We start from the raw sequence: 57671 nt of genomic DNA on the forward strand, positions 1-57671 counted from the left end.
CCAGTAAAATGGCAAATACAAAACTTGGTACAGCATATCCCACCACAAGAACTAACGAGGTGGACCGATCAAACCACGAACCTTGTTGTCTTGCCTTTTTAATTCCCAGCGGAATAGAAATTAAATAAATTAGAAAAGTGCTTACCAATCCAAGTGAAATCGAAACAGGTATTTTTTCCCATAACAATTGCACGACTGGCTTATCTTTAAAAAAACTTTGTCCAAAATCTAAAGTTAAATAGCCTTTTAACATTAGAAAAAACCGTTCAGGGGCAGAACGATCAAAGCCGTACTGAGCCTTAATTTGTTCAACCATTTCGGGGCTTAAACCTTGAGCACCTTGATAATATGTTTCTGCACTTAATGCACGACCAATTCCCAAATCGCTTTGTGCCTGATGTATTGCTTGCTCAACTGGTCCACCCGGTGCAATTTGCACAACCACAAAGTTAATCAATAAAATGACAAACAATGTGGGAATCATTAAAAGAAGCCGCTTGAGAATATATGAACCCATATAACAGGATTTCCTTTATGGCAGGTGCTTTTTATTGTTGATGTAAATATTTAGCAACTGTTTTGGCTTTGTTTGCATCACTCCACCAATATTCTATCCCAGAAGAAAGTGCTGGTTTAACTTTAGGTTGTTGATACATATTCCAATAAGCATACCAGTTTTCACCTTTACCATAGGTCGGAATTTGATAATAACCAGCTCTCAGCAATCGATCGAGAATGCGAGTATAAATAATCTGTTGTTCACGGCTTTTACTTGCAACGAGTTTTAAAATCACTTGATCAATTATTGGGTTGCGAATCCCTGCATAGTTGTAATTCCCATCCTGCGTTGCGGCGATACTTCCCCAAAACTGTGTTTGTTCATTGCCCGGGTTTAGAGATTGCGGCAGATTCATTGTGGTCATATCAAAATCGTAACGACGAGTCCTTTCTAAATATTGCGGAGCATCGACCTGACGCAAATTAACTGCAATGCCTAACTTTTTTAGGTTACGAATAAAAGGTAAGAGTGTTCGCTGTTTCCCATCTTGCTGAATTAAAAATTCAAGCTGAACTTTATTTCCTTCTGGCGTAAATAATTGCCCATATTTAACTTTATAACCAGCCTGTATAAGTAATTGCCGTGCAGTTAATAAATTCTGACGGTTGAACCCACTCGCATCCGACACTGGATATTTCCAGTCGGCTAAAACACCTTGCTGCATGAGTGGAGATAACTTAGGCAATAACGGTTTTAACAACTCTAATTCAGTTTTTGAAGGTTGTCCCTTTGCTGCTAATTCACTATTTTCAAAATAACTTTGAAGACGTTGATATTGTCCATAAAACAAAGCTTTATTTTGCCATTCAAAGTCATAGGCATAGGTTAAGGCTTGTCTAAAACGAATATCATTTAAAGGTTTTCGTCTGGTGTTAAAAACATAACTTTCAGTGGCGATAGGATTGTGGTGACGAAATTTATATTGAGTAACAAGTCCCGCTTTTACGGCTGGAAAACGATAATCTGTTACCCATTTTTTAGGATTAGTTTCTTCATGCAAAGTGTATTGCCCAGATTTAAATCCTTCAAAAGCAATATCCCAATTTCGATAATAGACATATTTTAATCGGTCAAAATTGTAACGCCCCTTATTAATAGGCAAATCTTTTGCCCAATAATTTGGGTTTCTTTTATAACTAATACTTCTACCTGCATCAACTCGTTCAACTACATAAGGCCCCGAACCAATAATCGGCTGTAGGGTAATTCGGCTAAAATCTCTTTTTTGCCAATCTGCTTTTGAATAAATCGGTAAGGTTGCCAAAATGAATGGCATTTTAGGATTATGGGTAGACTTAAAACTAAACTTTACTTGATAGGCATTGATTACTTCTGTTTTTGCCAAATCAGCAAGGTACATCTGTAAACCTAAATTGGACTTCGTCTGATAGCCATCAAAACTAAATTTAACATCTGCCGCAGTGACTGGCTGTCCATTACTAAAACGAGCTTTAGGGTTTAAATAGAAAGTAACAGACTGCGTTTTTTCTGGGTCATAAGTAACTTTCTCGGCTAAAAGAGGATACAAAACCCCGACCTCATCTAGCGATTGGGTCATTAAGGTATCAAAAAGATAATTAACGCCTTCTGTCGCATTCCCCTTACCATTCATACTATTGAGGTTATCAAAAGTTCCTTGAGCTGCCTGACTTAACAGGCCACCTTTAGGGGCATTCGGGTTTGCATAAGGCATAGCCATCATTCCTAAATATTTAGGCTTGGAATGAATCGCTATATATGAGGTGGTTTGCTGCGCTGAAAAAACAACATGAGAAACGACACTGAGCCCGACTAGCAGGCTCAGTTGAAAATATAATTTATGCATAAGTTGCTAATTATTTTATAAATTAGGCACTTTAATAACATCACCAATGCGAAGCTGAGTAGAAGGTGTCAAATTATTCAGCTCAGCCAAGAAATTGGTTTCTAAACCATATTTGCTGGCAAGGCCAATTAATGTATCACCACGCTTCACTTTGTATTCCACAACAGTTTTTGGAATTACAATATTTTGGCCACGCTGTAAGTTAGCACTCGCTTTTAATGCATTCATTTCAGCAAGTTCACGCACTGAAATGCCTGCACGGCTTGCAATACTATTTAAAGACTCACCAGATTTCACAGTATATCTTTCAGTGTTTTTACCCGCTGCAACTGTTTTAGTTGAAGACTTGGTATCTACTTTAGCTGTTTCTACTGTAGGTACATCACCTGTAAGCTTTAAACGTTGCCCTACACGAACGCTACTAGTACGTGAAAGACCATTTAATGAAGCAAGGTAGTCCAATTGTAAGTGGTAACGGTTAGCAATATTACCTAAGCTATCACCAGATTTGACTGTATAAGTTTCTGGTGTTTCTTCTTTAGTATTTTTAGAAGGCTTAGTTGGTGCTTCTTCTTCAACTGTACCTGTGAGTTTTAAACGTTGGCCAGCACGCAACCCTGCACTACGAGACAGACCATTTAAGTCAGCCAAATAACCTGTTTGCAAGTTATATTTACTCGCAATCGCATTTAAGCTATCACCTGACTTTACAACGTATTGTTCAGGAACACTTAAGCCAGCTGGTACTTTTATAGTTTGACCAAGCTGCACATGACTATTTACTTTTAAGTTATTTAACTCGGCTAACTCAGCTAGGCTAATTTTTGATTTCGTTGCAATACTCGATAAAGTATCACCGCGCTGTACTTTATAGCCTTCTGTTTTATAAGAAATACTAGCAGCAGCCTTCTCAGATTTACTAGAAGTTTTAGTTTCAGCGACTTCATCTACAGAAATATCTTGTGTAGGCACATTAATTTTCTGGCCAGCCATCAAGTTACTGCCCGCAGATAAACCTGGCGTTAATTCAGCAAGTTCTTGATTAGAGAGCGCATAACGATCTGCAATCAATTTAAGGTATTCACCGCGCTTCACAGTATAACTTTTAGTTGCTATACGTTTTGCATTTGCTTGAACTGCTTTCGGCTCAGCTTTAGCACTTAAGCGACTATTCTTCGGCTCTTTTAACTGTAGCTTTTGCCCAACAAACAAGCCATCGGTCACTGATAAATCGTTATATTCAGCCAATTGTTTTACTGACAAATTAAACTGATTAGCAACACCGCTTAAACTGTCGTTAGCTTCAACGACATATACATCTGGTTTAGCTGTACTTTTCGAAGTAGTTTGAGTTTCTTGTGGTTTAGCATCATAAAGATAAAGCGTTGACCCTACATATAACGTCTTTTCAGGGTCAATCTGGTTCCACTTAGCAACATCGCGCCAGTTCACGCCGTTTTTCATTGCAATAACGGCTAACGTATCACCCGGTAAAACAGTATAGGTACTACGCTTGCCTTTAGGCTGTACAACCACTACATCGGTATCAGTCTTGATGTAAGGTTTATCTTTATTGCGCTGTCCATCTTCAGAGTTAGCTACACTTACATCTTCGGCTAAAGTTTTTGGATAAGCAAAACCTCTACTGACCTCTTTACCTTGTTGTTCTGCAACTGACTGGCTCGTCTGAATTGCAGTTAACCTAATTTTGCCATCATACGGATCGACAATTTCAGTTCCTTTAGGCGCGATTGCTTTTAATTCAGCAACGACTTGATCTTTTTCAGCTTGAGTTGCTTGCGGTTGTAAAGCTTGATCTACTGTCTCTTTTTCACCTTCAGCGCGAACTGCCGCTAAAATCTTTTCACGTTCAGAAGCCGAAATTGGTGGCTCCATCTTAACAGGCTTCGTAATGTTAGCTGCATTGGTCACAGCTACAGGAATACGCGGCGCACTTGGTACATCCGCTGATGCTGCAAAGGCAGCTAACGCATCAGAACCACGTGGTGTAGATTTTGAAGAAGCTGAACTTGCCTTCACTGGTGAAGATGGTTTAACTGGCTGAACTTGCGTTGTAGGCGTTGTTCTTGTTGTCACTGTAGTAGAAGGACTAACAGTTGTCGGTGTAGACGGTGAAGTTACATTTGCCCACCAACCTGAGCTACCACCCGACTTTTTCCCTTTTAATTTATTATCAATTGAAGGACTTAAATCTGCTGGAATCAAAATACGCATTGGACTCGCAGGGTCTACTGCTTCACCACGATATCCCGGGTTCAATGCATAAAGTTCTGCACGGCTTAATCCTGCTGTAGAAGCAATTTCATTTAAAGTTAAAGGTGCAGATAAAGTTATTTCACGGAAATGGGGTCTATTTGCAATAGGCGGTAGTTCTACGCCATAAGCCTTTGGATTTTTAATAATTTGAGCAACAGCTAAGAAACGTGGAACATAGTTCATTGTTTCTTGAGGTAATTTTAATGACCAATAGTCAGTTGGTAAACCAGCAGCTTGGTTACGGTTAATCGCCTGTTGAATACGTCCCGGACCAGCATTATAGGCCGCCAAAGCAAGTTCCCAAGAACCGAATTGATTATAAAGACTTCCTAAAAATTCATACGCTGCGCGAGTCGACTCAACAACATCTCGGCGCCCATCATACATACCAGTTTGCTTTAAGCCATAAATACGACCCGTGCTTGGAATAAACTGCCATAGCCCTGCTGCTGCTGCGCTACTTGTTGCAGCTGGGTCATAAGAACTTTCAATTACAGGTAATAACGCAAGTTCTGTCGGCAGTCCACGGCGTTCAGCCTCTTTAACTGTATGATACAAATAACGACTGGCACGAGCACTTAAGCGATCAAGGTAAGGCTGACGAGAAATAAACCAACTACGCTGAGCTTCAATACGGGAATCCCAATGATTCAAATCCATTTTGAAACCAACGGACATACGCTTCCAGACATCACCATGCTTTAAAATAAGCAGACGATCACCTTCTACAGCACGCATATCGGTTGCTGAAAGTAAGTCTTCCAAAGAGTCAAGACTACTTGCATCCAAATAACCTGCACCACTGACCTGTTTCGATTTTGAGGTTTTTGCAGTTTGCGGAGTCGATGAACAGCCTGTTGTAATACCCAACGCAGCTAAAGCAGAGCTAAGTACGGTAATTTTGAACAATGATGCCGCAGATGGCTGCCACACAAATGTGGTTGGTTTATACATAAAAACTTCCAAACAACTCGCGTAATATTTTTTGAGGTCTGCTCACAAACCCTAGGTCTTCGATGCCATTGTAGTAAAGCGTGCAAGATAGACAAGGCAATAATTTGATGTCATTTGCATGGAAATGTTACAAGAAATTAAAAAAACCTTGCTTTGTTACGATGGAACCGAACTTTTTGCGTATACAATACACCATATTCAGTTCTTTTTCTTTTAGTTTAGGTTTCGATTTATGTCTCAAACAATCACACTGTATGTTGATGGTGCATGTCGCGGCAATCCAGGTTTAGGTGGTTGGGGCGCATATGTCATTACCGAGCAGGGTGAACATAAATTATTTGGCGGTGAACCGGATACAACCAATAACCGCATGGAGCTCACTGCTGCGATTGAAGGCGTTTCATTTTGCCCAACCGATGCGCACTTAATTATCTGGACAGATTCAAATTATGTGAAGCAAGGGATTACTGAATGGATTCATGGCTGGAAAAAGAAAAACTGGAAGGATGTAAAAAATCCTGACCTTTGGCAAAAATTAGATGCGGTCTGTGCAGGTCGAAATATTGAGTGGCATTGGATTAAGGGCCATGCTGGACATGCAGGTAACGAAATGGCCGATGAGCTTGCAAATATTGGGGCCGATCAAACTGCACTGCAAAAAAAAACAGTTCAAGCGACTGCACTGCAAGATATAAAAAAGCCTGAACAGGATTGGTTACTTGATGACCCTTTTGGGTTTGATATGGCAGAAGTAACCGAAGAAGATAATATTGATCTTGAACAGCCTGAAGAAGTTGAGATGATTATTGTGGACGAAGAAGTTATTGAAGTTGTTGAGCCAGAAAGTAAGCAACCCGTTAATAACATTCACCCTCAAGTTGTTGTGACCGAAGCCAAACTACAATTACAAGGGCCTCGACAATTGATTCTTGATACAGAAACCACTGGTTTCTATTTCCAAGATGGTGACCGAATTATTGAAGTGGGTGCCATTGAAATGATTAACCGGAAACTCACCGGTAGCTCAATTCATATTTATATTAACCCGCAAAAACCAGTGGGTGACTCAGAAAATATCCATGGTATCAGTGATAATTTCTTAAAAGATAAACCGCTCTATGCAGACATTGCCGATACGCTCTTTGATTATTTAAAAGGCGCAGAGATTATTGCCCACAACGCAACCTTCGATATGAACTTCCTTGATATGGAGTTTAGACGCGCAGGCCTTCCCCCGCTTTCCGAAGTATGTGAGGTAACAGATACTTTAGCTTTAGCGAAAAGCAAACATCCCGGACAAAAAAACTCGCTTGACGCCCTTGTAAGACGTTATGAAATTCCAGCACGTGACCGTACTTTCCACGGTGCATTACTCGATGCTGAAATTCTTTCAGATGTTTACCTAGCAATGACAGGTGGACAGGTTTCTTTTGATATAGATGCCTTATCTCAAAGTGAAAACAGCCTGAACACAGCAAATAAAACTAGGGTTCAAATTGATCTACCCGTTATTCGTCCTTCCGAAGAAGAGCTCAATACACATGAGACTTGGGTCAAAGAATTTGAGAAAAAACACGGAGAACCTTGCCTTTTTGCAAAATAAATTTTTGATTCTTTAGCGTTTTTAGCTTTTCCCCTTTGTAAGTTAAGTTATATTAGTCACATAGATTTTTAGCTCAAATTACCGAGCACTACGAATATAACAATTGATTTTTTTGCAAAGGGGAACGTTTATGTCTGAGCATACTTCGATTCATTTCGATCCAACAGCTTTACTCATCATTAAACATGAAATTGATCGCTCAATAAAACTGGTTGAAGGCGCAGTAAGTACTTTAATTGAAGAACAAACACTCCCTTTTGGTATTGATGATGCATTAGAACAATTTAAGCAATGCACTCAAGTCCTACGTTTAATTGATATCCCCTATCTTGCAAAAATCACTCAATATTCAACTGAGCTGATGCAAAAAATTATTGCAAAGCCAACTCAAATTAACACGAACGATGTCGTTGCACTGAGTGAAGGCACGACAATGGTAAAACGGTATATTGAGTTTATCTGTTTACGTGAATTACAAGTACCTCAGTTTCTTCTTAATACCTTAAACAATTTAGAATTAGCTTTAAATAGACCACTGACATCTTCTGGACAAGCGATTGCTCCTTTACTTGCAAATACTTCGCTAGAACTCCCATCCCCAGAAGTATTCATTAATGAAAAAACTCAGTTTATCCATCAACTCTATAAACTATCTCTGCATCAATTTTTAAACAAGACGGAAGCTGCTCATAATTTTCAAGCTTTTAAACTGATTGGTACCTATTTGGTCAGCATGGCAAACCATCAGCCAAGCCAACAATATTGGCAACTCGTAAATTATGCTTTCGACCATATAGACAATCTGCTTTTAAATGATTCACGCCTACGTGTACTCATTAATATTGAAAGTTATATTGGTCAGTTCTTAGCAACCCCGGAAACTTTTAAGCCCGATTTAGCAGCACTTGCAGATATTTTAAGTATAGTTATCGCTCAAGAAGATGAGGTTGCTCACCATATTCGCAACCAACTCCATATAGGCGATGAAACACCAACAGACATGCAACTTCTTGTTTTAAGCCGCCATCTTTTTGGTCCTGACTTCGACACCATGCATGCAGTCAGCCAATTAATCTTGAGCGAAATGAACAAAGTGCGTAACGATATTGAATATAATTATCAAAATATGTCGACTGAAAAAGCACAACAATTACAAACGAGCCTTTTACAACTGGCATATACATTTAAGCTACTTAATCTTGATGAAGCATCATCTCAGCTTTCTCAACAAGCTAGCAGTTTAAGTCAGCTCAATATATTAAGTAATGAAAACTATGCTCAGCAGCTTATGGATAGCATTTTGTCTGCCATGAACTCAATTGGTATTTTGGTACGCCAATATACGTCTAGTCGCTTACAACTGAATGTGAATAATACGAATATTTCTTTAGATCGCCTTGATGAAGCACATCAAGCCTTACTCATCGAGACAAAAAATTTAATTGATTTCATTTGTCAGAGTCTTACCTTGTATGCAAATGATCAAACGCAAAATATTGAAGCAATTGCTGGTTCATTAAAAGAGCTAGCGGGTGCAGCCGAATTTCTAGGAAGTACGATTCAACAAGAGGCTTTACTTCAAACTGCTCAATTTGTTCAACAGCAACTTGAACAAAACCAGCCTTTTAATACAGACCAAATTCACTGTATTTTTGACGTATTAGCGGGCCTTGACATGTTGGTTGACAATTTAAAAAATAAACAACCTGTTCTACAATCCATGTTTAATGTAGCATTGTCGAGTAGTCAACAACTTCAAAAAAAGGCAGCTTAATGTCTGAATTATCACTTGCTTATATTTTCCATCATCAACAATTACTGGTTGACCAAAACCTTCAACTACCAAAAGTCGAAAAGTTAGCAAGTGATTTACTTTTCACTCATGATGAGCAGGTCATTGCACGTGACTTGCTTGCTGAGGAAACTATCCCGGAAGGCTTACAACTTGTTCCAATTCGCCAACTGATTACAAGTTGGTCGAAAGAACAGTTTTTGCAAGCGAGCCGTGCTGTACAGTTACTTGAATGGCGACGCAATCATAAGTTTTGTAGTCACTGCGGACACCCGACAGAAGTTCACCCAACTGAATATGCAATGGTGTGCCCATCTTGTCGCTATCACCAATATCCTCGTGTAAACCCGTGCATTATTACCGTCATTACTCGAGGTGATGATGAAATCTTGCTGGCGAAGTCAGCCCACAATAAAACCAATATGTATGGTTTAATTGCAGGTTTTGTTGAGGTTGGTGAAACTCTTGAAGAAGCAGTACAACGCGAAGCTTTTGAAGAAGTAGGTCTAAGACTCAAAAATGTTCAATATATGTCAAGTCAACCTTGGCCTTTCCCAAGTAACCTTATGGTTGCGTTTAGAGCAGAATATGAGTCTGGTGAAATTAAGCTACAAGAAGAAGAAATTGCAGATGCACAATTCTTCAAAATTGATCAATTACCTGAAATTCCATTTAAAGGTAGTATTGCTCATTCAATGATTATGCAGATTACCCAAGCTGGGTAATCTGTTGTGTTTTAAGCGATACTCTCGTTTAAAACACTTCTTCAAGAAAATGCAAAATAGTTCTTTTAGTCCTGAAATAATGACTAATAAAACTAGAGAGACTGGCCAAAATTGTAATATGTCCAGTTTTAGGAATCACGGCGATATGGCTGTGATTCCCCTTCTCCCTAAGTGCTTGATCCATATCTAAAGTATTGTGTTTTTTTACAATCTGATCATTTTCAGCCATCAAAAGATAATGTTTAATATTATTTTGATTTACAAAATAATATGGCATGACTTCTTTATAAGAGGTGCTTTGATCAAAAGCATCTTCGGCCAGTGGGTCACCTTGATAGTCAAAATGATAGGGTCCAGCTAAACCGATTATTGCCTTAATTTTCCCTAGACACTCAATTTTAGTTGAGTCAGGGTGATAAACAGCAGACATGACATTAAAGGCACCTGCCGAATGCCCCATCAGCACAATATTTTCTGTAGAGATTTCTAGTTTCCCCTGGTTTTGATGCAAATAATTCAATGCCTGAGTCAGGTCATCAACAAAACTTGGGAAAATATTTTTAGGTGCTAACTGGTAATTAATAACAGCAACGTCATAGCCTTCTTTGGCAAATGTCTCACCAATAAAAAGATAATCTCGTTTATTACCATGTTGCCAAGCCCCACCATGCACAAAAACAATAAGGGGCTGATGAGTTAGCTTTTTAACAGATCGGTAAACATCCAAACGGTGGCGAGGCTTTAGGCCATAACGGACATTTGGAACCTGCTCAAAACCATCTTTTGGCGTAAAACGATTTAAAGCAAAACTCCCCAAATCATACAGGCGGAAATCTTTATAGAGAGTTCGCGCCTGTTCAATTTTGCTTTGTAGTTGTTCAATCAGATTCATATATTACTGTGCAGTCGAAGCAGGATCTGTTTGGTCAGGATCAATTGCAACAGGGGTTTGAACTGTTGGCTGAGCAATGACGTTATTAATAATTGGCGTAGTCGTTGTACTACCAGAACTTGCTGCTGGAGCAGGCACCAAATCAATATTATCAATTAAAGTGACAATTTTGGTGACGTTACCGACGTTTTGTAAAACACTGTTTAAATCATTAATTTCAGCAGTATTTAAACGCCCCATTACATAAAGCACACCATCTTCGGTATGTACAAGAACCTTACTATCAGAAACCACAGGTGCTTTCATTAAAAGAGCACGTGTATTTGCTGTTACACCCGCATCTTGCATGATGGTGTTATAGCTAACTTTGTTACCCACCGTAATATAGTTATGTACGGCTTTCACATCACTCATGGCTTTAAGATTGTCTTCTGCCAATTGTTTCAAGTACGGGTCTGGTACTTGGCCAGTTAATAAAACTGTACTGTGGAAGCTTTCGATATTAATACGTGACTGCTTGAAACGTTGATCAAGTTTGTAAATGTTGATATTTGCTGTACGTTTAATTGAAGAGTCAATGAATACTTGGCCTAGACTGCGGACACCACTATCTGTGCCCACTGGAGCTGTGCCTGTTCCACCAGAAATAAAACTTGCGCAACCTGATAAACTTGCGACACAAAGCATTGTTACAGCAATACGTTTTAACACTCCACCAGACTCCTATCAATTTCTTGGCTTGATCATAAAGCATCAGACTTAAATTTGCTCAAAAGAGTAATGAACTCTTAATCCAAAGTAAATGCATTTTCGATCCATTGCAGATCATAATGGAATTTTGAAAAGTCATGCTGTACTGTTTTTGCAATTTTCTGTGGAAAATCAAAACAAATCACATCAAAACGACAATAAAAATCCTGATAAGATGGATAGCGCTGTAAAAAACGCATCGCAGTTTTGATAATTTTCTTCTGTTTTGTCCACGTTACCATTTCACAAGCCTGCCCATAATTTCCTATAGTGCGTGCTTTTACTTCAACAAAAACTAACTCTTGCCCTCTTTTGACAATTAAATCCACTTCGCCACGGCGTGAATGGTAATTACTTGTGACCCATACATAGTTTTGTGCTTGTAAAAGATTTAACGCAGTTTGCTCTGCCCATTTTCCCAACTGCTGCGCTAATAACATTTTTATTTTCCCCAATTAAAAGCATCTGTAGATGTTTTTATGCGTAAGTTATTTTCTTAAATTCATCTGTCGCATCAACTCTAAATCGAACAAATGAAAATCAGATCATTTTCGAAAAGCTCAAGCTAGCAGACATTGTTCACGCCCAAATCATAATTTCGGGTAAACTACCCGATTAAAATTGTTTATCTGTACGGAGTAAAACCAAATGAGTGCTCAGTTATTTGTTGTAGCCACCCCAATCGGGCACTTAGATGATATGACTTTCCGTGCAATTGATATTTTAAAATCAGTTTCTATTGTTGCTGCCGAAGATACACGTCAATCAGCACAATTATTTAAGCACTATAATATATCGACTCAACTTACTGCATGTCATGACCACAATGAAAGCAATAAAATTGAGCAGTTAGTTCAAAAATTACTTGCTGGCGATAGTGTTGCTTTAATTAGTGACGCAGGTACACCGCTCATCAGTGACCCAGGCTTTAAATTAGTCCGTGCTGCTCAAGAACATGGTATTAGAGTCGTTCCTGTGCCAGGTGCGTGTGCTGCTATTGCTGCCTTAAGTGCGGTAGGTTTGCCGAGTGACCGTTTTAGCTTTGAAGGCTTTCTGCCATCGAGAGCGTCACAACGTATTTCTCAATTAGAAAAACTTAAAAACGAAACTCAAACCTTAATTTTCTATGAAGCCCCTCATCGTATTTTAGAGTCTATTAAAGATATGGCTCAAGTATTTGGTGAAGACCGTCCTGTAGGGTTTGCACGTGAAATTACTAAAACATTTGAAACCATCAAAAAAATGACCTTAAAAGATTTGGTCAGCTTCATTGAAAATGACCACAACCAAGAAAAAGGTGAAATTGTAGTGGTTGTGGGTGGTGCAGCTGCAAAAACAGATCTGGAACAAGAAAAACTAGATGAACTTTTAAAGCGTTTACTTCAAGATTTATCTGTTAAAGCAGCATCTCAACTTGCTGCCGATTTGACAGGAATTAAGAAGAAAGTCGCTTATCAACGTGCGCTCGAGTTAACTCAATCTTAATTTTTAATTAGATATGGGTGATGACACAGACTATTTGACATCACCCTCTGTTAATTTTGAATAATAAAATATAAGAATAAGAGTACTAATATGACTGAACAAATGGGCAAACTTGGCCCTCATGAAGGACAAGAACTAGAATTATTAATTTCAGGCAAAAAACCTATCGCTCTATTTTACGATCTATTACCTGTCAGTTTTTTAAAGCATCTCGAACGAGGTACTTTATCAATGCTGAGTAAAGATATTGAAACCTCTCTACCTTTACCCTTTTCAATTATGCTGATTTATAAAGATGCAGCTTTAGCAGATTTAAATGAACTCATGATGTGTATTGAAACTTTATTCAAAGAAACTAATTTTGAAAAATGCATAGGGCTTGAACGAAGAGTTGGACAACTTTTAGGTTACTCAGCACAAGATATAGAGTTTTATATTCAGCATATTTCCAATCGCCATTTAAAAAGAAACCTCTAAAACTATCTCAATATGTGTTTTGCTGACTTCACAATAGTCTCTGTCAGGGCATCTAACTGTTTAGACTGCCTTTTCCAATGGTGCCAATATAACGGAATGTCGAGCTCAGCCTCAGGTATAACATCCACTAAAGTTCCATTATTTAGTAAAGATTGAACCTGAAGCTCGGGCACCATGCCATATCCCAAACCTAATTGGATTGCTTTCACAAAGGCATCTGTGGCAGGAATAAAACTATAAGGATAGCTCTGCAAAGGTAAACCATAATATTTAAGCAAAACCTCTGAATGCATCAGGTCTTTATGGTTAAAAATTACAGCAGGTGCATTTCTTAAAGTTTCTCGGTTTACGCCATGTTTAAACCAGTCAGCTGCAAATTCAGCAGAAGCCAACATTTTATAACGCATTTTCCCAAGTGGTTGAGCTAAACAGCCTGACATGACTTGCTCTTCTGCCGAGATACATGCATTGACTTGCCCTGTTTCTAATAAAGTATGCGTATGCGATTGGTCATCAATTTTTAGTTCTAAGACTATTTTTTCATTAAAAAGCGTTTGCTGAATGCTCGGTAAAAGCCAAGTCGCTAGCGAATCTGCATTGGAAGCTAGAGCAATTTTGTAGAATTCCGATTCAGATGACTTGCCCATCAAACCTTGTAATAAGTTTTGCTCCATTATTCTCGTATGACGTAAATGTTGTAATAACGTTTGCCCAGCTTGTGTGAGTACACATGGGCGCCCACGGATAATTAAAATTTGGCCTAAATACTTTTCTAAAGCTTGCACACGTAAGGACACTGCCGACGGCGTAATATATAAATGCTCACCTGCCGCATCAAAACTTCCCACTTCTGCGACTGCAAGAAAGGCTTCACACTGTTTGCTATCTAACATATCAAACCTAAATTTTTTTTAGCCAAACCTAAATATTCTTAATTTTACTTATTTTTTAAGAAAAAGTCAGATAATTCCCACATCTGATTTTTCCACCTTATTGTTATGTTCTCTCTTAGTATATTTTTTAAAGGCTTCGGTATTGGTAGCGGGCTTATTGTAGCAATTGGAGCGCAAAATGCTTTTGTTCTAAAACAGGGGCTTAAACAGCAATATGTATTTTGGCTATGTTTAATTTGTGCGCTGTCCGACTCAATTCTAATCGCTTTTGGTGTATTAGGTTTTGCCGAAATCATGACAGCATCACCCATCTTAATTAGTGTCGCTAAATATTTAGGTGCAACATTCTTATTCGTCTACGGTGCGAAAGCATTCTATGCTGCCTTAAAAACCACCCAAAGCATGGAGCTTGATAGCAGCCAGAAACAGACTTTAACCCAAGCACTAGTGACCTGTCTTGCCTTTACTTGGCTTAACCCACATGTCTATTTAGATACTATTGTTCTGATTGGTTCAGTTGCAACTCAGCTAGAAGATAAAATTAGTTTTGCTTTGGGCAGCATTGTTGCCTCTTGGATTTTCTTTTTCAGCTTAGGTTATGGCGCAAGGTTATTAAAACCATTGTTTATCAATCCTAAAGCATGGAAAGTCTTAGATTTCATTATTGGTTGCGTTATGTGGAGTATTGCAATATCGCTTCTCATCTAATCATTCAAACACTAAAAAGTACCATGTCTGAATGGTACTTTTATGCGCTCAAAATTATGCTTGAGAACCCAACACCAGCTTTGACTGTTTTCTTTCTTGCTGTGACTGTTTTATAACAGCATAACCAGAGGACACACCTAAGTAAGCAATGATAAAGGCAACAAATAAATCTGGAAATACACTACCTGTTCCAAATACGCCAACCGCCGCTAAAATCACAGCAATATTAGCAATAGAATCATTTCTGCTGCATAACCAGACAGAACGCATATTGGCATCTCCATCACGGTATGCATAAAGCATAAGCGCAACTGAAACGTTAGCAATTAAAGCCATCACGCCAATTGCTCCCATCACCATAGGCTCGGGCGGAACACCATGAAAATACGACCAGACCACTTTCGCAATAACAAAAACACCGAAAGCTGTCATCGTTATTCCTTTAAGTAATGCAGCTGTTGCCCGCCAATACAAACTCATCGAAAGCACAACTAAAGATAATGCATAATTTGCTGCATCTCCGGCAAAATCTAATGCATCGGCCCATAGTGAAACAGATTGGGCTTTATAACCACCCAAAATTTCTACCACAAACATCAAAGCATTGATCACAAGTGCAATCCATAACGCTTTTCTAAACCGTGGACTCACCTTTTTTGAAGGAGAACATGTTGAAGCACAACCACATCCAGCCATTTTATTTCCTCAAGAACTCTTTTATAGTGATTAAAAACCCTTGAGTAGCTCCAGAGTCAAGTCTTATGAATCTTTCTATTGGTCAATTGTCAAAAAAAGCGGATGTTCCAATTGATACGATCCGTTATTACGAAAAAGTAGGTGTGTTGGACCGTATTCAACGTTCAGAAAATAATTATCGTGTTTATACTGAGCAGACACTCAACGATCTATTGTTTATTAAACATTGCCGAGAATTAGATATTTCACTCAGTGATATTAAAACGCTAAAAGAAATGAAATCTCAGCCCAAACAGGCATGTACAAAAATTGATAACCTAGTAGATAAATATTTAATTGAAGTATCTGAAAAAATTGAACGATTATTACTTTTAAAAGAATCTTTAATTGATTTAAAACAGCACTGCTCTACCAATCGAACAGTAGATGAATGTGGGATTTTAAAAGAATTACAAAGCTCTCCTTAAACCTATTTTAGTAAATTCATACAAAAAAAAGCACCACTCATGTGATGCTTTTTTAGATTAATGGTCGCTATGTTCATCAGGAGGAACTTCGGTAATTCTCCCACCTCGAGCTAAAAATGCGGCGATTTCATCTTCCAGCGCTTGGCGCTGTTTCTGTTTAGCAGTTACAGTCAGCGTTTCTGCCTCAGCAAGATCAGTATCACTCATACCGCCTACTTCTTCATCAGCTGCACCGCTTTCGGCTGCTTTCGCTTCATCTTCATCTACAGCAGAATCTTCTGCATCTTCATAATCATTGATATCTGACATTTCACACTCCCCACAATGATTTTTATTGCATCATCGCTATGGTCCCAAGACCTCAGAAATTTAGCAATCTCTTTGCGTTTAGCAAAGAGCCAATTTGGTCAATTCCGTATCTTTTATGACCAAATTGGTAATGATATATAAATGATTGTTCAAAAAATATCTACTGGCATTGAATTCGCTTAGTAGAGTATAGGCCCAGTGAATATTTTAATGCTTATAGCGGGTACTTTGTAAAGCCCCAAAACCATTTGCTTGTTGCATAAATCGGTCTTTTAAAACCGGAGTCAGCTCAACTTGCTTAAGCCCCATATTGCGAGCCCATACGACTGGAAATAGCTCACTACTTTCAAGCCAACCAATTGCCGACATGCTATGCATCATTGCATCATTCTGACCTTTACGGCGATGTTCATAGCGCATTAAAGTTTGCTCATGTGCCCATACACCACGTTTTAAATCATGAAGCAACACATCACACAGCACTGCCGCATCAAGACAGCCAATATTCACCCCTTGTCCAGCAAGTGGATGAATCACATGTGCTGCATCACCAATCAAAGCCAATCCTGCTTTTACATATTGTTTTGCAGCGCGAGCTTTGAGCGGAAATTGTGCTCTTGAACGAACCTCTAACACCTCACCCAACATGTGTTGGCTTTCTTGAGTTAAAAGCTGCATAAATGCAGTATCGTTTAAAGCTGAATATTCATCGGCATAATCATCTGGTAGTGTCCAGACAATGGATTGCCAGTATCCGTTTTCAGTTTCTTCAAGACTTGCCATTGGTAAAAATGCCAAAGGTCCTGTAGGTAAAAAAGTTTGACGGGCAACATAATGATGGGGCTTTGCTGTTCTAATTGCACAGCTAATGGCTGCTTGTTTGTAATCTAGTACATCGAGGTCAATAAAAGCCTGTTCACGTACAAATGAATTTGCACCATCTGCACCGATAAGTAGTTTAGTTTTAAGTGTCGTGCCATCTGCTAATTGAATATGCCAACATCCAATACCCTGCTCAATACGCGTAACACGAACTTGAGTACGGTAATCTGTAAGCTGCTGCAACATTTTTTGCTGAATAGCAACGTTCAGTACACTTGGCTCCACCATAGAACCCAGGGCTTGCTCAGCTAAAGGCTGACGTGCAGAGTCTTGGCCAAAATTAATTTCACCATAGCCATTCAGGTTCCAGACCTGCATGCCTGTATAAGGCATTTGACGGGCAAGATCATCCCAAACATTTACCGTTTTAAGCAAATGAATGGTCGCTTGGCTAAGGGCTAAAACACGTGGATTCATCACGCTTAATGTTTTCTCAACATCAAGCACAGGAGCCGCATCAAGCACTGTGGGTTGCACCCCACCTTGCGCAAGTAATAAAGCAGTTAAACCACCAACCAATCCACCACCAACAATGACGACATCCAACACTTCACTCATGCTTTTAACCCCATTGCATAGTTAGCCACCAATGGTTTTATACCCGGAATGACATCAAATGCAATTAATCCTGTATTACGAATTAATTTTAATAATGGGTTTTGGTTACTAAAACCACGAACTACAGTGTCACAGAACTTAATCACGCGCTGCTGATCTGATAAACGAGCTTGTTCATAGGCAAGTAAGTTATCTGGGTTACCCAAATCATCAGAAGTGCTTAACTGGTTCACTAAATAACGCACTAAAACATCGGCATCACGTAGACATAAATTAAAGCCCTGTCCTGCAACAGGATGAATTGTATGTGCGGCATTACCCATTAGAATAACGCGACCAACAGCTTGTTTATGCGCAAGCACTTGCGAAAGCGGATAGCTAAAACGTTTACCCGTTTTCTCAAATTTACCTGCTCGGTCACCATAAGTTTGTTGCAAGGCACTTAAAAAGTGCTGGTCATTTTCATCGCCTAGCCATTCATTTTCGGTGCCTTTTTTAACAGGCCATACCACTGAGCGGCGGTACTCACCCGGTAAAGGTAATAAAGCTAAAGGACCCAATGCACTGAAACGCTCAAAACCTACATGCTCATGTGGCTTGGATGTCTGAACCGTAGTCACAATCGCAACCTGATCATAATCATGAACATCCACACCCACGCCAATTGCCTGACGACAAAAAGAATCGCGTCCATCAGCCGCAATTAATAGTTTTGACTCAAGTTTTAAAGTTTCCTCACCACGCTGAGCTTCAATATGTACTTGTTCAGCATCTTGAGTTAAAGCCGTAACCTGTACGCCATCAATCAACTCAATCAAAGGTTGTTGACGCACTTGAGTTAACAGAACACGACCAAGCCAAGCATTTTCAATCACTTGCCCAAAGCTTTCGACTTTTTCTTGTTCTGCGATTAAACGTGCTTTACCAAAACTGCCTTGCTCAGTAATGTGGACTTGTAAAATTGGAGTAGCATGTTGCTGTAATGCATCCCACAACCCTAGCTTTTGATAAATTTGCACACTACGACGTGATAAAGCCGTATTACGTGCATCAAAACTCGAATGATAAGGGGCAACATTTTGATCATCATAGTTTGGGTATTTCACAGCTTCTAATAGCTTTACTGCAATATTAGCCTTCGCGAGCATGAGTGAAAGGCTCAAACCAACCATACCCCCACCTACAATAATCACTTGTTGTTGCATCGAGTTTTGCTCCTTTGGCGAATACGTTTAATTATGCTTTAGCTTGCGCCATTAAATGTTCAATATCTGCAATATCTTTAACCACATTAGCAGTTAAAACTCGTGGCCCTTTCGACGTTGCGACCACATCATCTTCAATACGAATACCAATACCACGCCATTTTTCATCTACAGTTTCATCATCTGGCGCAATGTATAAACCAGGTTCAACTGTAACAACCATACCCTCTTCATATTGACGCCAGTCTTCACCTTTTTTATAAGATCCAACATCATGTACATCCATACCTAGCCAATGACCTGTGCCATGCATATAAAACTGACGGTATGCTTCGGTTTTGATGAGTTCGTTAACATCACCTTTGAGCAAACCTAAATTAACTAAGCCTTCAGTTAAAATTTTGACTGCAACTTCATGAGGTTCACGGTAAGAATTGCCAATACGAACTGCGTCAATGGCTGCATATTGAGAAGCCAGTACAACTTCATATAAGGCTTTTTGTTCAGCACTAAATTTGCCATTTACTGGGAAAGTACGGGTAATATCCGATGCATAAAACTCATATTCACAAGCTGCATCAATCAAGACTAAATCGCCATCTTTAAGTGGTTGGTTATTTTCAACATAGTGCAAAATACAAGCATTAGCACCACCACCAACAATACTGTTATAAGAAGGCACACAACCGTTTTGCCCAAATATATAATTCAGCTCAGCTTCAAGAGCATATTCCATCATGCCCGGACGTACCATTTGCATCGCACGCGTATGCGCTTCAGCACTAATATTTGCAGCAATTTGCATCAGCTCAAGTTCTTGTGGTGACTTGACTAAACGCATTTCATCGACAATACGGTCGAGCTGTACCAATTGAGCTGGAGCGCTCTCATGTCGGTGCTCGGCATCTGCTTGTTTAATCCACTGGCTAACTCGCGCATCAAACGCAGCATTGTGCCCAATCCGATAATAAAGACGCTCTTTATTTAATAACTTTTCAATAATCTCTTCATCAAGCAAATCAATTGCATATGCTTCATCTGCGTCATAATCTTCAATTGCACCATCAATGCCTGCACGGTAACCATTCCAGATTTCCATCTCACGATTACGTTCACGGCAAAAAAGACTATAGCTATAGTCATCGTCCTCGAAGGTTTCAATGACAGCAACTGCCTCAGGCTCAGCAAAGCCAGTCAAATAGAAAAAACTACTATCGGCACGGAATTTATAATCCGCATCACGATTACGGTACATTTCCTCACGCGTTGCAATAATTGCAATACTGTTTGGACCCATTTTTTCTGCCAGACGGTCTCTACGATGTCGAAAATCAGCTTGAGGCAATTTCATAATGATCTACTTGATTTAGAATTTTAAAGTCAAAAAATAAAATACAACCAATAACACATCGCCTCAATTAGCTTGGGCGATGTGGAGTAAACATTTCTACAATAGTTTGTTCTGTGTCTACAGCAGCAGATTTAATTTTTGCATGAAAGTTTTTCAATAAAGAACTGTCAGCTACAGTGATTTTTTTTCTACCAATAGACAAGCTTACAGGGATTAAGCGTACAAATTCATACAATTCTTCGTAACTGCTTTCACCTTCCTCATCATTGTCAGAGTCTTCAAATTCGACCGCTGCAATATCTTGAAGGTTCTCAATCAACTCACGTTCATCATCACGAATATGACCCGATGCCAACCCAAAACCTAATACAACGCCCGCACACCAATCTGATAATGCTTGTACACGCTCTTGAAGCGTATGTTCATCATCAGGAAGCATTGGTAAATAATCTAATTCATCATCAGATATAGCGTGAACGACATCTTCTGCTTCATCAGTTAAAAGTGCTAAAGCATCTTCACTTAACTCTGGCACATTAAGGGTTGTTAAAATTTGTGACCATTCTTCACGCGTTGGCGCTTCTGTCACACAAACAATACCTGTTAACAGACCATGTAACTCACTAGGGCTTGAAATTTCTTCAATTCCTTCAAAATGAGCGTTCCAATCTGTCCAGCCTGAAATATCGTCTTGCATTCGTTTATCCAATCTCTATACTTTGTATATATTACCTTTGATTGCAATTCTGTGCGACCTCGTTATGTTAGAACAATTACAGCGGCTACAAGCGCATATTAGCGTATTAAAAACACGCTTACATCATTTAGAGAGTGAACATGCGGCACTCTCAGAAGCTAATGAACTGGCTGAAACAGAGCATCACGCACAAGTTGTGCAAAAAAATAGTATTATCACTAAAAAACAAGAGGAAATTGAGTCGGTAACTGAGCAACTATCTCAGTTAAAAGGTCAATTTCAACAATTGAATCAGGATGCTAACACACTTGCTGAACGTTATAGTCGATTAGAAAAAAGTACAACTGATTTAAAAAATCGTTTTCAAGAAATTCTTGCCGAACGCAATGAATTACGTGTTGCAAAAGAAAAGTTACAAGCCCACCAGCGTCAAACTCAGCAAGAGCTTCATGATTTACAACAAGATCGTGATCGTTTGTTACAAAAAAATGAGCTTGCTAAATCAAAAGTTGAAGCCATTATTCAGCGTTTAGGAATTTTAGGCACTGCCCAAGATCAGCATGCTCAAGAAATTCAGCAGCTTGCCCATCCTAATGCTGAAACTGGTGAGGAGACCCAATCATGAGTGAACAAGTCATGGTAGAGCTTAGGCTGATTGAGCAGACCTTTAGACTCGCGACTACGTTAGATAAAAAAGACGAACTTGAACGTGCAGCAGAACTTCTCAATGAGAAATTTAATGAGATGCGTCGTAGTGCTCCACGTGTTGAGCACAATAAACTGGTCATTATGGTTGCTCTACAATTGACTCAAGAAGTACTGAGCCTTAATAAATCTTTGCAAGAATACACTCACTGTGAACGTTTACTGCAAACGATATTGGATGATGTTGAACAAATTGTTTAATAAATCATCCATACAAAAACGCCTTGCTCTATGAAGAATAGATGCAAGGCATTTTTTATTGAGGCTATTAAGCGCAATTGAAAATGATTTTATGCATATTAGTGTACAAAGCTTCATCAAACGCAAACTAAGTTTACAGTTCCTGAGGATTTGAGGATTGCCAACATGGTCAGATCGGTTATACTTAAATTGTCTCTGGGGTGTTCGCCAGCGGGTCTATTCCCCTGCCGATACTTAAACTTATGGATGTGTTCTGTATATTTAGAGTGTATGCCTACCTTCGTGTAGGAAACCCAGCAAGTATACGTCGCGTCCACCTTGAACTCATCGGGTTCAGGGTAACGACACATGCAGCGGCATCTTCGGAGCATTTAGTTTTAACTTATAAGAAAAATTCAAAACATTTATTTTAATTTAGCTTTTTATACAGACCTTTCAGTCTAAAATTTTCTTTTGAAAACATTAAATTGCAGCTTAGCTGATTAATCTAATCAGCCCTCTTTAATATTATTTTTTATTTTTATTAAGACACTCTTCATACCAGCCTGTTTGAAAATCTTCTATTGCCTTTCTTTTAAAGAAACTGGTTCTAAATACTTTGGCAGAGTAAGCCGAATTAATTAAATCTTGATAAAGTTGTTTGGCTTTTTGGTCTTCGAGGCCATTCGCTATCTGTTGCAAGTCTTCAGATGGAACTTTTTGTTGACGTGCCTCCATGACAGTATAAGCAACTTTTTTTACCACATTACAAATCTCAGGATCACTTACGTTTTCGTCTGCATAACAACTTAAAGCAAAAAAACTAAGCAGAAATAATCTAAACTTCATGACCCTACCTTATTTTTATAGTTTAAAACTAATGACAGAATTTAATTATTAAAAAAGAAATAGAAAATTTCTTACTATTTCTTTTTTAAAGATCACGCTGGATTAATTACATAAAAATATAGAATAAGGCCAGCCAAAATGGTTGAAGCAATCGTTAAATATGTACCGACAGTATTAAAACTCTGTAAGAATTTCAAGATTTCCATATCTAGAACCCCCTAAATTAGCAACTATAAAGACAGAATGAAATTTATCACAATTCAATAATGCCAATCAATTCACACTTATCGGATTTTTTGAGAGTTAAAACATAAATTGACTTATTGGTTACAGCTAATCGCTAAAGCATCCTTGTAGTAGTCAGTGGCACTCTTCAAATCTGACAACATTTTTTCTTCGGTATAAGGTTTAGGTGAAATTTTGATTAATGCAGGCATATATTGGGTCTTATAGACCTCAGGATAATCATGACACAAGATTTTTACTTTAACCTCTTGTGATATCTTCGGATTATCTAATTGATCTAAAAACTCTCCAATTTTACGGTCAGACTCTTCAAATTGAGCTTTATAGTCAACTTCAGCTGCTTCAGGTTCCGTTTGTTTTGTGCACCCACCAAGTATCAACACGGTGCTTATTGTAATGGTTAAAATTTTTAACTTCATAGGCTTAACAATTTCACATTCATCTTTTTAAATATTCTTATCTGATTAAATGTAAATAAATACTGGTAATACGTAAAGAAATAGAATTTTTTATCGCTAAAGAAGATACCTCACATCAAGTAAATTTAAAGTTATTTCTTAATTACTCCTCTATTTCCATAAATCTTAAGAAAAATAGGTATAATTTTGCTCGACTGATCTCAAATCTTTGTTAGATTTACACATGACTGAACTTAGTTTTATTAGAAAAAATTTAAGATCTAAAAGACGCTCTTTAAGCCCATTGGAGCAAAAACAAGCTCAGCTTAATGTTCTCCATCATTTAAACAGTCTTGCTATTTTTCATTCATCAAAAAAAATTGGTTTATATTTACATGCCTTCGGAGAAGTTCATACAGATCTGATCATAAAATTATGTTTTCAAAAAAATAAACAGGTTTATTTACCTATGATTTGTTCTATGAATCAACGTTTAGTTTGGGTAAAAATATCTAGAAACCAATATTTAAATCGACGTTTTTCACATCATCCGTTGGGTATGAAAGAACCCATGGCAACAAGAGGAAAACATGTATCAAAACTTGATTTACTGTTGATGCCACTTTTAGCTTGTGATCACTACGGAACACGTATTGGTATGGGAGGCGGCTATTATGACCGAACACTAGCAAGTGCAAAACATAAGCCTTATCGTTTGGGAATGGCTCATCAATTTCAATTTATTGAGCATACTTTAAAACGTCAAAGTTGGGATCAACCATTAGATGCTTTACTCACCCCTCAACATGTTTATTATTTTAAAAGATGATTTTTATATAAAAATTTATAAAACTTAAAATATATACTTTTACTTTTTAGTCCCTTAAAACGAAAAAGTAACCACCCTAGGGATGATTACTTTGCCGTGACAGACCGTTTTACCAACTTATATTAACATGCCTATTTAATGTTCAATATCGAATAAGCTTTGCATTATTGTTAACAATACATTGTGTATAAATGGCATAAGAAAATGGTTATTTACTATCCAAACGATTTTTTTATCATATGAATATTTCATAATTATTAAGCTAAATTACTTACCCTTTCTACAAAATTTTATTCTTCTTAAGAATTAATTCGTTGATTCATAATATTTTAATAAAAAAGTTGACTAAATTAGTCATTTTTTCCGCATTTTCTATAAATAGGCCCTTGTAATTTTTGAAATACACATCACTATAAAAAACATGGCAACCTCGTTGTCACTCATTAGGAGTGCCCATGTCTGAACTTATTATGAATGAAAAAACTGACTTAGAGCCTCAGGTTCCAAGTGTATTACCACTTTTAGCGTTACGTGATGTAGTGGTCTACCCACACATGCAAATTGCGTTATTCGTGGGTCGTGAACAATCGATCAATGCAGTTGATGTGGCTCGTAACAGTGACAATTTAGTATTTGTAGTTGCGCAAAAAGATTCGCTTACAGAAGATATTGATCACGATAACCTTTATCAGTACGGAACGGTTGCTAAGATTGTTCAGGTCGTAAATCATGAGAATGATGAAAACTGTATCAAAGTACTTATTGAAGGGTTACAGCGCTCTAAACTTGAAAAAATTATCGATGAAGATAGCTATTTGACGGCTGAACATAGCTTAAGTCCAATGACAATTAACGTAGATAAAGCTACTCAAGAAACTCGTTTACAAGAGTTACGTACTTTATTTGCTCAATACGCTGAAGCAAAATTACGTAATGCACGTGAACTGGTTGCAGCTGCTAATAAAATTGAAGACTTACTACAGCTTATGTTCTTCGTGGCAACACGTGTGCCTCTAAATATTGAAATTAAACAGAAGTTTTTAGAGCACGATGAGTTTGAAGCACATTTGCAAGAACTTATGAGCTACTTGGTAAATCAATCTGCTGAACAGCAAATTGAACAAACTTTGCATGACAGCGTAAAACGCCAAATGGAAAAAAACCAACGTGAATACTTTCTAAATGAAAAAATGAAAGTCATTCAACGTGAACTTTCTGACATGAATGGCGGCGCTGAAGATGACGTTGCTGAAATAGAAAAACGTCTTGCTGAAGCTGATTTACCTGAACACGTACGTAAAAAAGCAGAAGCTGAGTTCCGTAAGCTTAAAGCAATGCAACCAGCGTCTAGTGAAGCAGCTGTTGTACGTAACTATCTAGAAGTAATTTTAGATACGCCGTGGAATAAGGCGAGCAAAGTCAGCATTAACCTTGCGAAAGCTCAAGAGATTCTTGATACAGATCACTACGGCTTAGATGACGTTAAAGATCGTATTGTTGAATATTTAGCTGTTCAGTCACGTGTTAAAAAACTCAAAGGTCCGATTCTATGTTTAGTAGGTCCTCCTGGTGTAGGTAAAACTTCACTTGGTGAGTCAGTTGCGAAAGCAACAGGTCGTGAGTTTGTTCGTATGGCACTTGGTGGCGTACGTGACGAAGCTGAGATTCGTGGTCACCGTCGTACTTATATTGGTGCGATGCCAGGTAAAATCGTGCAGTCTTTAACAAAAGTTGGCGTGAAGAACCCTCTGTTCTTACTCGACGAAATTGACAAGATGGCACAAGACTACCGTGGCGATCCTGCTTCTGCATTGCTTGAAGTATTAGATCCATCACAAAACAGTAAGTTCAACGATCACTATTTAGATCTTGATCTTGACCTCTCTGAAGTGATGTTTATCTGTACTGCAAACAGCATGAATATTCCTGAGGCATTACTTGACCGTATGGAAGTTATTCGTCTACCGGGTTATACCGAAGATGAAAAAGTTAATATTGCTGAACGTTACCTTGTTCCAAAAGCGATTAAGAACAACGGTCTACGTGCTAAAGAGTTAACAATTCATGAAGAAGCGATTCGTGATATTGTTCAGCGCTATACACGTGAAGCTGGTGTACGTAGTTTAGAACGTGAAGTGTCTAAAATTGCGCGTAAAGTGGTAAAAGAAGCAGTAAGTAAAAAGTCTAAAAACTTACAACTTGATGTGACTTCTGCCAATCTTCCAGAATACTTAGGTCCACATAAGTTTGACTTCGGTATTGCAGAAGAAGAAGCGCAAGTAGGTCGCGTAAACGGTCTAGCTTGGACATCTGTAGGTGGTGAGTTACTTACCATTGAAGTTGCAGCGGTAAAAGGTAAAGGCAAATTCATTACGACCGGTTCACTTGGTGATGTAATGAAAGAATCTATTACTACAGCAATGACTTTAGTACGTACACGTGCCGATGAGCTAGGTATTGAAGCTTCTCGTTTTGAAGAAACTGATGTACACGTTCACTTACCAGAAGGTGCAACACCAAAAGATGGCCCATCTGCTGGTTTAGCATTAACAACTGCCCTTGTATCAGCATTTACAGGTATTGCGATTCGTCCGGATATTGCAATGACTGGTGAAACAAGTTTAGGTGGTCGTGCAATGCGTATTGGTGGCTTAAAAGAAAAACTTCTTGCGGCACACCGTGGTGGAATTAAACTTGTATTTATTCCACAAGATAACGTACGTGATTTGGCAGAAATTCCAGCCAATGTTAAAGAAGGTTTAGAAATCAAAGCTGTGAAAAGTATTGATGACATCTTGCCTCTAGCATTAGTTTCTATGCCAAAGCCTTTACCTAAAACGCCGATTGTAAAACCGGTGGAAGGTTCAAAAGCAGCACGTCACTAATTAAAATACGAAAAAAGAGAGCTTCGGCTCTCTTTTTTTTGTTACACAATTTGATTGAAAAATATCCAACCATCCTCATAATAGGTATTAAGAGTATTTAATTAAATTAAGTATTCTTCGTTATCTATTATTTTATAGATAGCCTTGTTTTTATTCTCTATGATCATCTGAACTCCAGACAGGTGATCATTTGATCGCAGTCCAACACAGTTTTTTGGACTGCGTTTTTTATGCCTATTTTACTACCACGAACTTATCTCTTCCTCAGGTATAATGCGCCAGCTGTTTTGAATGAATAGATAATATGAAAATTCGTATTCTGACCATTGGTCAAAAAATGCCTGCTTGGGTTCTCACTGGTTTTGAAGATTATTTCAAACGCATCCAACCTTTCGTGCAAACTCAAGTCATTGAACTGCCTATGGCCAAACGTGGTAAGAATGATTCAGAAGCAGATATTTTAAAATATTGCCAAATTGAAGGCGAAAGTATTTTAAATGCTTTAAAGCCGAATGAAACTTTAATTGCCCTAGAAGTCGGTGGGCGAGAACTCAGCACAGAAAAGCTGGCTGACACCATGAAACAATGGATGCTTGAAGGCAATGATGTAGTACTTGCGATTGGTGGCCCAGATGGCCTGTCGGATCAAGTACGTAAAGCTGCTGCATGGCATTGGTCACTCTCAAAACTCACAATGCCCCATCCTTTGGTACGCGTGTTATTAATTGAGCAACTATATCGGGCAATGACTATTAATCATAATCATCCCTATCACCGTGCATAAAAACAACAACCGTTTCATTTTAGGAACAATCCGTTGAAATCAGGATACTTTTAACATGCCCTGATTTTGGCATAATGACTATTATTCTGCTTTTCAACTCAGGTGCAATGCAATGGAACTACAAACCCTTCCTGGACTGTTTATTTCACATGGTTCACCCATGCTTGCACTTGATCCAGAACAAGTAGGACCTGCTCTACATCGTTTAGGTGCAAATCTTCCCACACCAAAGGCAATCATTGTGATGTCTGCCCATTGGGAAAGTAAAGCACTTGAAGTGTGTATTTCGACACGTCCAGAAACATGGCATGACTTCCGCGGCTTTCCTAAAGAGTTATATGAAATTCGCTACAGCGCACCTGGACAACCAGAACTCGCTGAAGAAATTTTAAAATTACTGGCAGATGCCCATCTTGTGGCACATGCGAATAGTACGCGCCCTCGTGACCATGGCGTATGGATGCCTCTATTGCATATGTATCCTGATGCTGACATTCCTGTGGTCGAGATTTCTTTGCCAACCAATTTAAGCGCACAAGAAATTTACCGTATAGGACAGACGCTCGCACCTTTACGGGACAAACAAATTTTATTGATTGGTTCAGGCAGTATTACCCATAATCTTGCAGAGTTATCTTGGCAAGGAGACAATTCCAAAGTTCCTGAATGGGCTTCGACTTTTAGAAATGCTGTTGTGAATAAACTTACACATCAAGATTATGATGGCGTACTGGACTGGCAATCATTGCCCTATGTAAAACGTAATCATCCTACCCTTGAACATTTTGCCCCTTTGTTTTTTGCTATGGGCACAGGCAATCGCTTTACGATTGTTCACAGTAGCTTCACAATGGGCTCACTAGGCATGGATATCTATCGTTTTGATTAATTATTAACAAATACCCCGTTTTTCGGGGTATACCATTATTTTTGTTGAAAATTAGAATAACTTACAAACTTATACATTTTAAAAACCGAAACAATCAAATGTTTACATTTTCTTTTTTTAAGAATGTTTTAAGCTTATTGCTGTTGTTTTTTTACTTGAAGTTTTTTAAATGAAAATTAAATATTTAATTCTTGCGTTATTACCTTTTTCTTTGATGGCATGTCAAACAGTTACGAATACTCCAGCTCCAATTGTATCTGAGCAACAACAAAACCTTGCGGCCACTTTAGGTGAATATGCTTGGACTTATCAAAATGTAAAAGCTTCTAAACCACTTATCCTTAACTTTAATGCAGATAGCAAATTAGCAATCAATACAGGTTGTAATAGTCAAGGCGGTACTTGGAAAGTTGAAGGCAACCAACTTGTTACTTCTAACCTTGTTTCAACCATGATGGCTTGCCAAGATGACCTAATGAAACAAGAACAACTTTCTAATAGCATCTTTAATGACGCGAAATTACCAATCGAAATTAGTAACAATAATGGTCAGGTGATTTTAAGCGTGACAGATAAAACTGGTCAAAAACATATTTTCCAAGGTCAAAAAGCAGTTAATACTCAAGCTTTAACAGACTACTCTTGGTCTTATCAGCCTGAAAATACAAAAAAACCTATCGTTCTTAACTTTACCAATGACCGTTTATCGATCGCAACGGGTTGTAATCGCCAAGGAACAACTTGGAAAGTTGAAAACAACACCATCGTAACTGCTGATGTAATGTCAACAATGATGGCGTGTGAACCTGCTTTAATGAAACAGGAACAGTTTTCTAGCAGCCTTTTCCAAAAACGTGCGATTCCATTTGAACTCAATACCACAAACGTTGATCAACCAACTCTAACGGTATCTGATGCTCAAGGTCAAAAATATACCTTTACTGGTAAAATGACACCTGAAGCAAAATATCAATCTGAAGGAAAAACTGTTTTCCTAGAAGTTGCTCCACAAACTAAATCATGTACTGGTGTAGCACCACAAACTTGTATGCAAGTTCGTGAAATTAAATATGATGACAAAGGCGTTAAAACTTACGCTGACAAAAACTGGTCATTATATTATGGCCAAATTGAAGGTTTTGAACACAATCCAGATCAACGCGTAATTTTACGTGTAAAACGTTTTGAAGTGAAAAACCCAGCAGCAGACCAATCTAGTCAAGCTGATGTATTAGATATGGTTGTTGAACAAGAACTAGTTAAAAAACCTAAAAAATAAGTTTTTAGACTAAAAAAAATCCGATGCTTTTGCATCGGATTTTTTATTTCTATTTTTAGAAAATACCTTGAGCAAGCATTGCATCAGCTACTTTTACAAAACCTGCAATATTGGCACCATCAACATAGTTAACAGTACCATCTTCTTTAGTACCGTATCTTACACAATTGGCATGAATGTCTTTCATGATTGCATGTAAGCGTTCATCAACCTCAGCATGTGTCCAGCTTAAACGAATTGCATTTTGAGACATTTCTAAACCAGACGTTGCAACACCACCAGCATTAGATGCTTTTCCTGGCGCATACAAAATTTTAGCTTCGATGAAGTGTTCAACTGCCTCAAGTGTAGATGGCATATTAGCGCCTTCAGCCACACAAATTACACCATTTGCAATAAGCGTTTTAGCATCTTCACCTGTTAATTCATTTTGCGTAGCACATGGTAAAGCAATATCGACAGGAATATGCCAAGGCGTTTTTCCTTCAAAATATTCAAAACCATGTTTAGAAGCAAACTCGGAAATACGACCACGCTTAACGTTTTTAAGATTCATGACTTCAACAAGCAACTCATCTGTAAAACCATTTTTTACATAAACTGTGCCGTTAGAGTCAGATAAAGTAACAACTTTTGCCCCTAGGAACATGGCCTTCTCTGCTGCATATTGTGCAACGTTACCAGAGCCAGATACTGAAACAGTTTTACCAGCAAAAGATTGCCCACGTGCTTTAAGCATTTCTTCTGCAAAATAAACCGTACCATAACCAGTAGCTTCAGGGCGCATTAAGCTACCACCAAATGAAATTCCCTTACCGGTAAAGACACAAGCGGTGTCATTACTCAGCTTTTTCATCATACCTGCCATATAACCGACTTCACGCGCACCCACGCCAATATCACCCGCAGGAATATCAGTATTCGGTCCCAAATGACGATATAGCTCAATCATGAGTGCCTGACAGAATCGCATAATTTCAGCATCAGATTTACCTTTAGGATCGAAATCTGAACCACCTTTCCCGCCACCCATGGGTAAAGTAGTAAGTGAGTTTTTAAAAGTCTGCTCAAAACCTAAAAATTTTAAAATTGATAGATTGACCGATGGATGGAAACGCATTCCCCCTTTGAATGGACCAATTGCTGAATTGTATTGAACACGGAAAGCTCGGTTAACTTGAGTCTGACCTTGATCATTCATCCATGAAACACGAAATTGAATCACACGCTCTGGTTCAACTAAACGTTCTAACAAACCCTGCTCTGCATATTCCGGATTTTTTTCAATAAAAGGCCACAAACTCGTCATTACTTCTTCGACAGCTTGTAAAAATTCAGGTTGATGCGGATCACGCGCTTGCACGTAATTCAGGAATTCATTCAGGTTGTTATATTTCAATGCACGGTCCTCAGCATAGTAATGAATTAAATTGGTGCAATACATTATTAAATGCATCATTTAGCAGCAAAATATTAAATCCCTTTCCATCAATTTTAACAATAGTTATTTTAAATTATTTTATTCACCTTAATTATCAAAAACTTATTTTTAGAAAAACTACTTAAAAATAAGAAATAGTCATTTAACTTTTCACTTTTATTGATCTATTATTGTGCAATATTGGCGACATTTTAGGTCAATTAAAAACCCGATAAATTCGTTAAAATCCATTGACCTTACTTAGGTTTTTCTTCATTATCGCATCGTTTTAACCAAGCTATTTGCCCCCTATGAATTCATCTATTTCTCTCATACGCGAGATTGATGCGTTATTACCACAAACACAATGTGGTCTATGTGGACATCGTGATGGATGTCTACCCTACGCAAAGTCGGTTGCTGAAGGTGAAGAAGCAAATAAATGTGTTCCAGGTGGACAACCTGTTGCTGATGCACTCGCAAATTTATTAAATCGCTCTCCATTAATTGCTGAAAGTAGCGTATGGCCTGTACAAACAGATGGTCGCCCACAGCGAATGAAAGCAATTATTCGTGAAGATGAATGTATTGGCTGTACCAAATGTATTAGTGCTTGTCCTGTAGATGCTATTATTGGCAGTGGTAAGCTCATGCATACCATCTTGACCGACTTATGTACGGGTTGTGAGCTATGCATTCCACCGTGTCCCGTAGATTGCATTGATTTGGTTGAGGACACACAAGCCTTACCAAATGAACAACAGCGTAACGCAGAGCAAGATGATTTAAGACAACGCTATTACGCACATATTCAACGTGAAGAAAAGCGTCGCAGTCACCGTAAAGGGCCTGTAGTACGTGCTGAAATTGATACTCAACTGTTTGCGCAGTTTTCTCAGGCACTTGATGAATTACCTTCAATTGAACTCATTGAGAAACCTAAAGAGACTGTGCTAACTGATGCTAAAACTACAATTGAGTTAGCTAAAATTCGTACACAAATTAAGAAACTGGAAAAACAGTTAAGTGTACGTGAAGATGCTAAAAAACGTCTTCAACTCGAAGAATTACAACAGCAACTCATGCAACTACAGGAGGTCTGAATGGCTGTCAAAAATATGACGAAAAAGCAGATTCAAATTTTCTTTGAACGCCTTCGTGAACAACGGCCCTCTCCTCAAACCGAGTTAAAATATTCATCTTCTTTTGAGTTACTGATTGCAGTTATGCTGTCAGCTCAAGCGACCGATGTGAGTGTAAATAAAGCAACTGATAAACTTTACCCGGTAGCTAATACAGCCGAGAAAATCTATAACTTGGGCGTAGATGGGTTAAAGGAATATATTAAAACAATTGGCCTCTACAATGCTAAAGCCGAAAATGTCATTAAGACCTGTAAAATTTTAATGGAACAATTTAACGGCGAAGTTCCAAGCAACAGAAAAGACTTGGAAGCTTTACCAGGCGTCGGACGTAAAACCGCAAATGTTGTTTTAAATACAGCATTTGGGCAACCGACTATGGCTGTCGATACCCATATTTTCCGAGTGGGAAATCGAACTGGCTTAGCCGTAGGTAAAAATGTACTTGAAGTTGAGCACCGCTTAATTAAGGTCATTCCTAAAGAATTTATTTTAGATTCACATCACTGGCTCATATTACATGGCCGTTATTGTTGTATTGCCCGTAAACCCAAATGTGCTGAATGTGTAGTTGCAGATGTTTGCAACTGGCCTGATCGCTTTGAATTTGGTGCACAAAAGCAAATTGCTATTAAAAATATTGAAGCTTAAAAATATGGTTGGGTATAGATAATATACCCAGTCAATCTTACTTTAGACGTTTGTTCTGGTTACGCTCTTCTTTTGCTTGTTTTTGTACCTGCCTAAGCATTTTATAGCTCTGATAACTCAAAAAGATGACGAGTGCCAGACTTAGCAATACCACCAAAATCAATATGATTTTCATATTGTTCTCCTGCACCGAATAAAAGAAAAGAGCCCTCACAAAGAGGGCTCATTATCACAAACAATATTAAATTATTTATCTAAAATATTAAACAAGTCTGTTTGTACATCTTCAATTGTACGTAAACCATTAAGCTTGTCATAAGTCGGCGCATTCTCACCAGATGCAGCACGGCTTTGATAGAAGCCAACCAATTGCTCAGTTTCTGTATGATAAGAAGCTAAACGTTTACGGATCGTTTCTTCTTGGTCATCTGGACGTTGAACAAGATCTTCACCAGTTTCATCATCTTTACCTTCCACTTTAGGTGGGTTGTAAACTGTATGATAAACACGGCCAGAAGCTGGATGCTGACGACGACCAGAAAGACGTTGTACGATTTCTTCATCAGGAACATCAATTTCAATCACGTGATCAATGCTAATCCCTTCTTTTTCCAAAGCTTCAGCTTGTGGAATAGTACGTGGGAAACCATCGAAAATGCAGCCATTTGCACAGTCAGGTTGAGCAATACGTTCTTTTACTAAACCGATAATAAGTTCATCTGAAACCAAACCACCAGATTCCATTACACTTTTAGCTTTTAGACCTAATTCAGTACCTTCACGAATTGCAGCACGGAGCATATCACCGGTTGAAATTTGTGGGACATTGTAGCGCTTACAGATCAACTGAGCCTGAGTCCCTTTGCCTGCCCCAGGTGGTCCGAGTAAGATAATGCGCATAAAAAACATCCTCATTTAAAACAATGAATGTGAAGTCTGGCAGAAAAAGTCTCATTAATCTTCAATAGATCCTGCCCGACGTCGAATTATAAGAAAGCCACAAACAAATGTATTGTACCAGCAATAAATCCGGTTACCCCACCTAGTACAATAAGAATCCACTCATCCTCCTGAAATGCAGGACGCAATAAATTCTGAAACTCTTTTGGTGTCAGTTCGCGAATACGCTCTTTAAACATTTGAAAAATCTTCTGTGCCCGGCTTGCGTTCAGCGCTGGGTCACATACGGGTCCCATCGTAATTTCAATTGAACGATCAATCAAGTCCGTCTTTAACCTTGCGTACTCTCTTGGCCCTAAAGAAAGCTGTAAAGATGTACGAACTAACGGTGTTTCCATAATTTCGTTAATATGACGCTTCACAATGCGGCGGGTTTTATCTTTACGCGGCCCGTACATCATTTCGGTCATAATCGATTTTAACGTAATCAAATCTTCTGTTACTACGCTTGAAAACACATCAGAGACTTCCTCTTGACGCTTCATGAAAGCACCTTGGAAATTATAGGTCCCAATTCGAAGAACCGGTACAATCCAAGGAAACTTACGATCTTTTGTTAACCTAAAAATCTGTGGGTAACGAATATAATGTGGTTCAAGAGGGTTAAACACCATCCAGATTGCAATCCAGTTCGTTAAAAACCCCCAAATTGAAGCCCAAAACGGGACTGTCCAGTGCCAAGGTACGACAAACCAAACAATCATTTGGAAAATACCAAAGAACATTCCAATTAAAGCGCTAATATGCCAAATAAAGTTGATTTCTTTTTGTCCAACTTTTAAAAACATACGTACCATCAAACGGCGATCACCTTCCATCTGGCTCACCACCATTTCACGCATATTAACCAGTGACTCGACGTTCATGGTCAGCTCAGTCACTAATTCTCTTAACACGCCTGGTAATTGCTTATGCGCCTGAGCATAAATACGGCGTTTAATTGAATAAGGTAAGTTTTCCCAAAGTACAGCATTACGATCGATCATGACTTCATCAATCAGGTGTTCAAGTTCAAACCCAACCTGCTCACCAATAATGCGTGCCATGTCTTCAGGATCCATTGCTTCTAAAAATTCACGCAATGAACCTAATTTAGATAAAGTATTGTCAGTAATAATACCTGAGATACGTCCAGCCTTACGTGGCACAATACCTTGCCAACCTACTGGTAATGGACCTAAGTGGAAACCCCAAAATTTAATTGGGTAAAACACCATTTTTAAAGCCATCCACACGTGTGCCCATGTAACAAAGGCAGTGACTGGAATAATACTCAAAACGGCCCAAAAATCAGGTCTGTGTAAAAAGGTCTGCCACAATCCGCTGACGTACTCTAACATGTAAGACTCTCGTATTTATTTGTGCTCTGCTTATGGCGAGTTAACAATAAACTGCTTTTTTATAAACCAAAACTTAGAGAATAAGAAAATTGAATTTGTGGTTTAGTATCCGCGGCAACATTTCCATTTTGGTCAGTTAATTTTTCCGCCGCACCAATACCCACACTAAAAGTACTAATTCTTTCTGAATTCAACAATACATAAGCCAAATCGACACCAGCGCCTAAACGGGATTTATAATCACCATCGACCTCTTTACTATCGAGATGCCCAGCATAAAAACCGATATAGTAACCATTTTTATCTGTGCCGGTAAGATAATAAGGATAGCGAAACCCGACTTGGCCACCAGCAGTTTTGTCACCATTCAAAAATGCACCAACTTTTGCATAGGCAATACCATAAGGGTTTACCCATTCGCCGTTTAGATGTAATAATTTTTGTGTAAAACCTGCACCCACATTCCACGTAGATGCGGTATGTCCTGCTAATTTTGCTTCTGGAAGAAACGAATAGTCTTGAGCATGAGCCCAACTACTTACCGTCAAAACTGCAAGTAAGGGATAAATTTTTCTCATTATTTTCTCCATTTTCCCTAATCGTATGGTGAGAACAACCCTATTCTATTGAATGAGAGACTTTAACAGAATTATTTTGCTTCTTATATACAAGTATCTACAATTTTGTTGTCTGCAAAGTCAAAAAGTATCTTATGGAAATGCAATGAAACTTTGAAAATTATGCAATATTTTAAGCTCTCTTGCGTTAGAATAAGCAGCTATTTTTCTACCCTATGTCATTAAGTCGATCCTTATGAAGCAGCACTTTCCTTTAAAAGATATCCAGCAAGAAAAGCGCATTTATCGAGGACGAATCTTTTTTGCCGTAGGTCTGGTTATCATTTGCTTATTAGTATTAATTAGCCGATACGCTTATCTACAAATTTTTCACTACGACGAATTCTCTACTGCATCTGACAAAAACCGAATTCGCTTGCAGCCACTTCCACCTGCTCGTGGTTATATCTATGACCGAAATGGTGTTTTATTAGCAGATAATTATCCTGTTTTTACAGCAACTTTAAGTAAAACAGATGTAGAAGATGCAGACCATGTTGTTGAGCAGCTACAGCCTATTTTAGATCTAACACAAGAAGATATTGACCGTTTCAAAAGTCGTATAAAAACTGCTCGAAAAACTGAACGTGTCGCGATTAAACTTAATCTAACAGAAGCCAATATTGCCAAGTTCAGTGAAGCTAAATATAAGTTTCCCGGCGTAAGAATCGAAACGCAAATGACCCGTTATTACCCACATGGTGAGTTATTTGCTCATGTGATTGGTTATGTAGGGCGTATTAACGATAAAGAATTAAAAAGTATTGATAAAGATTTATATGCGGGAACCAACCTGATTGGAAAGATTGGCGTTGAAAAAAGCTATGAAGATTTGCTACACGGAACACCGGGTTATGAATCTGTTGAAGCAGATGCCCATAGTAATATATTGCGCCATTTAGGCCGTAAAGACCCCACTCGCGGGAATGACCTCTATTTATCTTTAGATTATGGTTTACAGGCGGTTGCATCTCAACAGCTCGCAGGCCGTCGTGGTGCCATTGTCGCCATCGACCCTCGTACTGGCGAAATTCTGGCCTTGGTATCTAGCCCAAGTTTCAACCCTAATTTATTTGTGACTGGTATTAACCATAAAGATTATAGTTCTTTACGTGATAGTTTAGATCAACCCCTTTATAACCGTGCTGTACAAGGTGCATATCCACCTGGCTCTACCATTAAACCAATGGAAGCCATGGGCGGTTTACACTACGGGATTGTAAACTGGTCAACAGCAATTTCTGACCCAGGTTACTTCCATTTACCTGGTGATTCTCATAAATTCCGCGACTGGAAAAAATCTGGTCATGGCATCGTGAACATGCATAAAGCCATTATTATGTCATGTGACACCTATTTTTATATTCTTGCCCATCAAATGGGTATTGATCAAATGAACCAATGGATGCGTCAATTTGGATTCGGTCAAAAAACAGGTGTCGACTTACCAAGTGAAAGTGAAGGTCTTTATCCAAATCCTGAATGGAAAATGCGTACTCGCAAAGCCAAATGGATGAAAGGTGAAACTATTTCTGTGAGTATTGGCCAAGGTGCTTTTACAGCCACCCCTTTACAACTTGCTATGGCAACTGCAATTACAGCCAATCATGGTTCTCATGTCACCCCTCACGTTTTACGGGCAACTCATGGTGCAAAACCATTTACTGTACGTAATGCGCCTGATGGCAAAATCAACTTCAACGGAACGGATGAAGACTGGGTTCAAATGCGCGATGCCATGATTGATGTAATTCAATCAGGTACTGGCCGAGGCATTCGTACTCCTTTGTACCAAATTGCAGGAAAGACAGGAACTGCGCAGGTTAAAAGTATTGCACAGGGTAAACGTTACAATGAATCAGCCCTGAGCGAACGCCAACTTGACCATGGCTTATTCGTTGGATTTGCACCTGCTGACAAACCAGAAATTGCGATTGCCGTGATTTGGGAAAATGGTCGTCATGGTGGTTCTGCTGCCCAACTTGCAAGACCTATTTTTGATTATTGGTTATTAACTCGTAAGAAAAATCCAATCCGACCAGCAAACCATCAAGTAAATGGTGGACTGATGACAGCTGGGATTAAGCCAGGTGAACTCTCTAGCGGTGGTGAAAGCTCTAGTCCAGCACCAGCTACTTCAACTGCACCTGCACCTGCAGCATCAACACCACAAGCTACACCAACTCGTCCTGCAACTAATGAGGTCGACGAATAATGAAAAATCAATTACGTATTATTGGCGGCAAATGGAAAAGACGAGTACTACCTTTTGCTAGCATTGATGGCTTACGCCCCACTCCAGACAGAGTACGTGAAACTTTGTTTAACTGGTTAATGTGGGATATTCAAAATGCACATGTCCTTGATGTGTGCACAGGCTCTGGTGCATTAGGTTTTGAAGCATTGTCACGTGGAGCTGCGTCTGTTTATATGATTGAACCAGACAAGACTCAGGCACGTTTTTTAAAAGATAATGTTGAGCTATTAAAAGCCCAAAACTGTCATTTAATCAATGCAACTGCCCAACAAGCTTTACCCCGTTTAAAAGAACAGTTCGATGTGGTGTTTTTAGATCCACCTTATAGTCTAGATTTATGGCAAGAACTCTCGAACTTGGCAGAGCCGCATATTAAAAAGAATGGATATATTTACGTTGAAGCTGACCGAGATTTATCCCAGCTTCATCTTCCAGCCACATGGCAACAAGTTAAAACAACGAAAGCTGGTACAGTACACGCAGGGCTTTATCAAAAAGTAGCTGAATAAAAAAGGTAGCCTAACGCTACCTTTTAATTTCTAAGTTATAACTAACTTAATCCAATCACTGCAACAATTGCCGCACAAGTACCTACAATTTTTTTGCCATAAGGCACATATCGTGTAAGTGCAGCACCTAATACCAATCCACCACAATAAATTAAAGCCATAGCCGCAACCATACCTGTCACTAATGCAACGACATGTCCTGCATGTGCTAATTCAACCCCATGCGCTATGCCATGAAAGCTTGCAAGTAATGCCGCAGCAATTGGTAAAACACGATTTGATTTTGTCCACAGTGCAATTGCTGTAACAATCAAAGAAGCAACAATCCCATATTCAGCAACATTTGCAGGTACTAAACCTTGAGCACCGATCAAAAAACCCACAACCAGAGTAACACTCAAAGTCATTACACCCGCAATTTTCCATTGTTTAGCTGCTGACCAGAGTAAAACACCAAAAGCTAAGGCCATCACTAAATGATCTAGACCAGTAAATGGATGAATAAAACCTGCCATAAAACCCGAATGTTCATGGTCATGTCCAGGGTGTGCCATTACAAGTGTAGGTAGCAATGCAAGGAGCCCTATGCCCCATTTTTTTATGAAGTCCATAATCTCCCCTTAAGCTTTAAACAGCCCTTGTTTCTCGATAAATTGAATAATTTCTTCAAGACCGTCTTGTGTTTTCATATTTGAAAATAAGAATGGTTTTTCACCGCGCATGCGTTTCGCATCTTGATCCATAACATCAAGATTTGCACCGACCATTGGCGCAAGGTCAGTTTTATTAATAATGAGTAAGTCTGATTTGGTAATGCCCGGCCCACCTTTACGTGGAATTTTTTCGCCACCGGCTACATCAATTACATATAACGTTAAATCAGAAAGTTCGGGGCTAAATGTTGCTGCTAAATTATCACCACCACTTTCAATAATAATGAGCTCTAAGCCTTCGAATTTTTCACATAAATCATCAATGGCAGCCAAGTTAATTGAAGCATCTTCGCGAATGGCTGTGTGTGGGCATCCCCCTGTTTCTACACCTACAATACGCTCTGGCGACATCGCTTCGTTACGGGTTAAAAAGTTTGAATCTTCTTTGGTATAAATATCATTCGTTACTACAGCCATGTTGTATTTATTACGCAAGGCTAAACATAAATTAAGAGTAAGCGCAGTTTTGCCCGAACCCACCGGTCCGCCAATTCCAACTCGTAATGGACTACGTTCTGTCATGATTTTTATCCTTCTTTCCTAAGCTTAAGATCTGAATAACCGTGAATATTGTGTTTCGTGTTTCATGCTCAGCATGGCATAACGAGGTAAAGCACTACTCAATTGCTCATCATTAAGTTTTAAGGCTTTTTCTATCGCCTGTGGTACTAAACCATGTAAATGCCATAAAATTCTTTGTCCAGCCATTTGCCCTAACGGTACGGTTTTTACCGCAGCCAGAACCTGATTTTCTAAAACGGTAAAGGTATAAGCTGTGAGCACATCAACATCTTTAAGCTCAAGCCGACCACAGAGCTGTGCATAGACAGGCACAAAACCAAACTGCTTTTTAACCTCAACAGTTTTTTTTAAAACATCTCTAATCCACGCATTTAAAGAAAATGCCAGCTGCTGAGATTCTGCTAAAAGCTCTTTACTTTCTCGGCTTGCTCTATATAAATGTGCCCAAACCAGAAACTGATCTTGGTCATCATGATGTTGCATGAGACGTTTCAGCACTGGTAGCTCAAACCGTAGTAACAGCATTTCAAGCACTTCTTCGAAATAAGCAATTGCCGACGTTTCATCGTGTATTAAGCCAATATCAATGGCTGTTTCTACACCTTGTGAATAACAATATGCTCCGACTGGCAATGCCGTAGAAGACAATGTCAGTAATTGAAGTAATTGCGCCGTGTTATGAATGGACATGGTGCAAAGCTTTGATTGGGCTTAAGCGATGATCATGGCTATGCTGCGCATAAGCACCACTTTCAGGTTCAAACGGATGATCAGTTTCTGAAACTGTAAGCCCTAAACCTTCCACCATTTCTGCAAGCACATGATCAGGCTCAAAATACAAAGCTGTAGGGGTCAACATTAATGGTACATGTCTATTACCTAAGTGATAGGCTGCTTTAAGCAAATCAAAATCGCTTGCTGCGCTGACTTGCATTAAACGTTCAGGTTTAGCATCAACACGTAGTACATCACCTTGTTGAGTTGCAATATATGAACCACTACGCAAAATACCAGTACGTGGTAAATCGGCACCAATATCTACGCCACTCGCTAAAGCTGCTCGAAACCGTGATTTTTGGCGGGTATCAAAAGTCAGTTCAACCGTTTCAAATGTCTGATCAGGAGAAATATGTTCAAGGCGTTGTGTATAGATTTTCATTTAGCTCTTCTCTCCTTATTTATTTCATTCATGTGTATAAATTAATGAGGCAAATCACCTCTGTAAAACTCATTAAAACAAGAAATAACGCTGAGCCATTGGCAATACTTCAGCAGGTTCACATGTTAATAATTCACCATCTGCACGCACTTCGTAAGTCTCGGGATGTACATGCATAACAGGACAATATGTATTGTGTTTCATGTCGGTTTTGCTAATCGCACGCGTGTTTTTACATGGACTAATTAACTTTTTAAGGTTTAATTTTTCAGCAACTTTTTCATCAATCGCTGCTTGAGATAAAAAGGTAATGCAGGTGTTGTGCACACCACGTGGATAGGCGCCAAACATTGGACGGTAATGCACTGGTTGAGGTGTCGGAATTGAAGCATTAATATCACCCATTGGTGCTGCTGCAATCATGCCGCCTTTAATAATCATAGATGGCTTCACCCCAAAAAAGGCAGGTTTCCACAACACCAAATCAGCAAGTTTTCCAACTTCAACCGAACCAACTTCATGACTTAAACCATGTGTAATTGCTGGGTTAATCGTATATTTGGCAATGTAACGTTTAACCCGATTATTATCATGAAACTCGTTATCACCCTCTAAAAGGCCGCGTTGAATTTTCATTTTGTGGGCAGTTTGCCAAGTACGTAAAATGACTTCCCCCACACGGCCCATTGCCTGAGAGTCAGATGACATCATGGCAATCGCGCCTAAGTCTTGCAGAATATCTTCAGCTGCAATCGTTTCACGGCGAATACGACTTTCTGCAAAAGCAATATCTTCAGCAATTGCTGGGTCTAAATGATGGCAAACCATGAGCATATCTAAATGCTCATCAATGGTATTAATCGTATAAGGTCGCGTTGGATTAGTTGAAGATGGCAATACGTTACTTTGCCCAATCGCTTTTAAAATATCAGGTGCATGCCCACCACCCGCGCCTTCGGTATGGTATGTATGAATCGTACGATTTTTAAATGCAGCTAGAGTTTCTTCTAAAAAACCGCTTTCATTTAAAGTATCTGTATGAATTGCCACCTGCACATCAAATTCATCAGCCACACTCAAACAGTTATCAATAGCTGCTGGTGTTGAACCCCAGTCTTCATGCAGCTTTAAGCCAATTACTCCTGCTTTAATTTGCTCTCGAATGGGGTCAGGTAAACTCAAATTACCTTTGCCCAATAGACCAATATTCATAGGCAAATCATCAATTGCCTGTAACATGGTAGCAATGTGCCAAGGCCCTGGAGTCACTGTCGTTGCAGAGGTTCCAGCTGCTGGTCCTGTACCACCACCGACCATTGTTGTTGTACCTGACATTAGCGCAGTTTCAACTTGTTGAGGGCAAATCCAGTGAATGTGGGTATCAATACCACCTGCTGTTAAAATTTGTCCTTCACCTGCGATCACTTCTGTTGCAGCCCCTAAAGGAATCGTAATGTCTGGTTGAATATCGGGGTTTCCAGCTTTTCCTATTTTCCAGATTCGGCCATTTTTTAAGCCCACGTCAGCTTTAACAATTCCCCACCAATCCACGATTAAAGCATTGGTAATGACTGTATCAGCAACTTCATCAGCTAAAAGTTGTGATTGCCCCATCCCGTCACGAATAACTTTTCCGCCACCAAATTTAACTTCTTCACCATAAGTCGTTAAGTCTTGCTCAACTTCAATAAAAAGCTCTGTATCCGCCAAACGAATACGATCACCAACCGTTGGACCAAACATCTCAGCATATGCACGACGTGACATTTTCATAACTTATTACTCATCTCTTTCATTATCGTTGTTATGTTTAATCCAACTTGCCCATAACACGGCCTGCGAAACCATAAACCTCTCGTTTACCGACCAAAGCAACAAGCTCCACTTCTCGAGTTTGTCCCGGTTCAAAACGAATTGCTGTACCAGCTGCAATATTCAGTCGAAAACCCTTCGCCATTTCGCGATCAAACTGTAATGCATCATTTGCTTCATAAAAATGAAAATGAGAACCCACCTGAATAGGTCGATCACCAATATTGGCAACTACAACTTTTAAAGTTTGTCGTCCAACATTCAGTTCAATATCAGCATCTGGAGTAATGATTTCACCGGGGATCATAAGCGTTCCTTTTATACGATTGGCTGATGGACTGTGACTAATTTCGAGCCATCTGGAAAAGTTGCCTCGACTTGAACCTCAGCAATCATTTCTGGCACACCATCCATCACATCTTCGCGCTTTAATAAGGTGGTACCGTAATGCATCAAGTCACTGACCGTCATACCGTCTCGTGCACCTTCAAGTAAAGCTGCTGAAATAAAAGCAATAGCTTCTGGATAATTCAGTTTCAAACCACGCGCTTTACGACGCTCAGCCACTAAACCTGCAGTAAAAATGAGTAACTTATCTTTTTCTGTTGGATTGAGTTCCATTTCTCTTTCCTAAATTTCATTTATATTCTTTAAGCAAAATACGTGCTCAAAAACAGCATACTTGTTTTAACTGTTTTTTAAATACGCAATTTAACGTAACTTAGGTTTTCCAAATTCTTGGAAATTCTTCTTCTAAATCAAACCAATAACGTCTTAATTTTGCTCGTATTGCTGCGAAAGCATCATGACAATGTCGGACATCATTTCCCAAAAAACGGGCCGAAACAACATCATCCAATAGAGTTAATGTGACAGGTACTTGCATACGCATCATCAATTCACGAATGAGTTCTAACTGTTGTTCTAAATAAAATGATGAACGATATTTTTCAGGAGCGACGGCCCAAAAACTTCCCATTACAGCTTGATTATTCATACCCAAACATGAACTCAGCCAACGATCCTCTCCTTCAAAATACAATGTATCTGCAACCAATAACTTATGTTCTCGCCACAATTTAAACTGGTTGTGATAACTCCCTTGAACAAAGCGTTCCGCACGCGCCTGCCGCCCAAGCACCAACATATCCCACCCAATAAAACTTGCAGCATTATCAAGATGAATATGAGTTTCTGAATGTGCTAAAGCCCCATCAAACAGCATCGTTTCTTGTGGGACCCACTCTAAAATGGACTGATCTTTCACATGTAAATGAATATGCTGAAAAGCTTGCTTACCATTGGTTTTGTACCATTTCCCCGCGCCCGGAGTAGTGACTACCGCATGAGCTTGATCTTTGGTTTCAATTTCAAACGTCAGATGATCACCTCCTGCAATTCCTGCTGGTGGATGAACGATAATGGCATGACATACACCGGTTCTTTCAGGCCAGAGCATTTTTTGCACCCTAACAGGGCCATAATGCTTTCTATGACTCATTATGGTGCGTGAATTTTCAAAACAAAATCCGAGTTCTAATCGCGCATACCAAAATGGTGCTAAAGAGTTTTTTGAAAACGTTTGTACCTGATTCATTCTGGTTCATATGTTCAAAATAAGTGCTTAAACTTATAAGCAAAATACGCACCAAATATGAAAATAAGCCCACTGATAAAATTAGATACAATTTTTCGATTTTAATGAGTTAAAAAATCATCAATGTCTAACATAAAACCACAGTAACTTATGGAATTGTTTATACAATAGCGCCCACCGTTGCTTCCATACTTGCTCTCCATGAAACTTTTTTTCGTGTTAACCCCACTTGTCTTTTTAACTGGGTGTATTTTTGGCCAATCTAGTGAGGTCAAACGTGCAGAAAAGATCCTGCACAATTTCGAATGTAAAAATGTTGAGACAAGCCAACTTGCAACAAGCTCGATTAATTCTTACTACCAGCAATCTTTAGCGGTAAGCAAAGAAAAAGCAACTTCATATGTAGAGAGCTACAAAAATGGTGAAGAATTATTCGACATGCCGCTAGATGAAGTTTTAAAGCAACAATACCAACTCTATAAATCAGCATGTGACTCTCTAGGTGGAGTTTCAGCGCAACCGTAATTTATAAGGTATTCATTAAATCGTTTTAGTGGATACCTCCTTTTTATTTTTGTTTTAATAATTATTCCAAAATTTACTCACTTTACCTTTTGTTAAAATTAAATTACATACTTAAACTTTTATTAAGCTCTCATATTTCATAGCCTGTTATTTGCTTTTTTATTTATTTTCCGAGGTTTAGATCATCATGAAAAAAACATTATTATCAGTTGCACTTGTAAGTGCCCTTCTTGTTGCTTGTAGCAAAAACGAAAATAAAGCCGATACAACAACACAAGCCTCTGCTCCAGCACAAACTACTGAAGCGAATAACAATGCAGTAGATACTGCTCATACGGCTGAAAACTCACTAGATTGGGATGGCACATATAAAGGCACTCTTCCATGTGCGGACTGTGAAGGCATCAAAACTGAGTTAGAGTTAAAAGATGATAAAACTTATGAATTGACTGAAACTTATCTTGGCAAAGGTGATAAGAAACCATTTGAAACCCATGGTACATTTACTTTTGACAAAGATAATACTTCAGTCATTACCTTAGATGATAAATCTCAAAACCGTAAATTCTTTATTGGTGAAAACACGGCAACTGCTTTAGATACAGAAGGTAAGAAAATTGAAGGCTCTTTAGCCGAGCATTATGTATTGAAAAAATAATTATTTTTTCATAATAAAAAACCCGCTCATGTGAGCGGGTTTTCTTTTGAAATCAATTCTTAGTGAGCTGCGAATTGGTTCATTGTATTTTTAGCATCATCATGTGCTTTAAGTGCGTTGTCACCAGAGAAGATTTCTTTATGATCATCACCGATGTCAGAACCCGCCATTGCTTGGTGTTTCACACAAGCGATACCACCGCGGATTTCTTTACGTTGTACGCCAGCAACATAAGCCAACATACCTTCAGAACCGAAGTAACCTTGTGCAAGCTCATGTGTAGAAAGAGCAGCAGTATGGTAAGTAGGAAGTGTGATCAAGTGATGGAACACACCCGCTTCACGAGAAGCATCTGCTTGGAATGTACGGATCTTAGCGTCTGCATCAGCAGCTAATTCAGTAGCATCGTACTCAGCGCTCATTAATTTAGCACGGTCGTAAGCAGAAACATCTTTACCTTCAGCAACCCAACGATCGTAAGCTTGTTGACGGAAGTTTAAAGTCCAGTTGAATGATGGGCTGTTGTTATAAACAAGCTTAGCATTTGGAACAACTTCTTTAACACGGTTAACCATGTGAGCGATTTCTTCTACGTTTGGAGTCGCAGTTTCGATCCAAAGAAGGTCAGCACCGTTTTGAAGGCTAGATACACAGTCAAGTACAACACGATCAATTTGAGTGTCAGCACGGAACTGGTATAAACCAGAAGCTAAACGCTTAGGACGGTGTAATTTACCATTACGTTTGATCAAGATTTCATCCTCTTGAGCATCAGCAATGTCAATTTCAACAGTGTCTAAGAAACCGATGTATTGAGAAGCAATGTCACCTGGCTCTTTAACCACTGGGATTTTTTGAGTCAAGTCAGCGCCTTCAGAGTCAGTACGTGCAACGATGATACCGTCATCAAGACCCATTTCTAAGAATGCATAACGTAATGCATGGATTTTAGAGATGAAATCTTCATGTGGAACAGTTACTTTACCAGCTTGGTGACCACATTGTTTCGCATCAGATACTTGGTTTTCGATTTGAAGCGCACAAGCACCAGCTTCAATCATTTTACGAGCAAGTAAGTAAGTCGCTTCTTCGTTACCGAAACCAGCATCGATGTCCGCAATAATTGGTACGATGTGAGTTTGGAAACCATCGATTTGAGCAGTGATTTCAGCAGCTTTAGCAGTATCACCAGCTTCGTTTGCTTTTTTAAGCGCACGGAATAAATCGTTTAATTCTTTTGCATCAGCTTGACGTAAGAAAGTGTAGATTTCTTCGATCAATGCAGGTACTGAAGTTTTTTCGTGCATAGATTGGTCAGGAAGTGGACCAAACTCAGAACGAAGAGCAGCAACCATCCAGCCAGAAAGGTAGATATAGCGACGTTCAGTAGTACCGAAGTATTTTTTGTTTGCAATCATTTTTTGTTGTGCGATAAAACCGTGCCAGCAACCTAATGATTGAGTGTATTTGCTAGAGTCAGCATCATAAGCAGCCATATCACGACGCATAATCGCAGCTGTATATTTAGCAATGTCTAAACCAGTTTTGAATTGGTTTTGCATTTGCATACGTGCAGCATCTTCTGGGCTAATATCGCGCCAAGTGCTACCGAATTTTGCTTTTAGTTCGCGGATTGCATCAATCGCTGTTTGATATGTAGTCATGATATTGTCCTGTATTCATTTTAGGATTTCATCGATTAAAGCCTAGAGTCATGTACTTAAATTTCTTATGACACCAGCTGCTTCTTCATGAACACAGCTTAGACTTAGCCAATCAATTAATCCAATATCCTTTATTAATCTTCAGTATTTATTTAAAAAATGTACCGATAAATCGATATTATAGATAAAACCAAAAACTTTAACACTTTGTTTATAAAAATAAAATTATTCTAAAGGAGTATAGAATTTTATTCTAAAAACTTAGTAAGTCTTATTTTTATACAATTTCTGAAGTTTTTTCCACCCATTTTTAACTTTAAAAGTCAATTGTAAATTAGGCTATTTTGCCAATGTTAAAAGTCAACTTTCATGCTAGAAAGTAATAAGTTATATATAAATATATTCTATTTGTCACCTTCATACTTAAAAACATAGCAAAGACAATAAAATCGAGCGTTTGAAGTACTTTTTACACCTACTTAATTCCTACAAAAAATGTCGTTTTTCTCATCATTTTTTCACACAATAGTTATTAGATATGGCATAATTTGAAACAATTTCAGGGTTTTATTTTCGGTATTTTTTTTATGAATCTGGAGCGAGTAGATCTTAATCTATTAATATATCTTGATGTACTTCTTCGTGAAAAAAATGTTACACGCGCAGCCGAACAACTTGGGGTAACTCAGCCTGCCATGAGTAATATTTTACGTCGTTTACGTAATTTATTTAATGACCCTCTTCTTATCCGTTCTTCTGAAGGGATGACTCCAACAGAACGTGCTCTTGAATTACAACCTCGTATTCGTGATGCACTTGCTGATCTCTCCATGATTTTGGAACCCCGTACCGAATTCCGCCCTTATACAAGTAATCGTGTTTTCCGCATTATGACATCGGACTATGCCGAGGCAACTTTAGTTCCTCGTCTTGTTAAAGCGCTCCGCTCTGAAGCTCCAAACGTTGTTCTTGATTTTCTTACACCAAGTGATGTGTCCTATAGAGACATGGAGCAAGGTAAAGTTGATCTCGCAATTAATAGATTTAATGAAATACCGCAAAGTTTCCATCAGGTTTTAGTTTGGCGTGATAGTTTCAGTTGTATTCTTAACGACAAACACCCTGCTGTAACTCATTTAAATTTAAAAAGCTATTTAGATGCTCAACATATCTGGGTTTCTAAAACAGGTATGGGTGTCGGTTTTGGCGTAAACCCTGATAAACAAGGTGGTTTAGGCTGGATTGATCAGGCATTAGAACGTATTGGTCAACGTCGTAAAATTTCTGTATTTACTCGTCACTACCAAATGCCAGCTTTACTTGCTCAAAACGTAGATCTTATTGCCACTCTCCCAACACGGATGGCACGTCTACAAACACAGAACCCTAAACTGGTTATAAAGGATCCTCCTTTTTATATTCCAGAGTTCGAACTTAAAATGGCTTGGTGCCCGTTGTTACATCATCACCCTGCTCATCGCTGGTTGCGCCAACTTATCTTATTTGTTGCTCGTCAAATGATTGAAGAGGAAAACCGTGAATTTCTAACCAATAATTCACAATTTTCTCACTATTAAATAAATTTTAATTTAATTGTCGATTTCAGGCGCTGAGCAATCAATCTGATTACCTCAGCGCTTTTTTATGTTAAAACATAGTCATAATAATGATGAATCTCAGGTGATTTGTGAGTCTCTTTCAAAATATCATTATCATCGTACTGCTTATCATCGGAGCAGGCTTTTTATCTTTAACTGAAATTGCACTAGCTGGTGCCAGAAAAGTTAAGCTAAAAATTCTAGCCGAAGCGGGTGAAGAACGCGCCCAACAAGTACTAGATTTACAAGAACAATCTGCTGACTTTTTTGCAGCCTCTCAAATTGGTCTAAATGCAGTCGCGATTTTAGGCGGTATTTTGGGTGAAGCTGCTTTTCGTCCTTATTTCGTCACTTTAGTGGACCGTTTCTATGTAGGCCCTTGGACACAGACAATCGGTTTTGCCCTATCCTTTACTTTAGTGACATCACTGTTTATTTTATTTGCCGATCTTATGCCAAAACGTTTGGCTATGATTGCACCTGAAAAAATTGCAATTAGTGTTATTAATCCAATTCAGGTTTTTATTAAGGTTTGCAAACCTTTAGCTTGGGGAATTAATGCAATTGCCAACCTGCTATTTCGTTTATTTAAAGTAAATACAACTCGAGAAGACAACATTACTTTTGATGATATTTCAGCAGTAATGGACGCAGGTGCTCAAGCAGGTGTACTTCAAAAACAAGAACATCACTTTATCGAGAATGTTTTTGAATTAGAAGAACGTAACGTACCTTCCAGCATGACAACACGTGAAAATGTTGTTTATTTCACTTTAAATGAACACGAAGATAGCATTCGCCAAAAACTAGCAGAATATCCTTATTCAAAATTTTTGGTATGTAATGAAAATATTGATCAAGTCATTGGTTACGTCGATGCCAAAGACTTTCTTGTTCGCATTTTAAACAATCAATCTCCAACGCAATTGAATGAAACAACCATTCGTACTGTCTTGATGATTCCCGATACCCTAACCCTCTCGGAATTACTTGATCGTTTCCGCTCTACAAAAGAAAAGTTTGCGGTTGTAATAAACGAATATGCGCTTGTCGTAGGTGTTATTACTTTAAGCGATATTATGATTACGGTTATGGGCGACTGGGTAACCCCAATTGAGGAAGACCAGCAAATCTTTAAACGTGATAATAACTCATGGTTAATTGATGGCAGCACACCAATCGATGACTTAAGACACGCACTTGAAATTGACGAAATGCCTGATGAAGAAAATTATGAAACATTAGCAGGCTTCATGATGTACCGCCTACGTAAAATTCCACGCCCGGCAGATTTTGTAGAATTTGGTGGATACAAGTTTGAAGTAGTCGATGTTGATCATTTTAAAATTGACCAACTCCTTGTAACTCGAATTTTAGAACAAACCGAAGTACATTCATCAATTGATGAAAACTGATTTATATTAATTTAAATACCTCACAATTATGCGGGGTATTTTTTTAATCTAAATAAATTTTTCAAATATATGTAATAATTATTTTAGATTCATAAATTCAAGTTGTTCTTTTAATCTAAAAGTAATATTATTTAAATCATCACTTATATTAAATCTTAAATACTGAAAAATAATAGAATAATCCATATATCCCAATTAGCACGAAGCGACTAAGCCCCAATTTACATTACCACCAAACTTATGTAACTTAGCTCAAAGCCAGTCTTTAAATGGTTCTCCTTCTCATCTCAACCATCAAAACACATATAATGAAAAAAAATATCATATAATTTTTATTTTTATAAAACCTTTATAATCCATTATAATGAGTTACATTTATTATATGCTTACTATAATCCTAATATATATGTTCAGTATTTCGCCTAAATATACCTCTTCAACTGAATATATATTAACCAAATAAACTAAATATATTATTTGTCTTTTTATTAAAAATTAATAAGAATAACCAAGGTCAGAGTTTTGAATAAACTTGTTCAGTAAAACTATAGGCAAAGGATTGATTGTATGCTGACATTACTTGGTGTTGGCATGATTTTGTGCTTCATGTACTTAATCATGTCCAAACGTTTAAGCCCTATTATTGCTTTAATTCTCATCCCATTTATTTTTTCTCTTATTGCTTGGGGCCTTGGTCACTACTTTGAAAGTTTGAGTCACATTGAACTCAAAGGTCTCAGTGAGATGATGCTAGAAGGCATCAAAAAATTAGCGCCAACTGGCGTAATGCTTTTATTCGCAATTTTATATTTTGCCTTAATGATCGATGCAGGTCTCTTCGATCCACCGGTTAAATGGATTTTAAAAAAGGTTAAAGGCGATCCTCTAAAAATCACAATGGGAACCGTGTTCTTAACCACAATGGTTTCTTTAGATGGTGATGGCTCAACAACTTATATGATTTGTGTAGCTGCAATGCTGCCACTTTATCAACGCTTAGGAATGAATACACTCATCATGACTGCACTTATGCTGTTATGTAGTGGTGTAATGAACCTAACACCATGGGGTGGTCCTACAGCTCGTGCTGCAAGCGCCCTGCAAATTGACCCAAGCCACATTTTCGTACCAATGATTCTTCCTATGGTCATTAGTATTGGTTGGTTATTCTTTTTGGCGTACCTATATGGTCGTTACGAGCAAAAACGTTTAGGCGTTATTGAGCTTGAAACTCACCATGGCGACAATATTACCGTATCGAAAGATCCTGAAGCGACTCGTCCACATTTACGCAAAGTAAATATGGTGCTCACAATCCTTCTTATGATTGCGTTGATCAAAGGCATTTTGCCTATGTCTGTGTTGTTCATGATAGCGTTCTGTATCGCAATGCTCATTAACTACCCAGATGTTGATATGCAGAAAAAACGTATTGCAATGCATGCTGACAGTGTCTTAGCTGTCGTAGGTTTGATTTTCGCAGCAGGTATTTTCACAGGTATTTTATCTGGTACAGGTATGGTTGAAGCGATGTCTAAAGAGTTCGTCGCAATGATTCCTCCGAGCATGGGCCCATACCTTGCACCGATTACTGCTTTAGTAAGCATGCCTTTGACATTCTTCATGTCAAATGATGCTTTCTTCTATGGCGTTTTACCTATTCTTGCTGAAGCTGCTTCACATTATGGTATTAGTGCAGAAGCGATTGCTCGTGCTTCGATTGTAGGCCAACCTGTCCACTTACTTTCACCACTTGTTCCATCAACCTATTTGTTATGTGGTCTTGCTAAAGTCGATTTTGCTGACCATCAAAAGTTCACTTTAAAGTGGGCATTCATAACTTGTATGGTATTAATGGGTACTGCTTTAGTGATTGGTGTTTTCCCACTCTTTAGCACGCTTTAATTATTCTTTTACAATAAAAAAAGCCCCAAACGGGGCTTTTTTTATTTCTGTACATATTCAATTAAGTGATCTAACACAATGTGAAAATGCAATGTAATGTCTTCTTCTAAAATTTTATAGGCATTATCGAATTGCACCATTGGCCAACCTTCTTTCCAAAATGGAAAAATATTGTGTAGACCCTCAGTCACAATCGCGTCTTCACGACTAATCGCTTGAGCAACTTGAGCTAAAACCTGAGCGGTTTCTGCCCCATCCATAGCTAAATAATCAAGACCACGTGCTTTAAAAATACGGATACGGTCTTTTTTATAACGAATCTTTTTCGCCTGACCTGAATTCAAGCCTAATGCCAACGTAGCAGCTTCTACAAACTTGTCTTCAAAATTTGCGCTCAATGCAACTAAAGCCTGTTTATGTGCTTCTTGACGCCCAGCTTTCCCCCCATTACGGATAATCTCATTTGCTTCCGTATCAAGCTTATCTTTTTTCATAGACTGTAAAATGTCTAAAATTTCGATATCGCTTAGAGATTCAGGAGATTGCTCAAACATAGGAGTCCTTATACATAAAACTAAAGGCATATTCTCTCATAAAAGCGCCACTAAAGCAGAGTAAAATTTTAAATAGCCTATTAAGTTGACTATTTTTATAGTCCTAACTTCAGAGACTACACTCATAAAATCAGATAATTCTTTGGTTATAATTTTAATTATTTGCAAAATTAATTTTACCCAGATAATATAGTTTTACCCAGATAAAATATACAGCTAAAATGAATACTAAAATCACCTATACTGCTTTCACTGGAAGCACGCTTATTGCGAGTGACTCCCTAGTTGACCTTGCAAAAAAACTCAAAGATCTTCCAAAAACAACTGAAAATATTCTGATTTTTAATGATCAAACCGGTCAACAAATTGATCTTGATCTTTCTGGTTCGGAACAAGAATTTCAACAACGTTATGCTGAACCGGAAGAAATTAAAAAAGTTGGACGACCTAAACTCGGAGTAATTTCTCGTGAAATCACTTTACAGAAAAAACATTGGGATTGGTTAGATCAACAAAGTGCGAGTGCATCAGCAGTAATTCGTAAGTTAATTGATCAAGAGTTAAATAACCCAAATTCTGAAGGTAATATTATGGTCGCTAAACAAGCCATCGACCGTTTTATGTCTGCCATGCTGGGTAATATGCCAAATTACGAGGAAGCAACACGCGCCTTATATCAAGGTGATCGAGATATATTTTTAAAGATGATTCAGAGTTATCCTAAAGATTTAAGAGAATATTTAACTTTAAAATCTCAAAGTATTTTCTAAACCCAATAAAAAAACCCGCTTACGCGGGTTTTTTCAAAATCAATTCAACCTATTAAAGACGGACTAATTCCACAACTTTTTCAGCTGCCTCTTCAATGGTTTCAGCAGTAACTTCTGTATCTGTGCCATCCACAGCCGTAGTGATAACCACAACACCTGTCTCACGCAATAAAGTAATTTGCTCAGCAGTTAAGTTGGCTTTTGCAATCGCAACTACACCTTGTTGGATCAATAAACTTTCTAAAACCTGAGCTTTTTCGATTAATTGTGCAGAAATCCCAATCACCGCAGGTTTTTGACCTAAACGTGCAGCACGATCTTCAGCAGTAACAGGATTGCTATGCGCACTCCACTCTACCGCAGACTCAACCATACCCGCACCAACCGTTACATTGCTTAAACGATCAATGAAAATAAATGAACCTGTGTATCGTGAATCTTGATATTGATCAAATACGACTGGCGCATCGAATTCAACAACAACGTCTGCAATTGCATTTAACTCAAGCTCTTCAACCTGAGTATGCTCAAGCGTATTCACATTCACGCGATAGTGAATGTTAGTCACTTTGGCAGGAACAGTCTGTGTACCAATCTTAACGTTGTACAACTTACCCTTCACTAGAGGATGTTCATTCATCCATACTACTGAAGCACGAACACTGCGTGAAATTAATGGCTGTTCACCTGCACGTACTAGAACGTTGCCACGGCTAATATCAATCTCATCATTCAACGTTAATGTAACTGCTTGACCCGCAACAGCTTGGTCTAGATTTCCGTCGAATGTTACGATTTCTTTAACTGTTGAACGTTTACCTGATGGTAATGCAACAATTTCATCACCAACATTGATTTCACCTAAAGCCACAGTACCAGCGAAGCCACGGAAATCTAGATTTGGACGGTTCACGTATTGAACAGGGAAACGGAATTCGTGTTTGTTTGATTCACGACTAATTTCAACTGACTCAAGAATGTTCATCAAGGTTTGACCCTTGTACCAAGCTGTATGCTCAGAAACATTTACCACGTTATCGCCATTTAAAGCAGAAATCGGTACAAATTGAATATTGGCTGGACGACGATCGCCCAATTGGCTTACAAAAGCATCATATTCAATCTGAATTTCAGTAAAGCGTTCAGGTGAATATTCAACCAAGTCCATTTTATTAATGGCAACAACAATATTCTTAATACCAAGCAAACTTGCAATAAAAGTATGACGACGTGTTTGTGTTTGCACACCATAACGCGCATCAATCAAGATAATTGCAAGATCAGCTGTTGACGCACCAGTTGCCATGTTACGCGTATATTGTTCATGCCCAGGTGTGTCAGCAATAATAAACTTACGCTTTTCCGTTGAAAAATAGCGGTAAGCCACATCAATGGTAATACCCTGCTCACGCTCAGCTTGTAAACCATCTACAAGTAATGCCAAGTCTGGTGCATCACCTGTGGTTCCTACTTTTTTACTATCACGTGTTACAGCTTGCAATTGATCTTCGTAAATCAATTTTGAGTCGTAGAGTAAACGTCCAATTAAAGTACTTTTACCATCATCTACGTTACCGCAAGTCAAAAAGCGCAGAAGGTCTTTTTGTTCATGTTGCTTCAAATAGGCCAAGATATCTTGACTGATTAATTCTGATTGATGAGACATTGCTCAAACTCCACAAATTTAGAAATTGTCTTAGAAATAGCCTTCTTGCTTTTTCTTTTCCATTGAGCCCGCTTCATCATGATCAATCATACGACCTTGACGCTCAGAACTAGTGGCTAAAAGCATCTCTTGGATAATTTCAGGTAACGTATCTGCTTCAGACTCAACTGCACCAGTTAATGGGTAACAGCCAAGCGTACGGAAACGTACAGACTTCATCTGTGGAACTTCACCCTCTTTTAAACGCATACGTTCATCATCAACCATGATTAACGTACCGCTACGCTCAACTACTGGACGAACAGCAGAGAAATAAAGAGGAACGATTTGAATATTTTCTAAATATATATATTGCCAGATATCCAACTCAGTCCAGTTAGATAAAGGGAATACACGAATACTTTCACCTTTGTTCACTTTACCATTGTAAAGATTCCAAAGTTCAGGACGCTGGTTTTTCGGATCCCAACGATGCTTACTATCACGGAATGAATAAACACGCTCTTTCGCACGTGATTTTTCTTCATCACGGCGTGCACCACCAAAAGCAGCATCAAATTGATATTTATCCAAAGCCTGTTTCAAAGCTTGGGTTTTCATAATATCTGTGTATTTTGAACTACCATGATCGAATGGATTAATTCCAGCTTCGCGACCTTCTTTGTTCTGATGAACAATTAAATCGAAGCCATGCGTTTTTGCCATGTTATCGCGAAATGAAATCATCTCTTTAAATTTCCACCCAGTATCTACATGTAATAATGGGAATGGAAGTTTAGCTGGATAAAATGCTTTTAACGCAAGATGGAGCATTACCGCAGAGTCTTTACCAATTGAGTAAAGCATGACCGGATTTTCAAATTCAGCAGCAACTTCACGGATAATATGAATACTTTCAGCTTCAAGTTGCTTGAGATGTGTAAGTCTTGATTCAGTCATGAACACGTCCTTCTCTATCCATTTTGCCCATAAAATCTAGAAGTGGTATTAAACCACCACGTAGAAGACCATGTGGAGGAACGAGTGCCATAACAACTCCAATTTTTCGTGATAGATAATCCAACCACAAGCCTTTATATGGCTTATAGCATTAGTTATGCATTATAGTGATTTAAAACCGATTCCTTTTGCTTGTTTTTTCATATTGATATTCGATTTCATCATATACATGTAATATGCTGATGCACTTGCACAACTTGGCAATCGTAGCTTGTGTAGCCAACTTAAGCAAATCATGATCTGCTCTTTAGATTTCTCTAAAAACCATAAAAAAAAGAGAAGCATTTATAGCTTCTCTTTTCTAAAACGTGATCTATTCTTAGAAACCGAACATTTTACGTTCTAATGGAATTTCAATCCCAATAGATGCGCCTGCATCATTACCTTCTAGATCAGAATCACTTACCCAGCCATTAATTTTTAATGGAAGATCTGGCTTGATGTAATGCGTCCAAGTTAAATCAAGGGCTTTAATTTCATCATCTTTAGGGAATGCTTTATTGATTGCGCGGTTAGATTGGTTAACCTTAACCACCATTGCTCGACCACTTAAACGGTTCATGACATCAAAGCGGATATCACCACCCACTGAATACATTTGCCCATCACCACCCATCGCGTGCCCTAATGGGTAACCATGTTGGTAATAACCATCTTTATAAGTTGAATGAGCATAAGAGATGCCTCTTACATCACCATTAGTACGTGTATCCGCCCATTCTGCATAAAGTTGATAAGGCAAGTTATTGTAGCTAGATGAATAGTCCACACCTGCTAAGTACATTTTCTTAGAAGGTAAACCACCCGCTTCATCTTCACCTACATATTGTCCATAGATGCTAACTGGAACTTGGAATAGTGGTTGTAATAACAAGCGACCATCAAAGCCAGCAATTTGGTTTGATGGATCTGGTTCACCCGTTCCGCCATTATCTTTATTACCAACAAATGCATCCCATAAAGAACTAAAACTTTCAGGACGTCCATCACCACCCCATTGAATAGCACGCGATGCGCCCAACTCAATATATGGTAATGGTTGTGCAGTCACACGTAAGCCAATTAACTT

59 protein-coding genes and 1 other RNA gene (2 of these 60 cut by a window edge) are annotated in these 57671 nt (G+C 38.6%); 25 read left to right on the forward strand and 35 right to left on the reverse strand.

Annotation, left to right across the window (positions count from 1 at the left end):
* The 3 genes in view from FY048_RS13090 to FY048_RS13100 are tightly spaced (at most 31 nt apart) and all read right to left on the reverse strand, a layout consistent with a single transcriptional unit that may run on beyond the window.
* Window positions 1–517, reverse strand: partial view of a microcin C ABC transporter permease YejB gene (locus FY048_RS13090; RefSeq protein ID WP_446091437.1) — the 5' portion only. It extends 536 nt beyond the left edge of the window; only the first 517 of its 1053 coding nucleotides appear in the window; its start codon is at window positions 515–517; the stop codon falls past the left edge of the window.
* A gap of 31 nt (window positions 518–548) precedes the next feature.
* Window positions 549–2384 (reverse strand): extracellular solute-binding protein, encoded by a 1836-nt coding sequence (locus FY048_RS13095; protein ID WP_446091438.1) that lies wholly within the window; start codon window positions 2382–2384, stop codon window positions 549–551.
* A 15-nt stretch (window positions 2385–2399) separates the two neighbouring features.
* Window positions 2400–5615: a LysM peptidoglycan-binding domain-containing protein gene (locus FY048_RS13100; RefSeq protein ID WP_446091439.1), complete on the reverse strand. Its 3216-nt coding sequence runs from the start codon at window positions 5613–5615 to the stop codon at window positions 2400–2402.
* A 232-nt stretch (window positions 5616–5847) separates the two neighbouring features.
* Between FY048_RS13100 and dnaQ the strand changes: the two genes are divergently transcribed.
* From dnaQ to nudC, 3 genes are all read left to right on the forward strand, one after another.
* Window positions 5848–7218: a DNA polymerase III subunit epsilon gene (gene dnaQ, locus FY048_RS13105; RefSeq protein WP_446091440.1), complete on the forward strand. Its 1371-nt coding sequence runs from the start codon at window positions 5848–5850 to the stop codon at window positions 7216–7218.
* Window positions 7219–7348: 130 nt separating this feature from the next.
* On the forward strand, window positions 7349–8992 hold the full coding sequence (locus tag FY048_RS13110; RefSeq protein ID WP_446091441.1) for a chemotaxis protein: 1644 nt from the start codon (window positions 7349–7351) through the stop codon (window positions 8990–8992).
* Entirely contained in the window at window positions 8992–9735 is a 744-nt protein-coding gene (gene nudC / locus FY048_RS13115; RefSeq protein ID WP_446091442.1) for an NAD(+) diphosphatase, read from the forward strand. The genes FY048_RS13110 and nudC overlap by 1 nt, the downstream gene beginning before the upstream one ends.
* Before the next feature lie 28 nt (window positions 9736–9763).
* Here nudC and FY048_RS13120 read toward each other — a convergent pair whose 3' ends face one another.
* From FY048_RS13120 to FY048_RS13130, 3 genes are all read right to left on the reverse strand, one after another.
* Window positions 9764–10627: an alpha/beta hydrolase gene (locus tag FY048_RS13120; protein WP_446091443.1), complete on the reverse strand. Its 864-nt coding sequence runs from the start codon at window positions 10625–10627 to the stop codon at window positions 9764–9766.
* A 3-nt stretch (window positions 10628–10630) separates the two neighbouring features.
* On the reverse strand, window positions 10631–11338 hold the full coding sequence (locus FY048_RS13125; RefSeq protein ID WP_446091444.1) for a BON domain-containing protein: 708 nt from the start codon (window positions 11336–11338) through the stop codon (window positions 10631–10633).
* A gap of 77 nt (window positions 11339–11415) precedes the next feature.
* The gene (locus tag FY048_RS13130) at window positions 11416–11817 is read right to left on the reverse strand and encodes a YraN family protein (protein WP_003652834.1); all 402 of its coding nucleotides are present in this window, start codon (window positions 11815–11817) and stop codon (window positions 11416–11418) included.
* Window positions 11818–12025: 208 nt separating this feature from the next.
* On the opposite strand from FY048_RS13130, the gene rsmI reads away from it, so the two are divergent.
* The gene (rsmI, locus tag FY048_RS13135) at window positions 12026–12862 is read left to right on the forward strand and encodes a 16S rRNA (cytidine(1402)-2'-O)-methyltransferase (protein WP_016138874.1); all 837 of its coding nucleotides are present in this window, start codon (window positions 12026–12028) and stop codon (window positions 12860–12862) included.
* Between the two features lie 90 nt (window positions 12863–12952).
* A complete protein-coding gene (locus tag FY048_RS13140) occupies window positions 12953–13339 on the forward strand; it encodes a hemin receptor (protein ID WP_446091445.1) in 387 nt (128 codons plus the stop codon).
* Window positions 13340–13341: 2 nt separating this feature from the next.
* Here FY048_RS13140 and FY048_RS13145 read toward each other — a convergent pair whose 3' ends face one another.
* Window positions 13342–14232, reverse strand: a complete 891-nt coding sequence (locus tag FY048_RS13145; RefSeq protein ID WP_446091446.1) for a LysR family transcriptional regulator ArgP — start codon at window positions 14230–14232, stop codon at window positions 13342–13344.
* Between the two features lie 105 nt (window positions 14233–14337).
* Here FY048_RS13145 and FY048_RS13150 point away from each other — a divergent pair, with 105 nt between their 5' ends.
* Complete coding sequence (locus FY048_RS13150) at window positions 14338–14940, forward strand: LysE/ArgO family amino acid transporter (protein WP_446091447.1); 603 nt, start codon at window positions 14338–14340, stop codon at window positions 14938–14940.
* A 54-nt stretch (window positions 14941–14994) separates the two neighbouring features.
* On the opposite strand, the gene FY048_RS13155 is transcribed toward FY048_RS13150, so the two are convergent.
* Complete coding sequence (locus tag FY048_RS13155) at window positions 14995–15636, reverse strand: cation transporter (protein ID WP_446091448.1); 642 nt, start codon at window positions 15634–15636, stop codon at window positions 14995–14997.
* A 65-nt stretch (window positions 15637–15701) separates the two neighbouring features.
* Here FY048_RS13155 and FY048_RS13160 point away from each other — a divergent pair, with 65 nt between their 5' ends.
* Window positions 15702–16103: a Cd(II)/Pb(II)-responsive transcriptional regulator gene (locus tag FY048_RS13160; protein WP_446091449.1), complete on the forward strand. Its 402-nt coding sequence runs from the start codon at window positions 15702–15704 to the stop codon at window positions 16101–16103.
* Between the two features lie 57 nt (window positions 16104–16160).
* On the opposite strand, the gene FY048_RS13165 is transcribed toward FY048_RS13160, so the two are convergent.
* The 5 genes from FY048_RS13165 to FY048_RS13185 form a co-directional block, all read right to left on the reverse strand.
* Window positions 16161–16412, reverse strand: a complete 252-nt coding sequence (locus FY048_RS13165) for a hypothetical protein (protein WP_016138879.1) — start codon at window positions 16410–16412, stop codon at window positions 16161–16163.
* 207 nt (window positions 16413–16619) lie between these two features.
* Window positions 16620–17852, reverse strand: a complete 1233-nt coding sequence (locus tag FY048_RS13170; RefSeq protein ID WP_446091450.1) for an FAD-dependent monooxygenase — start codon at window positions 17850–17852, stop codon at window positions 16620–16622.
* A complete protein-coding gene (gene ubiH / locus FY048_RS13175; RefSeq protein ID WP_199990200.1) occupies window positions 17849–19057 on the reverse strand; it encodes a 2-octaprenyl-6-methoxyphenyl hydroxylase in 1209 nt (402 codons plus the stop codon). The genes FY048_RS13170 and ubiH overlap by 4 nt, the downstream gene beginning before the upstream one ends.
* Window positions 19058–19088: 31 nt before the next feature.
* On the reverse strand, window positions 19089–20408 hold the full coding sequence (gene pepP, locus FY048_RS13180; protein WP_446091451.1) for a Xaa-Pro aminopeptidase: 1320 nt from the start codon (window positions 20406–20408) through the stop codon (window positions 19089–19091).
* Between the two features lie 67 nt (window positions 20409–20475).
* Window positions 20476–21105 carry a UPF0149 family protein gene (locus tag FY048_RS13185; protein ID WP_005042155.1) on the reverse strand — a complete coding sequence of 210 codons (630 nt, stop codon included), beginning with the start codon at window positions 21103–21105 and terminating at the stop codon, window positions 20476–20478.
* A gap of 64 nt (window positions 21106–21169) precedes the next feature.
* Between FY048_RS13185 and FY048_RS13190 the strand changes: the two genes are divergently transcribed.
* From FY048_RS13190 to ssrS, 3 genes are all read left to right on the forward strand, one after another.
* Entirely contained in the window at window positions 21170–21730 is a 561-nt protein-coding gene (locus FY048_RS13190; protein WP_042898254.1) for a hypothetical protein, read from the forward strand.
* On the forward strand, window positions 21727–22011 hold the full coding sequence (locus FY048_RS13195; protein ID WP_003652859.1) for a cell division protein ZapA: 285 nt from the start codon (window positions 21727–21729) through the stop codon (window positions 22009–22011). The genes FY048_RS13190 and FY048_RS13195 overlap by 4 nt, the downstream gene beginning before the upstream one ends.
* Window positions 22012–22200: 189 nt before the next feature.
* Window positions 22201–22384: non-coding RNA, 6S RNA (gene ssrS / locus FY048_RS13200), on the forward strand.
* Window positions 22385–22518: 134 nt separating this feature from the next.
* Here ssrS and FY048_RS13205 read toward each other — a convergent pair.
* The 3 genes from FY048_RS13205 to FY048_RS13215 all read right to left on the reverse strand — a co-directional run bounded on the left by FY048_RS13205 (window position 22519) and on the right by FY048_RS13215 (window position 23504).
* On the reverse strand, window positions 22519–22839 hold the full coding sequence (locus tag FY048_RS13205; protein ID WP_446091452.1) for a hypothetical protein: 321 nt from the start codon (window positions 22837–22839) through the stop codon (window positions 22519–22521).
* A 92-nt stretch (window positions 22840–22931) separates the two neighbouring features.
* Window positions 22932–23045 carry a hypothetical protein gene (locus FY048_RS13210; protein WP_016138886.1) on the reverse strand — a complete coding sequence of 38 codons (114 nt, stop codon included), beginning with the start codon at window positions 23043–23045 and terminating at the stop codon, window positions 22932–22934.
* 114 nt (window positions 23046–23159) lie between these two features.
* Window positions 23160–23504, reverse strand: coding sequence for a hypothetical protein (locus FY048_RS13215; RefSeq protein WP_446091453.1), 345 nt, complete (start codon window positions 23502–23504; stop codon window positions 23160–23162).
* A gap of 223 nt (window positions 23505–23727) precedes the next feature.
* Here FY048_RS13215 and FY048_RS13220 point away from each other — a divergent pair, with 223 nt between their 5' ends.
* The 5 genes from FY048_RS13220 (at window position 23728) to FY048_RS13240 (ending at window position 30149) form a co-directional block, all read left to right on the forward strand.
* Window positions 23728–24312, forward strand: a complete 585-nt coding sequence (locus FY048_RS13220) for a 5-formyltetrahydrofolate cyclo-ligase (protein WP_446091454.1) — start codon at window positions 23728–23730, stop codon at window positions 24310–24312.
* Between the two features lie 455 nt (window positions 24313–24767).
* On the forward strand, window positions 24768–27197 hold the full coding sequence (gene lon / locus FY048_RS13225) for an endopeptidase La (RefSeq protein ID WP_016138889.1): 2430 nt from the start codon (window positions 24768–24770) through the stop codon (window positions 27195–27197).
* A 304-nt stretch (window positions 27198–27501) separates the two neighbouring features.
* On the forward strand, window positions 27502–27981 hold the full coding sequence (gene rlmH / locus FY048_RS13230) for a 23S rRNA (pseudouridine(1915)-N(3))-methyltransferase RlmH (RefSeq protein ID WP_003652981.1): 480 nt from the start codon (window positions 27502–27504) through the stop codon (window positions 27979–27981).
* A gap of 112 nt (window positions 27982–28093) precedes the next feature.
* Complete coding sequence (locus FY048_RS13235) at window positions 28094–28870, forward strand: DODA-type extradiol aromatic ring-opening family dioxygenase (protein WP_446091455.1); 777 nt, start codon at window positions 28094–28096, stop codon at window positions 28868–28870.
* 169 nt (window positions 28871–29039) lie between these two features.
* Window positions 29040–30149, forward strand: a complete 1110-nt coding sequence (locus tag FY048_RS13240) for an META and DUF4377 domain-containing protein (protein WP_016138892.1) — start codon at window positions 29040–29042, stop codon at window positions 30147–30149.
* A 55-nt stretch (window positions 30150–30204) separates the two neighbouring features.
* On the opposite strand, the gene gdhA is transcribed toward FY048_RS13240, so the two are convergent.
* Entirely contained in the window at window positions 30205–31608 is a 1404-nt protein-coding gene (gdhA, locus tag FY048_RS13245; protein ID WP_446091456.1) for an NADP-specific glutamate dehydrogenase, read from the reverse strand.
* Between the two features lie 272 nt (window positions 31609–31880).
* Here gdhA and FY048_RS13250 point away from each other — a divergent pair, with 272 nt between their 5' ends.
* Both FY048_RS13250 and nth read left to right on the forward strand, forming a co-directional pair.
* Complete coding sequence (locus FY048_RS13250) at window positions 31881–32672, forward strand: RnfABCDGE type electron transport complex subunit B (protein ID WP_446091457.1); 792 nt, start codon at window positions 31881–31883, stop codon at window positions 32670–32672.
* The gene (nth, locus tag FY048_RS13255; RefSeq protein ID WP_005048343.1) at window positions 32673–33362 is read left to right on the forward strand and encodes an endonuclease III; all 690 of its coding nucleotides are present in this window, start codon (window positions 32673–32675) and stop codon (window positions 33360–33362) included.
* Window positions 33363–33399: 37 nt separating this feature from the next.
* On the opposite strand, the gene FY048_RS13260 is transcribed toward nth, so the two are convergent.
* From FY048_RS13260 to FY048_RS13275, 4 genes are all read right to left on the reverse strand, one after another.
* Window positions 33400–33537 carry a hypothetical protein gene (locus FY048_RS13260; protein WP_336169372.1) on the reverse strand — a complete coding sequence of 46 codons (138 nt, stop codon included), beginning with the start codon at window positions 33535–33537 and terminating at the stop codon, window positions 33400–33402.
* Window positions 33538–33608: 71 nt separating this feature from the next.
* On the reverse strand, window positions 33609–34262 hold the full coding sequence (gene adk / locus FY048_RS13265; protein WP_003652994.1) for an adenylate kinase: 654 nt from the start codon (window positions 34260–34262) through the stop codon (window positions 33609–33611).
* Window positions 34263–34348: 86 nt separating this feature from the next.
* On the reverse strand, window positions 34349–35662 hold the full coding sequence (locus FY048_RS13270) for a hypothetical protein (protein WP_133746558.1): 1314 nt from the start codon (window positions 35660–35662) through the stop codon (window positions 34349–34351).
* A gap of 59 nt (window positions 35663–35721) precedes the next feature.
* Window positions 35722–36240 carry a hypothetical protein gene (locus tag FY048_RS13275; protein WP_005042185.1) on the reverse strand — a complete coding sequence of 173 codons (519 nt, stop codon included), beginning with the start codon at window positions 36238–36240 and terminating at the stop codon, window positions 35722–35724.
* 235 nt (window positions 36241–36475) lie between these two features.
* On the opposite strand from FY048_RS13275, the gene mrdA reads away from it, so the two are divergent.
* Both mrdA and rsmD read left to right on the forward strand, forming a co-directional pair.
* Entirely contained in the window at window positions 36476–38494 is a 2019-nt protein-coding gene (mrdA, locus tag FY048_RS13280) for a penicillin-binding protein 2 (RefSeq protein ID WP_446091458.1), read from the forward strand.
* A complete protein-coding gene (rsmD, locus tag FY048_RS13285; protein WP_446091459.1) occupies window positions 38494–39045 on the forward strand; it encodes a 16S rRNA (guanine(966)-N(2))-methyltransferase RsmD in 552 nt (183 codons plus the stop codon). Before mrdA ends, rsmD begins: the two co-directional genes overlap by 1 nt.
* Window positions 39046–39086: 41 nt before the next feature.
* Here rsmD and FY048_RS13290 read toward each other — a convergent pair whose 3' ends face one another.
* The 8 genes from FY048_RS13290 to FY048_RS13325 all read right to left on the reverse strand — a co-directional run bounded on the left by FY048_RS13290 (window position 39087) and on the right by FY048_RS13325 (window position 44848).
* Window positions 39087–39656, reverse strand: coding sequence for a HupE/UreJ family protein (locus FY048_RS13290; protein ID WP_446091460.1), 570 nt, complete (start codon window positions 39654–39656; stop codon window positions 39087–39089).
* 9 nt (window positions 39657–39665) lie between these two features.
* Window positions 39666–40280, reverse strand: coding sequence for an urease accessory protein UreG (gene ureG, locus FY048_RS13295; protein ID WP_017391680.1), 615 nt, complete (start codon window positions 40278–40280; stop codon window positions 39666–39668).
* 24 nt (window positions 40281–40304) lie between these two features.
* Window positions 40305–40970 carry an urease accessory protein UreF gene (locus FY048_RS13300; protein WP_446091461.1) on the reverse strand — a complete coding sequence of 222 codons (666 nt, stop codon included), beginning with the start codon at window positions 40968–40970 and terminating at the stop codon, window positions 40305–40307.
* Entirely contained in the window at window positions 40957–41439 is a 483-nt protein-coding gene (ureE, locus tag FY048_RS13305; protein ID WP_045434551.1) for an urease accessory protein UreE, read from the reverse strand. Before ureE ends, FY048_RS13300 begins: the two co-directional genes overlap by 14 nt.
* A gap of 72 nt (window positions 41440–41511) precedes the next feature.
* A complete protein-coding gene (gene ureC / locus FY048_RS13310; RefSeq protein ID WP_446091462.1) occupies window positions 41512–43212 on the reverse strand; it encodes an urease subunit alpha in 1701 nt (566 codons plus the stop codon).
* Between the two features lie 37 nt (window positions 43213–43249).
* Window positions 43250–43558, reverse strand: coding sequence for an urease subunit beta (locus FY048_RS13315; protein WP_013198608.1), 309 nt, complete (start codon window positions 43556–43558; stop codon window positions 43250–43252).
* 11 nt (window positions 43559–43569) lie between these two features.
* Window positions 43570–43872: an urease subunit gamma gene (ureA, locus tag FY048_RS13320; RefSeq protein ID WP_002117495.1), complete on the reverse strand. Its 303-nt coding sequence runs from the start codon at window positions 43870–43872 to the stop codon at window positions 43570–43572.
* A 100-nt stretch (window positions 43873–43972) separates the two neighbouring features.
* Entirely contained in the window at window positions 43973–44848 is an 876-nt protein-coding gene (locus FY048_RS13325; protein WP_446091463.1) for an urease accessory protein UreD, read from the reverse strand.
* 201 nt (window positions 44849–45049) lie between these two features.
* Here FY048_RS13325 and FY048_RS13330 point away from each other — a divergent pair, with 201 nt between their 5' ends.
* Window positions 45050–45373 carry a hypothetical protein gene (locus FY048_RS13330; protein WP_005042208.1) on the forward strand — a complete coding sequence of 108 codons (324 nt, stop codon included), beginning with the start codon at window positions 45050–45052 and terminating at the stop codon, window positions 45371–45373.
* A gap of 187 nt (window positions 45374–45560) precedes the next feature.
* Complete coding sequence (locus FY048_RS13335; RefSeq protein WP_446091464.1) at window positions 45561–46031, forward strand: copper resistance protein NlpE; 471 nt, start codon at window positions 45561–45563, stop codon at window positions 46029–46031.
* Window positions 46032–46090: 59 nt separating this feature from the next.
* Here FY048_RS13335 and FY048_RS13340 read toward each other — a convergent pair whose 3' ends face one another.
* Window positions 46091–47695, reverse strand: coding sequence for an isocitrate lyase (locus FY048_RS13340; RefSeq protein ID WP_016138908.1), 1605 nt, complete (start codon window positions 47693–47695; stop codon window positions 46091–46093).
* A gap of 587 nt (window positions 47696–48282) precedes the next feature.
* On the opposite strand from FY048_RS13340, the gene FY048_RS13345 reads away from it, so the two are divergent.
* The 3 genes from FY048_RS13345 (at window position 48283) to FY048_RS13355 (ending at window position 52613) form a co-directional block, all read left to right on the forward strand.
* Window positions 48283–49272 carry a LysR family transcriptional regulator gene (locus FY048_RS13345; RefSeq protein WP_003653025.1) on the forward strand — a complete coding sequence of 330 codons (990 nt, stop codon included), beginning with the start codon at window positions 48283–48285 and terminating at the stop codon, window positions 49270–49272.
* A gap of 110 nt (window positions 49273–49382) precedes the next feature.
* Window positions 49383–50708 carry a hemolysin family protein gene (locus FY048_RS13350; RefSeq protein WP_016138909.1) on the forward strand — a complete coding sequence of 442 codons (1326 nt, stop codon included), beginning with the start codon at window positions 49383–49385 and terminating at the stop codon, window positions 50706–50708.
* A gap of 567 nt (window positions 50709–51275) precedes the next feature.
* A complete protein-coding gene (locus FY048_RS13355; protein ID WP_446091465.1) occupies window positions 51276–52613 on the forward strand; it encodes a CitMHS family transporter in 1338 nt (445 codons plus the stop codon).
* A 41-nt stretch (window positions 52614–52654) separates the two neighbouring features.
* Here FY048_RS13355 and FY048_RS13360 read toward each other — a convergent pair whose 3' ends face one another.
* Window positions 52655–53167 (reverse strand): hypothetical protein, encoded by a 513-nt coding sequence (locus FY048_RS13360; RefSeq protein ID WP_336169402.1) that lies wholly within the window; start codon window positions 53165–53167, stop codon window positions 52655–52657.
* A 221-nt stretch (window positions 53168–53388) separates the two neighbouring features.
* Between FY048_RS13360 and FY048_RS13365 the strand changes: the two genes are divergently transcribed.
* Window positions 53389–53937 carry a DUF2239 family protein gene (locus tag FY048_RS13365; RefSeq protein WP_446091466.1) on the forward strand — a complete coding sequence of 183 codons (549 nt, stop codon included), beginning with the start codon at window positions 53389–53391 and terminating at the stop codon, window positions 53935–53937.
* 52 nt (window positions 53938–53989) lie between these two features.
* Here the strand turns inward: FY048_RS13365 and cysN are convergent, their stop codons facing one another.
* The 4 genes from cysN to FY048_RS13385 form a co-directional block, all read right to left on the reverse strand.
* Window positions 53990–55603 (reverse strand): sulfate adenylyltransferase subunit CysN, encoded by a 1614-nt coding sequence (cysN, locus tag FY048_RS13370; RefSeq protein WP_446091467.1) that lies wholly within the window; start codon window positions 55601–55603, stop codon window positions 53990–53992.
* 30 nt (window positions 55604–55633) lie between these two features.
* Window positions 55634–56542, reverse strand: coding sequence for a sulfate adenylyltransferase subunit CysD (gene cysD / locus FY048_RS13375; RefSeq protein ID WP_004641806.1), 909 nt, complete (start codon window positions 56540–56542; stop codon window positions 55634–55636).
* Entirely contained in the window at window positions 56535–56666 is a 132-nt protein-coding gene (locus FY048_RS13380) for a hypothetical protein (protein WP_080026499.1), read from the reverse strand. Before FY048_RS13380 ends, cysD begins: the two co-directional genes overlap by 8 nt.
* A 255-nt stretch (window positions 56667–56921) precedes the next feature.
* A protein-coding gene (locus FY048_RS13385; protein WP_446091468.1) for a capsule assembly Wzi family protein crosses the window boundary here: on the reverse strand, window positions 56922–57671 show its 3' portion. Its footprint extends 696 nt past the window's final position; the window shows 750 of its 1446 coding nt (coding positions 697–1446); its start codon lies beyond the right edge, outside the window; its stop codon occupies window positions 56922–56924.

The sequence above is a fragment of the Acinetobacter sp. 1124_18A genome, assembly GCF_052824995.1.

Excerpts from the sequence above, each read along its gene's own strand:
- FY048_RS13095 (WP_446091438.1), bottom strand. The coding sequence starts at position 2,384 with ATGCATAAATTATATTTTCAACTGAGCCTGCTAGTCGGGCTCAGTGTC.
- FY048_RS13100 (WP_446091439.1), bottom strand. The coding sequence starts at position 5,615 with ATGTATAAACCAACCACATTTGTGTGGCAGCCATCTGCGGCATCATTG.
- dnaQ (WP_446091440.1), top strand. The coding sequence starts at position 5,848 with ATGTCTCAAACAATCACACTGTATGTTGATGGTGCATGTCGCGGCAAT.
- FY048_RS13110 (WP_446091441.1), top strand. The coding sequence starts at position 7,349 with ATGTCTGAGCATACTTCGATTCATTTCGATCCAACAGCTTTACTCATC.
- nudC (WP_446091442.1), top strand. The coding sequence starts at position 8,992 with ATGTCTGAATTATCACTTGCTTATATTTTCCATCATCAACAATTACTG.
- FY048_RS13120 (WP_446091443.1), bottom strand. The coding sequence starts at position 10,627 with ATGAATCTGATTGAACAACTACAAAGCAAAATTGAACAGGCGCGAACT.
- FY048_RS13130 (WP_003652834.1), bottom strand. The coding sequence starts at position 11,817 with ATGTTATTAGCGCAGCAGTTGGGAAAATGGGCAGAGCAAACTGCGTTA.
- rsmI (WP_016138874.1), top strand. The coding sequence starts at position 12,026 with ATGAGTGCTCAGTTATTTGTTGTAGCCACCCCAATCGGGCACTTAGAT.
- FY048_RS13140 (WP_446091445.1), top strand. The coding sequence starts at position 12,953 with ATGACTGAACAAATGGGCAAACTTGGCCCTCATGAAGGACAAGAACTA.
- FY048_RS13145 (WP_446091446.1), bottom strand. The coding sequence starts at position 14,232 with ATGTTAGATAGCAAACAGTGTGAAGCCTTTCTTGCAGTCGCAGAAGTG.
- FY048_RS13150 (WP_446091447.1), top strand. The coding sequence starts at position 14,338 with ATGTTCTCTCTTAGTATATTTTTTAAAGGCTTCGGTATTGGTAGCGGG.
- FY048_RS13155 (WP_446091448.1), bottom strand. The coding sequence starts at position 15,636 with ATGGCTGGATGTGGTTGTGCTTCAACATGTTCTCCTTCAAAAAAGGTG.
- FY048_RS13160 (WP_446091449.1), top strand. The coding sequence starts at position 15,702 with ATGAATCTTTCTATTGGTCAATTGTCAAAAAAAGCGGATGTTCCAATT.
- FY048_RS13165 (WP_016138879.1), bottom strand. The coding sequence starts at position 16,412 with ATGTCAGATATCAATGATTATGAAGATGCAGAAGATTCTGCTGTAGAT.
- FY048_RS13170 (WP_446091450.1), bottom strand. The coding sequence starts at position 17,852 with ATGAGTGAAGTGTTGGATGTCGTCATTGTTGGTGGTGGATTGGTTGGT.
- ubiH (WP_199990200.1), bottom strand. The coding sequence starts at position 19,057 with ATGCAACAACAAGTGATTATTGTAGGTGGGGGTATGGTTGGTTTGAGC.
- pepP (WP_446091451.1), bottom strand. The coding sequence starts at position 20,408 with ATGAAATTGCCTCAAGCTGATTTTCGACATCGTAGAGACCGTCTGGCA.
- FY048_RS13185 (WP_005042155.1), bottom strand. The coding sequence starts at position 21,105 with ATGCAAGACGATATTTCAGGCTGGACAGATTGGAACGCTCATTTTGAA.
- FY048_RS13190 (WP_042898254.1), top strand. The coding sequence starts at position 21,170 with ATGTTAGAACAATTACAGCGGCTACAAGCGCATATTAGCGTATTAAAA.
- FY048_RS13195 (WP_003652859.1), top strand. The coding sequence starts at position 21,727 with ATGAGTGAACAAGTCATGGTAGAGCTTAGGCTGATTGAGCAGACCTTT.
- FY048_RS13205 (WP_446091452.1), bottom strand. The coding sequence starts at position 22,839 with ATGAAGTTTAGATTATTTCTGCTTAGTTTTTTTGCTTTAAGTTGTTAT.
- FY048_RS13210 (WP_016138886.1), bottom strand. The coding sequence starts at position 23,045 with ATGGAAATCTTGAAATTCTTACAGAGTTTTAATACTGTCGGTACATAT.
- FY048_RS13215 (WP_446091453.1), bottom strand. The coding sequence starts at position 23,504 with ATGAAGTTAAAAATTTTAACCATTACAATAAGCACCGTGTTGATACTT.
- FY048_RS13220 (WP_446091454.1), top strand. The coding sequence starts at position 23,728 with ATGACTGAACTTAGTTTTATTAGAAAAAATTTAAGATCTAAAAGACGC.
- lon (WP_016138889.1), top strand. The coding sequence starts at position 24,768 with ATGTCTGAACTTATTATGAATGAAAAAACTGACTTAGAGCCTCAGGTT.
- rlmH (WP_003652981.1), top strand. The coding sequence starts at position 27,502 with ATGAAAATTCGTATTCTGACCATTGGTCAAAAAATGCCTGCTTGGGTT.
- FY048_RS13235 (WP_446091455.1), top strand. The coding sequence starts at position 28,094 with ATGGAACTACAAACCCTTCCTGGACTGTTTATTTCACATGGTTCACCC.
- FY048_RS13240 (WP_016138892.1), top strand. The coding sequence starts at position 29,040 with ATGAAAATTAAATATTTAATTCTTGCGTTATTACCTTTTTCTTTGATG.
- gdhA (WP_446091456.1), bottom strand. The coding sequence starts at position 31,608 with ATGATGCATTTAATAATGTATTGCACCAATTTAATTCATTACTATGCT.
- FY048_RS13250 (WP_446091457.1), top strand. The coding sequence starts at position 31,881 with ATGAATTCATCTATTTCTCTCATACGCGAGATTGATGCGTTATTACCA.
- nth (WP_005048343.1), top strand. The coding sequence starts at position 32,673 with ATGGCTGTCAAAAATATGACGAAAAAGCAGATTCAAATTTTCTTTGAA.
- FY048_RS13260 (WP_336169372.1), bottom strand. The coding sequence starts at position 33,537 with ATGAAAATCATATTGATTTTGGTGGTATTGCTAAGTCTGGCACTCGTC.
- adk (WP_003652994.1), bottom strand. The coding sequence starts at position 34,262 with ATGCGCATTATCTTACTCGGACCACCTGGGGCAGGCAAAGGGACTCAG.
- FY048_RS13270 (WP_133746558.1), bottom strand. The coding sequence starts at position 35,662 with ATGTTAGAGTACGTCAGCGGATTGTGGCAGACCTTTTTACACAGACCT.
- FY048_RS13275 (WP_005042185.1), bottom strand. The coding sequence starts at position 36,240 with ATGAGAAAAATTTATCCCTTACTTGCAGTTTTGACGGTAAGTAGTTGG.
- mrdA (WP_446091458.1), top strand. The coding sequence starts at position 36,476 with ATGAAGCAGCACTTTCCTTTAAAAGATATCCAGCAAGAAAAGCGCATT.
- rsmD (WP_446091459.1), top strand. The coding sequence starts at position 38,494 with ATGAAAAATCAATTACGTATTATTGGCGGCAAATGGAAAAGACGAGTA.
- FY048_RS13290 (WP_446091460.1), bottom strand. The coding sequence starts at position 39,656 with ATGGACTTCATAAAAAAATGGGGCATAGGGCTCCTTGCATTGCTACCT.
- ureG (WP_017391680.1), bottom strand. The coding sequence starts at position 40,280 with ATGACAGAACGTAGTCCATTACGAGTTGGAATTGGCGGACCGGTGGGT.
- FY048_RS13300 (WP_446091461.1), bottom strand. The coding sequence starts at position 40,970 with ATGTCCATTCATAACACGGCGCAATTACTTCAATTACTGACATTGTCT.
- ureE (WP_045434551.1), bottom strand. The coding sequence starts at position 41,439 with ATGAAAATCTATACACAACGCCTTGAACATATTTCTCCTGATCAGACA.
- ureC (WP_446091462.1), bottom strand. The coding sequence starts at position 43,212 with ATGAAAATGTCACGTCGTGCATATGCTGAGATGTTTGGTCCAACGGTT.
- FY048_RS13315 (WP_013198608.1), bottom strand. The coding sequence starts at position 43,558 with ATGATCCCCGGTGAAATCATTACTCCAGATGCTGATATTGAACTGAAT.
- ureA (WP_002117495.1), bottom strand. The coding sequence starts at position 43,872 with ATGGAACTCAATCCAACAGAAAAAGATAAGTTACTCATTTTTACTGCA.
- FY048_RS13325 (WP_446091463.1), bottom strand. The coding sequence starts at position 44,848 with ATGAATCAGGTACAAACGTTTTCAAAAAACTCTTTAGCACCATTTTGG.
- FY048_RS13330 (WP_005042208.1), top strand. The coding sequence starts at position 45,050 with ATGAAACTTTTTTTCGTGTTAACCCCACTTGTCTTTTTAACTGGGTGT.
- FY048_RS13335 (WP_446091464.1), top strand. The coding sequence starts at position 45,561 with ATGAAAAAAACATTATTATCAGTTGCACTTGTAAGTGCCCTTCTTGTT.
- FY048_RS13340 (WP_016138908.1), bottom strand. The coding sequence starts at position 47,695 with ATGACTACATATCAAACAGCGATTGATGCAATCCGCGAACTAAAAGCA.
- FY048_RS13345 (WP_003653025.1), top strand. The coding sequence starts at position 48,283 with ATGAATCTGGAGCGAGTAGATCTTAATCTATTAATATATCTTGATGTA.
- FY048_RS13355 (WP_446091465.1), top strand. The coding sequence starts at position 51,276 with ATGCTGACATTACTTGGTGTTGGCATGATTTTGTGCTTCATGTACTTA.
- FY048_RS13360 (WP_336169402.1), bottom strand. The coding sequence starts at position 53,167 with ATGTTTGAGCAATCTCCTGAATCTCTAAGCGATATCGAAATTTTAGAC.
- FY048_RS13365 (WP_446091466.1), top strand. The coding sequence starts at position 53,389 with ATGAATACTAAAATCACCTATACTGCTTTCACTGGAAGCACGCTTATT.
- cysN (WP_446091467.1), bottom strand. The coding sequence starts at position 55,603 with ATGTCTCATCAATCAGAATTAATCAGTCAAGATATCTTGGCCTATTTG.
- cysD (WP_004641806.1), bottom strand. The coding sequence starts at position 56,542 with ATGACTGAATCAAGACTTACACATCTCAAGCAACTTGAAGCTGAAAGT.